The 57,671-nt window shown below is 73.3% G+C and carries 47 protein-coding genes (1 of these 47 running past the window's edge); 18 read left to right on the top strand and 29 right to left on the bottom strand.

The features are described 5' to 3' along the window. The 4 genes in view from HOY81_RS13030 to HOY81_RS13015 are tightly spaced (at most 6 nt apart) and all read right to left on the bottom strand, a layout consistent with a single transcriptional unit that may run on beyond the window. Window positions 1-356, bottom strand: the beginning of a protein-coding gene (locus tag HOY81_RS13030; RefSeq protein ID WP_237320484.1) for an ABC transporter permease. Its footprint begins 571 nt before the window's first position; 356 of the gene's 927 nt are visible here — the first part of the coding sequence; the start codon lies at window positions 354-356; its stop codon lies off the left edge, out of view. A 6-nt stretch (window positions 357-362) separates the two neighbouring features. After that, the gene (locus HOY81_RS13025) at window positions 363-1,928 is read right to left on the bottom strand and encodes an ABC transporter substrate-binding protein (RefSeq protein ID WP_237320483.1); all 1,566 of its coding nucleotides are present in this window, start codon (window positions 1,926-1,928) and stop codon (window positions 363-365) included. Further along, window positions 1,925-3,490, bottom strand: coding sequence for an aldehyde dehydrogenase family protein (locus tag HOY81_RS13020; RefSeq protein WP_237320482.1), 1,566 nt, complete (start codon window positions 3,488-3,490; stop codon window positions 1,925-1,927). Before HOY81_RS13020 ends, HOY81_RS13025 begins: the two co-directional genes overlap by 4 nt. After that, complete coding sequence (locus tag HOY81_RS13015; protein ID WP_237320481.1) at window positions 3,487-4,419, bottom strand: 5-dehydro-4-deoxyglucarate dehydratase; 933 nt, start codon at window positions 4,417-4,419, stop codon at window positions 3,487-3,489. Before HOY81_RS13015 ends, HOY81_RS13020 begins: the two co-directional genes overlap by 4 nt. Before the next feature lie 136 nt (window positions 4,420-4,555). On the opposite strand from HOY81_RS13015, the gene HOY81_RS13010 reads away from it, so the two are divergent. After that, the gene (locus HOY81_RS13010; RefSeq protein WP_237320480.1) at window positions 4,556-5,290 is read left to right on the top strand and encodes an IclR family transcriptional regulator; all 735 of its coding nucleotides are present in this window, start codon (window positions 4,556-4,558) and stop codon (window positions 5,288-5,290) included. Window positions 5,291-5,539: 249 nt separating this feature from the next. Here HOY81_RS13010 and HOY81_RS13005 read toward each other — a convergent pair whose 3' ends face one another. Beyond that, window positions 5,540-6,493 (bottom strand): LysR family transcriptional regulator, encoded by a 954-nt coding sequence (locus HOY81_RS13005; RefSeq protein WP_308340997.1) that lies wholly within the window; start codon window positions 6,491-6,493, stop codon window positions 5,540-5,542. A gap of 88 nt (window positions 6,494-6,581) precedes the next feature. Here HOY81_RS13005 and HOY81_RS13000 point away from each other — a divergent pair, with 88 nt between their 5' ends. Next, a complete protein-coding gene (locus HOY81_RS13000; RefSeq protein WP_237320479.1) occupies window positions 6,582-7,913 on the top strand; it encodes an aspartate aminotransferase family protein in 1,332 nt (443 codons plus the stop codon). Between the two features lie 151 nt (window positions 7,914-8,064). Here the strand turns inward: HOY81_RS13000 and HOY81_RS12995 are convergent, their stop codons facing one another. Continuing rightward, window positions 8,065-9,345: an MFS transporter gene (locus HOY81_RS12995; RefSeq protein ID WP_237320495.1), complete on the bottom strand. Its 1,281-nt coding sequence runs from the start codon at window positions 9,343-9,345 to the stop codon at window positions 8,065-8,067. A 367-nt stretch (window positions 9,346-9,712) separates the two neighbouring features. Between HOY81_RS12995 and HOY81_RS12990 the strand changes: the two genes are divergently transcribed. The 7 genes from HOY81_RS12990 (at window position 9,713) to HOY81_RS12960 (ending at window position 20,992) form a co-directional block, all read left to right on the top strand. Beyond that, window positions 9,713-13,411, top strand: coding sequence for a nitrate reductase subunit alpha (locus HOY81_RS12990; protein WP_237320478.1), 3,699 nt, complete (start codon window positions 9,713-9,715; stop codon window positions 13,409-13,411). A 1-nt stretch (window position 13,412) separates the two neighbouring features. Beyond that, entirely contained in the window at window positions 13,413-14,957 is a 1,545-nt protein-coding gene (narH, locus tag HOY81_RS12985) for a nitrate reductase subunit beta (protein ID WP_237320477.1), read from the top strand. After that, window positions 14,954-15,757, top strand: coding sequence for a nitrate reductase molybdenum cofactor assembly chaperone (gene narJ / locus HOY81_RS12980; RefSeq protein WP_237320476.1), 804 nt, complete (start codon window positions 14,954-14,956; stop codon window positions 15,755-15,757). The genes narH and narJ overlap by 4 nt, the downstream gene beginning before the upstream one ends. Next, on the top strand, window positions 15,754-16,545 hold the full coding sequence (gene narI / locus HOY81_RS12975) for a respiratory nitrate reductase subunit gamma (RefSeq protein ID WP_237320475.1): 792 nt from the start codon (window positions 15,754-15,756) through the stop codon (window positions 16,543-16,545). Before narJ ends, narI begins: the two co-directional genes overlap by 4 nt. Before the next feature lie 129 nt (window positions 16,546-16,674). Continuing rightward, window positions 16,675-18,414: a GAF domain-containing protein gene (locus HOY81_RS12970; protein ID WP_237320474.1), complete on the top strand. Its 1,740-nt coding sequence runs from the start codon at window positions 16,675-16,677 to the stop codon at window positions 18,412-18,414. Window positions 18,415-18,606: 192 nt separating this feature from the next. Further along, the gene (locus HOY81_RS12965) at window positions 18,607-19,029 is read left to right on the top strand and encodes a pyridoxamine 5'-phosphate oxidase family protein (RefSeq protein ID WP_237320473.1); all 423 of its coding nucleotides are present in this window, start codon (window positions 18,607-18,609) and stop codon (window positions 19,027-19,029) included. Window positions 19,030-19,777: 748 nt separating this feature from the next. After that, on the top strand, window positions 19,778-20,992 hold the full coding sequence (locus HOY81_RS12960; protein ID WP_237320494.1) for a globin domain-containing protein: 1,215 nt from the start codon (window positions 19,778-19,780) through the stop codon (window positions 20,990-20,992). An 82-nt stretch (window positions 20,993-21,074) separates the two neighbouring features. Here the strand turns inward: HOY81_RS12960 and HOY81_RS12955 are convergent, their stop codons facing one another. Together HOY81_RS12955 and HOY81_RS12950 are read right to left on the bottom strand one after the other, a co-directional pair. Then, window positions 21,075-21,566, bottom strand: coding sequence for a carbonic anhydrase (locus HOY81_RS12955; RefSeq protein WP_237320472.1), 492 nt, complete (start codon window positions 21,564-21,566; stop codon window positions 21,075-21,077). 91 nt (window positions 21,567-21,657) lie between these two features. After that, complete coding sequence (locus HOY81_RS12950; RefSeq protein ID WP_237320471.1) at window positions 21,658-22,545, bottom strand: universal stress protein; 888 nt, start codon at window positions 22,543-22,545, stop codon at window positions 21,658-21,660. 552 nt (window positions 22,546-23,097) lie between these two features. Here HOY81_RS12950 and HOY81_RS12945 point away from each other — a divergent pair. Together HOY81_RS12945 and HOY81_RS12940 are read left to right on the top strand one after the other, a co-directional pair. After that, on the top strand, window positions 23,098-23,934 hold the full coding sequence (locus HOY81_RS12945) for an MBL fold metallo-hydrolase (protein WP_237320470.1): 837 nt from the start codon (window positions 23,098-23,100) through the stop codon (window positions 23,932-23,934). A 211-nt stretch (window positions 23,935-24,145) separates the two neighbouring features. Continuing rightward, window positions 24,146-25,168: a TerC family protein gene (locus HOY81_RS12940; RefSeq protein ID WP_308340995.1), complete on the top strand. Its 1,023-nt coding sequence runs from the start codon at window positions 24,146-24,148 to the stop codon at window positions 25,166-25,168. 89 nt (window positions 25,169-25,257) lie between these two features. On the opposite strand, the gene HOY81_RS12935 is transcribed toward HOY81_RS12940, so the two are convergent. The 8 genes from HOY81_RS12935 to HOY81_RS12900 form a co-directional block, all read right to left on the bottom strand. After that, the gene (locus HOY81_RS12935) at window positions 25,258-28,341 is read right to left on the bottom strand and encodes a carbohydrate-binding protein (protein WP_237320469.1); all 3,084 of its coding nucleotides are present in this window, start codon (window positions 28,339-28,341) and stop codon (window positions 25,258-25,260) included. 398 nt (window positions 28,342-28,739) lie between these two features. After that, window positions 28,740-29,861 (bottom strand): serine hydrolase, encoded by a 1,122-nt coding sequence (locus HOY81_RS12930; RefSeq protein ID WP_237320468.1) that lies wholly within the window; start codon window positions 29,859-29,861, stop codon window positions 28,740-28,742. Next, window positions 29,858-30,784: a hypothetical protein gene (locus HOY81_RS12925; RefSeq protein WP_237320467.1), complete on the bottom strand. Its 927-nt coding sequence runs from the start codon at window positions 30,782-30,784 to the stop codon at window positions 29,858-29,860. Before HOY81_RS12925 ends, HOY81_RS12930 begins: the two co-directional genes overlap by 4 nt. Next, window positions 30,781-31,614, bottom strand: coding sequence for a hypothetical protein (locus tag HOY81_RS12920; protein ID WP_237320466.1), 834 nt, complete (start codon window positions 31,612-31,614; stop codon window positions 30,781-30,783). Before HOY81_RS12920 ends, HOY81_RS12925 begins: the two co-directional genes overlap by 4 nt. Beyond that, window positions 31,611-31,790, bottom strand: a complete 180-nt coding sequence (locus tag HOY81_RS12915) for a hypothetical protein (protein WP_237320465.1) — start codon at window positions 31,788-31,790, stop codon at window positions 31,611-31,613. The genes HOY81_RS12920 and HOY81_RS12915 overlap by 4 nt, the downstream gene beginning before the upstream one ends. Before the next feature lie 182 nt (window positions 31,791-31,972). Continuing rightward, window positions 31,973-32,833: a sugar phosphate isomerase/epimerase gene (locus tag HOY81_RS12910; protein ID WP_237320464.1), complete on the bottom strand. Its 861-nt coding sequence runs from the start codon at window positions 32,831-32,833 to the stop codon at window positions 31,973-31,975. Then, the gene (locus tag HOY81_RS12905; RefSeq protein WP_237320463.1) at window positions 32,830-34,011 is read right to left on the bottom strand and encodes a dihydrodipicolinate synthase family protein; all 1,182 of its coding nucleotides are present in this window, start codon (window positions 34,009-34,011) and stop codon (window positions 32,830-32,832) included. The genes HOY81_RS12910 and HOY81_RS12905 overlap by 4 nt, the downstream gene beginning before the upstream one ends. Continuing rightward, on the bottom strand, window positions 34,008-35,165 hold the full coding sequence (locus HOY81_RS12900) for a Gfo/Idh/MocA family protein (protein WP_237320462.1): 1,158 nt from the start codon (window positions 35,163-35,165) through the stop codon (window positions 34,008-34,010). The genes HOY81_RS12905 and HOY81_RS12900 overlap by 4 nt, the downstream gene beginning before the upstream one ends. A gap of 125 nt (window positions 35,166-35,290) precedes the next feature. Here HOY81_RS12900 and HOY81_RS12895 point away from each other — a divergent pair, with 125 nt between their 5' ends. Then, window positions 35,291-36,340, top strand: a complete 1,050-nt coding sequence (locus tag HOY81_RS12895) for a LacI family DNA-binding transcriptional regulator (protein WP_237320461.1) — start codon at window positions 35,291-35,293, stop codon at window positions 36,338-36,340. Between the two features lie 116 nt (window positions 36,341-36,456). Here the strand turns inward: HOY81_RS12895 and HOY81_RS12890 are convergent, their stop codons facing one another. The 8 genes from HOY81_RS12890 to HOY81_RS12855 all read right to left on the bottom strand — a co-directional run bounded on the left by HOY81_RS12890 (window position 36,457) and on the right by HOY81_RS12855 (window position 45,746). Further along, window positions 36,457-37,767, bottom strand: coding sequence for a Gfo/Idh/MocA family protein (locus tag HOY81_RS12890; protein ID WP_237320460.1), 1,311 nt, complete (start codon window positions 37,765-37,767; stop codon window positions 36,457-36,459). Window positions 37,768-37,891: 124 nt separating this feature from the next. Then, on the bottom strand, window positions 37,892-39,148 hold the full coding sequence (locus HOY81_RS12885) for an ABC transporter substrate-binding protein (RefSeq protein WP_237320459.1): 1,257 nt from the start codon (window positions 39,146-39,148) through the stop codon (window positions 37,892-37,894). Window positions 39,149-39,239: 91 nt separating this feature from the next. Continuing rightward, window positions 39,240-40,178 carry a carbohydrate ABC transporter permease gene (locus tag HOY81_RS12880; RefSeq protein ID WP_237320458.1) on the bottom strand — a complete coding sequence of 313 codons (939 nt, stop codon included), beginning with the start codon at window positions 40,176-40,178 and terminating at the stop codon, window positions 39,240-39,242. Then, a complete protein-coding gene (locus tag HOY81_RS12875; protein ID WP_237320457.1) occupies window positions 40,168-41,142 on the bottom strand; it encodes a carbohydrate ABC transporter permease in 975 nt (324 codons plus the stop codon). The genes HOY81_RS12880 and HOY81_RS12875 overlap by 11 nt, the downstream gene beginning before the upstream one ends. Continuing rightward, a complete protein-coding gene (locus tag HOY81_RS12870) occupies window positions 41,139-42,317 on the bottom strand; it encodes a Gfo/Idh/MocA family protein (RefSeq protein WP_237320456.1) in 1,179 nt (392 codons plus the stop codon). The genes HOY81_RS12875 and HOY81_RS12870 overlap by 4 nt, the downstream gene beginning before the upstream one ends. Next, window positions 42,314-43,426, bottom strand: a complete 1,113-nt coding sequence (locus HOY81_RS12865) for a mandelate racemase/muconate lactonizing enzyme family protein (protein WP_237320455.1) — start codon at window positions 43,424-43,426, stop codon at window positions 42,314-42,316. The genes HOY81_RS12870 and HOY81_RS12865 overlap by 4 nt, the downstream gene beginning before the upstream one ends. After that, on the bottom strand, window positions 43,423-44,385 hold the full coding sequence (locus tag HOY81_RS12860) for a 5-dehydro-4-deoxyglucarate dehydratase (protein WP_237320454.1): 963 nt from the start codon (window positions 44,383-44,385) through the stop codon (window positions 43,423-43,425). The genes HOY81_RS12865 and HOY81_RS12860 overlap by 4 nt, the downstream gene beginning before the upstream one ends. A 371-nt stretch (window positions 44,386-44,756) precedes the next feature. Next, window positions 44,757-45,746 carry an NAD(P)-dependent oxidoreductase gene (locus tag HOY81_RS12855; RefSeq protein ID WP_237320453.1) on the bottom strand — a complete coding sequence of 330 codons (990 nt, stop codon included), beginning with the start codon at window positions 45,744-45,746 and terminating at the stop codon, window positions 44,757-44,759. Between the two features lie 118 nt (window positions 45,747-45,864). Between HOY81_RS12855 and HOY81_RS12850 the strand changes: the two genes are divergently transcribed. The 5 genes from HOY81_RS12850 (at window position 45,865) to HOY81_RS12830 (ending at window position 52,174) form a co-directional block, all read left to right on the top strand. Then, window positions 45,865-46,950 (top strand): aldose epimerase family protein, encoded by a 1,086-nt coding sequence (locus HOY81_RS12850; RefSeq protein ID WP_237320452.1) that lies wholly within the window; start codon window positions 45,865-45,867, stop codon window positions 46,948-46,950. A gap of 163 nt (window positions 46,951-47,113) precedes the next feature. Next, window positions 47,114-48,079, top strand: coding sequence for a LacI family DNA-binding transcriptional regulator (locus HOY81_RS12845; protein ID WP_237320451.1), 966 nt, complete (start codon window positions 47,114-47,116; stop codon window positions 48,077-48,079). Between the two features lie 280 nt (window positions 48,080-48,359). Then, window positions 48,360-49,235, top strand: a complete 876-nt coding sequence (locus tag HOY81_RS12840) for a PmoA family protein (protein WP_272892731.1) — start codon at window positions 48,360-48,362, stop codon at window positions 49,233-49,235. Further along, window positions 49,232-50,785, top strand: coding sequence for an aldehyde dehydrogenase (NADP(+)) (locus HOY81_RS12835; protein ID WP_237320450.1), 1,554 nt, complete (start codon window positions 49,232-49,234; stop codon window positions 50,783-50,785). Before HOY81_RS12840 ends, HOY81_RS12835 begins: the two co-directional genes overlap by 4 nt. A 354-nt stretch (window positions 50,786-51,139) precedes the next feature. Then, on the top strand, window positions 51,140-52,174 hold the full coding sequence (locus HOY81_RS12830) for an AI-2E family transporter (RefSeq protein ID WP_237320449.1): 1,035 nt from the start codon (window positions 51,140-51,142) through the stop codon (window positions 52,172-52,174). Window positions 52,175-52,258: 84 nt separating this feature from the next. Here HOY81_RS12830 and HOY81_RS12825 read toward each other — a convergent pair whose 3' ends face one another. The 3 genes from HOY81_RS12825 to HOY81_RS12815 form a co-directional block, all read right to left on the bottom strand. Next, window positions 52,259-52,999: a hypothetical protein gene (locus tag HOY81_RS12825; protein ID WP_237320448.1), complete on the bottom strand. Its 741-nt coding sequence runs from the start codon at window positions 52,997-52,999 to the stop codon at window positions 52,259-52,261. Continuing rightward, on the bottom strand, window positions 52,999-54,462 hold the full coding sequence (locus tag HOY81_RS12820) for a DUF4396 domain-containing protein (protein ID WP_237320447.1): 1,464 nt from the start codon (window positions 54,460-54,462) through the stop codon (window positions 52,999-53,001). The genes HOY81_RS12825 and HOY81_RS12820 overlap by 1 nt, the downstream gene beginning before the upstream one ends. A gap of 325 nt (window positions 54,463-54,787) precedes the next feature. Continuing rightward, window positions 54,788-54,961, bottom strand: a complete 174-nt coding sequence (locus tag HOY81_RS12815; protein WP_237320446.1) for a hypothetical protein — start codon at window positions 54,959-54,961, stop codon at window positions 54,788-54,790. Between the two features lie 195 nt (window positions 54,962-55,156). Between HOY81_RS12815 and HOY81_RS12810 the strand changes: the two genes are divergently transcribed. Continuing rightward, entirely contained in the window at window positions 55,157-55,690 is a 534-nt protein-coding gene (locus HOY81_RS12810) for a hypothetical protein (protein ID WP_237320445.1), read from the top strand. A gap of 43 nt (window positions 55,691-55,733) precedes the next feature. Here the strand turns inward: HOY81_RS12810 and HOY81_RS12805 are convergent, their stop codons facing one another. Next, complete coding sequence (locus HOY81_RS12805; RefSeq protein ID WP_237320444.1) at window positions 55,734-56,285, bottom strand: hemerythrin domain-containing protein; 552 nt, start codon at window positions 56,283-56,285, stop codon at window positions 55,734-55,736. A 13-nt stretch (window positions 56,286-56,298) separates the two neighbouring features. Further along, entirely contained in the window at window positions 56,299-57,501 is a 1,203-nt protein-coding gene (locus HOY81_RS12800; protein ID WP_237320443.1) for a hypothetical protein, read from the bottom strand. Between the last annotated feature and the right edge of the window lie 170 nt (window positions 57,502-57,671).

The raw sequence follows: 57,671 nt of genomic DNA, 5'->3' as shown, positions 1-57,671 counted from the left end.
GCCAGGCTGCCGACGACGACGGCTCCCGCCACCGCCAGCACCATGGTCACGCCCGCGAGTTGCAGTGTCGCCGGGAAGGCCTGGAGGACGGCCTCGGCCGCCGGCTGGGTGGTGCGCAGCGACTCGCCGAAGTCCAGGTGCGCCAACTGCACCAGGTAGTCGCCGAACTGCACCAGGACCGGCTGGTCGAAACCGTGGCGGGCGGCGAACGCCTCCCGCATCTCGTCGGTCGCGCTGAGCGGCAGGTACAGGTTCGCGGGGTCGCCGGTGAGCCGCGCGAGGAAGAACACCCCGAGGATCACCACGAGCAGCGGAAGGGCGCTGGAGGTGATGCGCCTGCGCAGTAGCCTGACCATGCCGGATCAGCCCGCCGGATGCATCTCTGCCAGATGCATCTCGTCGTTGGTGGCCGAGTTCGGCTCGTACGCGACCTTGGGCGACCGGGCCATGATGCCGGTCATGTGGGCCAGCACGGCGTCCCGGACCACCTCGTCCTTCTGGTGCGCGAGCGCCTCGGCGAACAGCCGCTGCCGGTCCTCGCCGGTGGCCCGCTCGGCTTCGTCGATCATGCGGTCCAGCTCGGGGGTGCCGTAGCTGCTCTGGGCGCCCTCGCTGCCGTAGATCTGGCCCATGGTGAAGGCCGCGTCACCGGCCTGGTTGCCGTGCTGGCACTGGAGCAGGGTGGGGCCGATGTCCTCGGGGAAGGGCCGCAGCAGGTACTCCAGCCAGGCGTTGACGTCCAGCATCTTGATCTTCACCTTCAGGCCCGCCTCGTTCAGCGCGTTCTGCGCGACCTCCATGGCTTCGGCGGCGTTCGGGTAGATGCCGTTGCGGCCGACGAGAGTGATCGTCGTGTCCACCGGGACTCCGTCGGCCTTCGCCTCGGCGATCAGCTTCTTGGCCTCGGCCATGTCGTACGGCCAGGGTTCGATGTCCGGGGCGTGGCCGATGACCCCGGAGGGGACGACCTGGCCGGCCGGTTCGCCGAGTCCGCGGAAGACGGAGGAGACGAGGCCCTTCTTGTCCATCGCGTAGTTGATCGCCTTGCGTACGCGGACGTCGTCCAGCGGTGCCTTGGTGGCGTCGATGCGCAGGTAGGAGGTCTCGTTGTTGGGGTACTCGACGGCGAACTCCCCGGCGCCGTCGGTCGGGGCGAGTCCGACCGCGATGTCCGCCTCTCCGCTGGCGACCATCGCGGCCCGGATGCTGCCTTCGGCGCGCCACAGATACGTCGCCGCGGCGTAGTCGGGCTTCTCGCCCCAGTAGTCGTCATTGCGGGCCAGCCGGAGGCGGACGCCCTTGTCCCAGCTGTCGATGCGGTACGGCCCGGTGCCCACCGGCTCGCGCACCTTACTGTCGGCGGCCGTGCTGTCGGGCACGACCTCGACGAAGGAGAGCCGCAGCGGGAGGATCGGGTCCGGCTTCGCGGTCGTGACCTTCAGCGTGGAGGAGTCGACGGCGGTCGCCTTCAGATCGCTGTCGCCGAAGACGTAGCCGTCCACGTTGCAGCCGATGTCGGAGTTGACGGTGCGTTCGACGGAGAACGCGGCGTCCTCGGCGGTGAACGCGGAACCGTCGTGGAACGTCACGTTCTTGCGCAGGTCGAAGGTCCAGGTGGTCGGTGCCGTCTGCTCCCAGCCCGTGGCCAGCTTCGGCTCCAGCTCACCGGTCTTCGGGACGCGTTCGGTGAGCGGTTCCGTGATGTTGGACCGGGTGACACGTCCGGTGGCGGTGAGGGAGGCGTCGCAGGGCTCGAGCGTGGGCGGTTCCTCGGGGAGCACGATGCGTACGGCGTCGCCGCCCGCCTGGTCGTCCGCCGTGCCCACGGAGCAGGCGCTGGTGGCCAGCACGGTCCCGGCGGCGAGGACGGCGGCGGTTCTGGGCAGCCGGCGGGCGGGTGTTCGCGGCTTGCCACGGTTCTCGGTCATGAGGACTCCTCGGGAGCGGGTGCGGGCACGGGGGTGGGAGCTGTACGGGGCGGGGGGACGAGCAGCGGAGGCAGCAGTGCGGGGGGCATGTCCTGGAAGGTCACGGGTCGCTGGAAGCGGCGTACGGCGGTCCAGCCGACCGAGGTGTGGCCGCTGTGGCTGGAGGCGGGATAGGGACCGGTGTGGGTCTGCGCCCGGCTGACGGCGACGCCGGTGGGGTAGCCGTTGTGCACGACCCGGCCGGCGGTCTCCGCGAGGCGTGCCGTCAGCGGACCGAGACGTGGGTGCTCCTCCGGTTCGCAGTGCAGCGTGGCGGTGAGCGAGCCCGGAACCAGCCGTGCCGCGTCGACCAGGTCGTCGTCCGTGTCGACCTCCACGACCACGGCGAACGGTCCGAAGTGCTCCTCCAGCAGAGCGGGCTGCCGCCGCAGGTCGTCCAGGCGGGCGAGGAGCAGGACGGGGGCGGCCCGGAAGCCCGGGCCGTTCGGCTCCCGCCGCGCGGTCACGGTCTGTACGCCGGGGACGCGTGCGGCGGCCTCGAAGGCGTCCCGGGTGGCGGCGTTCAGCAGTGTGCCGGGCTCCGTCTCGTCCAGCAGGCGGGCCGCGCGGCGGGCGAACTCCCGGCCGGCGGTGGTGAAGACCAGGCCGGGCTTGGTGCAGAGCTGGCCCGCGCCGGTCGTCAGCGAGCTGACGAAGCCGCTCACCACGTCGTCCATCCGGCACTCCGCGGCGGCCGTGGTGACGAACAGCGGATTGATGCTGCCCATCTCGGCGTAGACCGGGACCGGCCGCGGCCGCCTGGCCGCGAGCGCGGTGAGCGCGGTACCGCCCGCGTGCGATCCGGTGAACCCGACCGCCCGCACCTGCGGCGCCGTCACCAGCGCCGAACCGGTGTCGTGGCCGGCGCCGTGCAGCAGCGCGAAGGTGCCGGGGTGAGCGCGGCAGTCGGTGACCGCCGCGGCCACCGCGGACCCGGCGATCTCGCTGGTGGCCGGATGGCTCGGGTGCGCCCGTACCAGGACCGGGCAGCCGGCGGCGAACGCGGAGGCGGTGTCCCCACCCGCCACGCTGAAGGCGAGCGGGAAGTTCGAGGCCCCGAAGACGGCCACCGGGCCGACCGGCACCAGGATCCGCTTCAGGTCCGGCCGGGGCGGGGTGGCGGCAGGATCCGCCGGGTCGTGGACCGGCTCCCCGAAGGTGCCGGCCTCCACCACCTCTGCGAAGCCGGTGAGCTGTCCGCAGGTCCGGGCGAACTCGCCCGCCAGCCGGTCGGGGGCGATACCGGTCTCCTCGTGGGCGACGCGCAGCAGGTCCTCGCGGACCTCGGCCAGCCGGTGGGCGACACCCCGCAGCAGACCCGCCTGCCAGCGCGGCGGGAGGGAGCGGTTCTCCTCGTGCGCCTGTGCGGCCAGTGCGGCGGCCGCCGCGACCTCCTCGGCGGTGCAGCCGGTGAACTCCGGACCGGTCTCCGCACCGGTCGCGGGGGCGACCGCCCGGAACGGGGCTCCGCCGCCGCGGTGCGGCCGCCCGGCCAGGAAGCCGGTGCCCCGGGCGGCCGTCATGCCGCCTCCGCGGAGGCCACCGCGGCACGGCCGCGTTCGATGATCCGCGCCAGCTCCGCCCGGTGCTCCGGAGAGGCGTCCGTCAGCGGCGGCCGTACGGGACCGGCTGAGCGGCCCTGGAGGTCCAGCCCCGCCTTCACCAGGGCCACGGCGTACCCGTGGGTGGTGTGCCGCAGCCGGGCCAGCGGTACGTAGAACTCCCGGAGCAGCAGGTTCTGGGTCTGTTCGTCGCCACGGGTGAAGGCGTCGTGGAAGGCGCGGGCCACGGCCGGTGCGAAGGCGAGGGTGGCCGAGGAGTAGGCACGGACCCCGATGCCCGCGTAGGCTCCGGCCGCGGTCTCGGCGGTCGGCATGCCGTTGAGCAGCGGGAGCTTCCCTTCGGTGGCGGCACGGATGCGCTGGAGCAGTTCGACGTCCCCGTGACCGTCCTTGAACGCGATGATCTGGGGCACTTCGGCCAGCTCCCGGACGGCCTCCGGTGTGAAGATCGCGGTGGCCCGCTGGTAGGGGACGACTCCCAGCCCGGTGGCGGCGGCGATCCGGCGGTAGTGCTCCACCAGCCCGGCCTGCGGGCCGACCTGCAGATACGGCGGCAGGACGAGGACGCCGTCGGCGCCGGCCCCGTCGGCGGAGGCGGTGAACTCCAGCGCCATGTGGGTGCCGCCGCCGACGCCGGCCAGCACCGGCACCGTGCCGTCGACGTGCGCGACGGCGGCCCGCACCAGCCGCCGGTGCTCGTCCAGCGTGAGGGAGGCGAACTCGCCGGTACCGCAGGCCACGAACAGCGCGCTGGGCTTCGCCTCGAGCATGTCGGTGAGGTGGCTCTCGAAGCGGGCGAGGTCGAGTTCACCGTCGGCCGTGAACGGGGTGACCGGGAATCCGAGCAACCCGTCGAGGTGCTCGGCGAGTTGGGAGCGGGGAATGGGCATTGCGACCTCTTGTCTACAACCGAAGACGGCATCTATTCTTGTAGACGGAAGTACAGGCGCCCCCGAGGCGCCGCGTCAAGAGTCCGTACGGGAGGAATCTGTGGCCGGAAGTCAGTCGGCGCCGGAGGGCGGCGGGGTGCGGAATGTCAAGTCCGCCGAGCGGACCACCGCGCTGCTGGAGTATCTGAGCGACGCGCAGCGCCCGCGTACGCTGCGGGATGTCACAGCCGACCTGGGACTTCCGCGGGCCAGCGCGTACGCGCTGCTGATGACGCTGGTGCGGACCGGCTGGGTGGAGGCCGGCGACGGCGGCTTCCGCGTCGGCATCAAGGCACTGCGGGCCGGAGCTGCGTACGTCGAGCTGGACGACGTGGTCCAGCGGGCGCAGCCGGTGATGGACGAGCTGTCCGAGGAGGTGGGAGAGACCGTCCACCTCGCCCGCCTGGACGGCCACGAGATCGTCTACCTGGCCACCTGCATGTCCCGTCAGCACACCCTGACGATCGTCTCCCGGCCCGGCCGGCGGCTGCCGTCCTGGGCCACCGGGCTGGGCAAGGCCATCCTCGCCACCCGCCCCTGGCCGGAGGTGGACGCCCTGTTGCCGGAGGAGCTCGCACCCCGCACCCCGCACACCCTCACCGACCGGGAGGCCTTCCAGGCCGAGCTGACGGCGGTGGCCGCGCGGGGGCACGCCCTGGACGAGCAGGAGTCCACGCTCGGCACCCGGTGCTTCGCGGTGCCCCTGCGCTTCGGCGGCACGGTGGCCGAGGCCTTGAGCTGCTCAGTGCCGACGGTCAGGCTCACCGCCGAACGCGAACCGGAGGTGCTGGCCGCCCTGCTACGGGCACAGAAGCACATCGAACAAGCATGACCCCCACCACGGTCTCCACACCCGACCGGGCACCAGGGACTGCCGTACCGTGTGTGACCCGTGCAGACCCCGAGCCGGGGCGTCCGGCCGGCAGCGGCAGCGCCTGCGGGGCTGCGTCACACCGCCGTCACGGCGCAGCGGGAACACGTGCGCAGCGAGCTCGCCACGTGCCGTCGGCGGATGGGGGGCCGGACCCCGCGGCACGGCTGGTGCGCGCGCGACGGCACCCCGGGACGGCGGGAAGGCCCGTCAGTCCGTACTCGGCCGAGGCGTACCCCACACCTCCCCGGCGTCGGTGGCCGCCGGCTCGACGAGGGGCCGGGCCCTCTGCCGCAGGGCGTCAAGGACGACGCGGACGGCGGCACGGGCCGGCGTGCTGCGGCGGATCGCCGCCGTGATGGTGCGCGTGACCGGGGTGGCCAGCTCTCTGGTGGACACCTGGTAGCGGCTGTTCCCGGTCGCCAGAGCGGGCAGCAGAGTGACCGAGAGCCCGGCCTCGACGTGCTGCAGCGCCATCATGTAGTTGCTGAACCGGCAGACCACCCGGGGCTCGAACCCGGCCTGCCGGCACAGCCGGAGCCCGAGACCGGCCATGTACGACTGAGGTATGTCGAAGGACCACGCCTCACGGGCGAACGCGGCCAGTTTCACCGGGCCACGGCCTGCCGGATGCCCGGGCGGGAGGACGAGCAGGACGGGGTCGGCGGCCAGCGGCACGAGATCGAGGTCGTCTCCCAGGGGCAGTTCGTCGAAGTCGGTGGTGGTGATGACGATGTCGGCGTCGCCGACCCGCAGGGCGGGCAGGCTGGCATGCGGCTCCAGCTCCTGGATCTCGACGTCCAGATGGGGGTAGCCCGCAGCCAGCCGGGTCACGGCCGGGACGGCGAGCGTGTGGATCGCGCTCTGGAACGCCCCCAGGCGCACGAGGCCGGCGGGCTCGGCACCCAAGCCGCGGAGCTCCGTCTCGACACTGTCCATCTGGTCGAGAAGGGAGCGCGCCCGCTGGGCGAGAATCAGTCCTGCGGAGGTGAGTCTCACCCGTCGCCCGGCCCGCTCGAGCAGCTGGGTGCCCGTCTCGGCTTCGAGGACGGCGAGCTGCTGGGACACGCTGGAGGGGCTCAGATGAGCGGCCTGGGCCACGGCGCGGACGGTCCCCAGCGTATCCAGCAGGCCCAGCAGTCTGAGCCGCCACGGGTTCATCACGGGACCGATTCTTGTACGGATTCACCGAACAGGGAAGCCGGAATTCTGAGATGGACGTGCCGGACGCGCGGACCCTACGGTCGCGACCATGGCTGACCCGACGACCACCCACCGGCCTGCCGATCCGTTCTGGACGAGCGCCGAGCGGTACCTGGTCCGCTACGGCGCCGCGTTCACGCCCGAGATCATCGAGAGCGCGAGCGGCAGCTTCGTCCACACGGCGGACGGGCGCAGGATCCTCGATTTCACCTCCGGCCAGATGAGCGCGATCCTGGGCCATTGCCACCCGCGGATCGTCGAGACCGTCCAGCGCCAGATCGCCGGCCTCGACCACCTCTACAGCGGCATGCTCAGCCGGCCCGTCGTCGGCCTGGCCGAGCGGCTGGCCGGGAGCCTCCCCGACCCGCTGGAGAAGGTACTGCTGCTGACCACGGGCGCGGAGTCGAACGAAGCCGCCGTCCGGATGGCGAAGCTCGTCACCGGCGGACACGAGATCGTCTCGTTCGCGAGGTCCTGGCACGGCATGACCCAGGCCGCCGCCTCCGCCACCTACAGCGCGGGGCGCAAGGGCTACGGCCCGGGGGCACCGGGCAACTTCGCCATCCCCGTCCCCGACCCGTACCGGCCCGACGTCACCCACCCCGACGGCTCTCTGGACTGGCGCCGCCAGCTGGACCTCGCCTTCGATCTCGTCGACGCCCAGTCCACGGGCAGCCTGGCCGCTTGCCTGGTCGAGCCGATCCTCAGCTCCGGCGGGATCATCGAGCCGCCCCTCGGCTACTTCGCCGCGCTGCAGGAGAAGTGCCGGGAGCGCGGCATGCTGCTGATCCTCGACGAGGCCCAGACCGGGCTGTGCCGCACCGGCACCTGGTACGCCTTCGAACGGGACGGCATCGTCCCCGACATCCTCACCCTGTCCAAGACGCTGGGAGCCGGACTGCCGCTGGCCGCCGTCGTCACCAGCGCCGCCATCGAACAAGAGGCGTACGAGCGCGGCTTCCTGTTCTTCACCACGCATGTCGCAGACCCGCTGGTGGCCGAGGTCGGCAACACCGTCATCGACGTCCTCAGCGCCGGCAGACTGGACGAACACGCACGGTCACTGGGCGGCTACCTCCGCGAGGGCCTGACGCACATCGCGCAACGCCATGCGGTCGTCGGTGACGTCCGCGGCCGCGGCCTGCTCGCCGGGGTCGAGTTCGCCACCGGCGGCGACACCCCCGCAGCAGGCGACGCCCTGGGGGCCAGGGTCACCCGGCGCTGCCTCGAACTGGGTCTGCACGTGAACATCGTCCAGCTTCCCGGCATGGGCGGAACCCTCCGCATGGCGCCACCGCTGACCGCGAGCCGTACGGAAGTCGAACTCGGGCTGGAGATACTCGACCAGGCCGTCGGCGACGCCCATGCCGCGGGCCGGTGACGGCGGTGTGCAAGCCGCGGCCCGGACCCTGCGTACGTGCTGGTGCGCGTCACGAGAGGTGAGGGCAGCTTGCGCGGCACCGGCCGCCGGACGCGGCCGGTGTCCGTCCTCGCGCTGACCGGCACGCGCCGCCGGGCCGGCGCCGGTGTCCCTACGCGGCGGTGTCCGCGGTGCACGGCCGCCGGCGGCGGATGAGGTGCCGGCGCGTATGCTCCTCGACCGACGCGCGGACACCGGTGAGGCTGTAGGCCAGTGCACCGGCGGCCGCGATCGCCAGCAGAGCCAAGCCGGCTGCGTAGCTGCCGTACGTCCCGTACAACAGGCCCATCACCAACGGCGGCAGGAAGCCGCCCAGCCCGCCGGCGGCGCCGACCACGCCGGTGACCGAGCCGACCTTGTCGGCCGGGGCCACCAGGGCCACCAGCGCGAAGACCGCACCGCTGCCCGCGCCGAGGGCCGCGGCCATGGCCAGGAAGGCCGCGGTACCCACCAGGTCCAGGGGCGGGGTGAACGACTGTACGACCGCCCCGGCGACGACCAGGGCCAGCGAACCCGCCAGCGCCCGCACCGGGCCGAGCCGGTCCGACAGCCAGCCGCCCACCGGGCGCATCAGCACCGCCAGTATCACGAACCCGGCCATGCGGTTCGCGGCGTCAGCCAGGTCGAGGCCGTAGCCGGTCCTGAGGTAGGTGGGCAGGTAGACGGAGAAGGCCACGTAGCCGCCGAACGCCACCGCGTAGAGCGCGGACGCCTGCCAGGTGACCGGCAGCCGGGCGGTGTCCGCCAGGCGGCGCACCAGCGGCCCGGCCGGCACGGTGCGCCCCGGGGCGTCGCGCAGCAGCAGCGCGGCAACGACGGCGTAGACGACCAGCGCCGCCGCGGTCATCAGGAACGGTGCGGCCATGCCGGAGGCGTCGACGAGCTGCACCGTGGTCAGGGCGCTCAGGGCGGTGCCGCCCATGCCGGCGCCGAAGACGCCGACGGCCAGACCACGCCGTCCGGGCGGGAACCAGGCGCTGACGAGCGGCACACCGACGGCGAAGGCGGTGCCGCCGATGCCGAGGAAGAAGCCTCCGGCCAGCAGGGCCCCGAGGGAGGAGTGCCCGGCCAGGCCGAGGGAGAGCACCGGCACGACGGTCGCCGCCGACACCACCGGGAACATCACCCGCCCGCCGAAGCGGTCGGTCAGCGCACCGACCGGGACGCGCCCCAGGGACCCGACCACGACGGGGACCGCCACCAGCAGCGACTGCTCGAACGACGACAGGCCGAGACCGTCCCGGAACCGGGGGCCGAGCGGGCTGAGCAGCGCCCACGCCCAGAAGTTCACGGCGAAGCCGACCGTGGCCAGGGCCAGCACCAGCCACGCCCGGCCGGGCACCGGCACGCCCGGTGGGGAACCGCCGCTCTTCGACCTCGACTGCTGGACCATGTGCTCCGTCCCCTTCTTCGTCGTGGCCATGCGACGCCGCACCGGCATCGCACCCCCGCAGCGCACGTCCCGTGCTGCGGACGGGCGTTGCGCCACCACGGTGCGTGCCGGTGCGTGCCGGCTGCATGGGGCCGGGGGTCCCGGCCGGCGGGCAGACGGTCCCGGATGCGGACGCCAGGGCACGCGTCCCCTCGCGGTCCGCAGAGCGAGCCGTTTCGCCGCCGGACGCAGCGTCAGCCTCCGGCGCGGCGACACCGGCAGGGCCGTTGGTCCCGGCTGCGGCGGCGGGAAGGGGGCCGAATGGTGACCCGGTGAGGGCCGCCGGGCCCCGGTCCACCGGGCGGGGCGCTGCGTAGCGTTTCCGGCCATGGAGATTGAGCGCAGCGCAGGGCGCCAGGTGCCGCCCGCCGGCGGGAAATGGCCGCTGGCCGCCCGAAGACTGCTGACCCGCCGTGAGGTGTCGGCCGACGGTCGTGCCGTGTTCGGCACCGGCGACGCGCGATGGGAGGGCTTCTACCGGGACCGGTGGGCGCACGACAGGGTGGTGCGTTCGACACACGGGGTGAACTGCACCGGCTCGTGCTCGTGGATGGTGTACGTCAAGGACGGCATCATCACGTGGGAACACCAGGCCACGGACTATCCGTCCATCGGCACGGACTGCCCCGAGTACGAGCCGCGCGGCTGCCCCCGGGGGGCGTCGTTCTCCTGGTACACGTACTCGCCCAGCCGGGTGCGTTACCCGTACGTGCGGGGTGCGCTGCTGAAGCTGTGGCGGGAGGCCCGGGGACGGCTGGGCGACCCGGTGGCGGCCTGGGCGGAGATCACCGGTGATCCGGCCAAGACGCGCGCCTACAAGCGGGCGCGCGGCAAGGGCGGCCTGGTGCGTGCGGGATGGGACGAGGTGAGCGAGCTGGTGGCCGCCGCCCATGTGCACACCGTCAAGGCGTACGGCCCCGACCGGGTCGCGGGCTTCTCCCCGATCCCGGCGATGTCGATGGCGTCCTTCGCCGCCGGGGCGCGGTTCCTGTCCCTGATCGGCGGCACCCTGCTGTCCTTCTACGACTGGTACGCCGACCTGCCGATCGCCTCTCCGCAGGTCTTCGGCGACCAGACCGACGTGCCGGAGGCCGCCGACTGGTGGAACGCCGGCTACCTGGTGATGTGGGGCTCCAACATCCCTGTGACGCGCACCCCGGACGCGCACTTCCTCACCGAGACCCGCTACAACGGCACCAAGGTCGTCGCGGTCAGCCCCGACTACGCCGACAACGTGAAGCACGCCGACGAGTGGCTGGCCCCGCACCCGGGCACGGACGGGGCGCTGGCGATGGCCATGGGGCACGTGATCCTGCGCGAGTTCCTGGTGGACCGTGAGGTGCCGTATTTCCGGCAGTACCTGCGCACCTTCACCGACGCCCCGTTCCTGGTGACGCTGCGCGAGCACGCTCAGGGCCTGGTCCCGGACGGGTTCCTGACCGCCGCCGACCTCGGGCACGCCACGGAGCACGCCGGGTCCAAGACCGTTCTCCTGGACTCGGCCACCGGCGAACCGCTCGTGCCGAACGGCTCCCTCGGCTTTCGCTGGGGTGAGGCGGGGCGGGGCCGCTGGAACCTCGACCTGGGCGGCGTCGTGCCGGAGCTGAGCCTGTACGGGCGCGCGGAGGAGCACGCGGCCGTGGCGCTGCCGCGGTTCGACGAGGGCAGCACGGAGGGCGGCTCGGTCATGGTGCGCGGAGTGCCCGTGCGGCGGGTCGGCGGGCGCCTGGTCACGACGGTCTTCGACCTGATGCTGGCCCAGTACGGGGTCGCACGTCCCGGCCTGCCGGGGACCTGGCCGGCCTCGTACGACGACGCGGGCCAGCCGTACACGCCGGCCTGGCAGGAGACCCTCACCTCCGTCCCCGCCGGGCAGGCGGCCCGGATCGCCCGGGAGTTCGCCCGGAACGCCGAGCGGACCCAGGGCCGTTCGATGATCGCTCTCGGGGCGGGCACCAACCACTGGTACCACTCGGACACCATCTACCGGGCCTTCCTGGCGCTGACGACCATGACCGGCTGCCAGGGCGTGAACGGCGGCGGCTGGGCGCACTACGTGGGCCAGGAGAAGATCCGCCCGGTCACCGGGTTGCAGCACCTGGCCTTCGCGTTCGACTGGCAGCGGCCCACCCGGCACATGGCGGGGACCTCGTACTGGTACCTAAACTCCGGCCAGTGGCGCTACGAGGCGCTCGGTCCCGGTGAACTGGCCTCACCGCTCGGGGACGGGCGGTTCCGCGGCAAGGGGTTCGCCGACTGCCTGGCCCAGGCCGTGCGGCTGGGCTGGACCCCGGGACACCCCGGCTTCAACCGCAACCCGCTCGACCTGGCGGACGAGGCCGCGGCAGCGGGACGCCCGGTCGCCGAGCACATCGTGGACGAGCTGAAGTCGGGGCGGCTGCGGTTCGCCGCCGAGGACCCGGACGACCCGGCCAACTTCCCGCGGGTCCTGACCGTGTGGCGGGCCAACCTGCTGGGCTCCTCCGGCAAGGGGAACGAGTACTTCCTGCGCCACCTGCTGGGCACGGACGCGACCGTCCGCTCCGGGGAGACCCCGCCGGAGGACCGGCCCGAGGAGGTGGTCTGGCGGGAGGAGGCCCCCGAGGGCAAGCTCGACCTGCTGGTCACCATGGACTTCCGGATGACCTCCACCGGCCTGCTCTCCGACGTCGTGCTCCCGGCCGCCACCTGGTACGAGAAGGACGACCTGTCCAGCACGGACATGCACCCCTTCGTGCACGCCTTCACCCCCGCCATCGCCCCGCCCTGGCAGGCCCGCACCGACTACGACGCCTTCCTGACGCTGGCCGACCGGTTCAGCGAACTCGCCGCCGGGCACCTCGGCACCCGTACCGACGTCCTCGCGGTGCCGCTGCTCCACGACACGCCGGACGAGTTGGCCCAGCCGGGCGGGGTGGTACGGGACTGGAAGACCGGCGGCTGCGAGCCGGTCCCCGGGCGGACCATGCCGAGGCTCGTCACCGTCGAGCGCGACTACGCGGCGACCGCGGAGAAGATGCGGGCCGTCGGCCCGCTGCTCGACACACTGGGCACCACCACGAAGGGTGTGACCGTGCACCCGGACCGGGAGATGGACGAGTTGCGGCGGCGGTGCGGCACCGTCCGCGACGGGGTGGCCGCCGGGCGGCCCTCGCTGGCCACCGCATCCGACATGTGCGAGGCCGTCCTCGCGCTCTCCGGCACCACCAACGGGCGCCTGGCCACCGAGGGCTTCCGGGAACTGGAGCGGCGGACCGGCAGCGAGGGGCTGGTGGAGCTCGCCGCCGAGCGCGAGGCGGAGCGGATCACCTTCGCCGACACACGTACCCAGCCGCGCTCCGTCATCACCTCGTACGAGTGGTCGGGCAGCGAGGCCGGGGGCCGGCGCTACTCCCCCTTCGTCATCAACACCGAGCACCTCAAGCCCTGGCACACCCTCACCGGGCGCCAGCACTTCTTCCTCCAGCACGACTGGATCGCCGAACTCGGCGAGCATCTCCCGGTCTACCGGCCGCCGCTGAACACGCCCCGGCACTTCGGCGACGAGCGGCTGCACGAGGACGGCCGGGCGGAGGTCACCGTCCGCTACCTGACCCCGCACTCGAAGTGGTCCATCCACTCCAACTACCAGGACAACAGGTACATGCTCGACCTGTCCCGCGGCGGCCCGGTGATCTGGATGTCCACCGCGGACGCGGAAAGGATCGGCGTCCGGGACAACGAATGGGTCGAGGCGTACAACCGCAACGGCGTCGTCGCCGCGCGCGCCGTGGTCAGCCACCGCATGCCAGCAGGCACCGTGTACATGTACCACGCCCAGGACCGCACGGTGAACGTACCGAAGACCGAGGTCAGCGGCAGGCGTGGCGGCATCCACAACTCCCTGACCCGGCTCCTGCTCAAGCCCACCCACCTCGCCGGCGGGTACGCCCAGTTCACCTACGCCTTCAACTACTACGGGCCGACCGGCAACCAGCGTGACGAGGTCACCGTCATCCGCCGCCGCGACCAGCACGTGGAGTACTGACATGCGCGTCATGGCCCAGACCGCGATGGTGATGAACCTCGACAAGTGCATCGGCTGCCACACCTGCTCGGTCACCTGCAAACAGACATGGACCAACCGCACCGGCGTCGAGTACGCCTGGTTCAACAACGTCGAGACCAAGCCCGGCGTCGGCTTTCCCCGCCGCTACGAGGACCAGCGACGCTGGAAGGGCGGCTGGATGCTGGACAGGCGCGGGCGTCTGGTCCTGCGCTCCGGCGGGCGGCTCAAGCGGCTGCTGTCGCTGTTCGCCAACCCCGACCTGCCCTCCCTCGAGGACTACTACGAGCCGGTCACCTACGACTACGACAACCTCGTGAGCGCCCCTGCCGGACCCGACATGCCCGTCGCCCGGCCCCGTTCCCTCCTCACCGGCAAGCCCACCGCCCTCACCTGGGGAGCCAACTGGGAGGACGGGCTCGGCGGCGCCCCCGAGCACGCCGGCGCCGACCCCAACCTGACAGGTGCGTGGGCCGAGAAGGTCAGGTTCGAGTTCGAGCAGACGTTCCTCTTCCATCTCCCCCGGCTGTGCGAGCACTGCCTCAACCCGGCCTGCGTGTCGGCCTGCCCGTCCGGCGCGATGTACAAGCGGGTCGAGGACGGGATCGTCCTCGTCGACCAGGACCGCTGCCGCGGCTGGCGCATGTGCGTCACGGCCTGCCCGTACAAGAAGGTGTACGTCAACCACGCCACCGGCAAGGCCGAGAAGTGCACCTTCTGCTTCCCGCGCATCGAGGCGGGGCAGCCCACCGTCTGCTCCGAGACCTGCGTCGGCCGCCTGCGCTACCTGGGCCTGCTGCTCTACGACGCCGACCGGGTCGGGGAGGCGGCGGCGACCCCGGACGAGCAGGATCTCCTGGACGCCCAGCGCGGCGTCTTCCTCGACCCGCACGACCCCGAGGTGCTCGCCGCCGCCCGGGAGTCGGGAATCCCCGAGGACTGGCTCGACGCGGCCCGCCGCTCCCCCGTGTACGACCTGGTCATGCGGTACAGGGTGGCGCTGCCGCTGCACCCGGAGTACCGCACGCTGCCGATGGTCTGGTACGTACCGCCGCTGTCGCCCGTCCTGGACGCCGTCGACGCGGCGGGCGGCGATCAGGACGACCCCGATCACGTCTTCGCGGCCGTCACCCGGCTGCGCATCCCGCTGGAATACCTCGCGGAGCTCTTCACCGCCGGGGACACCGCGGTTGCCGGCGGGGTGCTGATGAAGCTCACCGCGCTGCGCTCGTACATGCGCGCACGCACGCTGGGTGAGGACGGTGACGAGGCCGCGCTCGAGGCGGCCGGGCTCACCGCGCGCGAGGCCGAGGACCTGCACCGCCTGCTCGCCGTCGCCAAGTACGACGACCGCTATGTCGTCCCCGCCGCGCACAGGGAGGACGCCGTCGCGCTGACCGCGATGGAGAACCGCTGTCCCGTCGAGTCCACCGGCGACCCGCAGCCCTCCGGCGGCCGCCGCGTCCTGCTCGGCCTCCCCACGCTACGCCGCCGTACGCCCGACACGTCCGCCGGAGGCCCGCTGTGACCCCCCTGCCCCCCACCGTGCCCCGAACGGTCCGCACCCGGGTCCGGGCCGCTCTGCGCCGCCCGGACCGGGCGTCCCGCCCCGGCCGGCACTCGCCGCTCACGCCCGCGGAGACGGAGCAACGGGCGCTGCTGCTGCGGCTGTTGTCGCTGCTGCTGCAGTACCCGGACCCGGAGCTCGCCGCCGCCCGGCCGGTGATCGTCCGTACCGCCGAGGCGCTGCCGCCCTCGCCCGCAGCCGGGCACCTGACCGGGTTCACCGACTGGTTCTCCGGTCAGGAGACGGAGGCGCTGGAGCGGCACTACGTCGAGATGTTCGACCTGCGCCGCCGGAGCAGCCTCTACCTCACCTACTATCTGCACGGCGACACCCGCCGCCGCGGCATGGCACTGCTGGCCCTCGCCCAGCGATACCGGGCCGCCGGGTGGGACGCCGACGGCGGGGAACTTCCCGACCACCTCCCGGTCGTCCTGGAGTTCGCCGCACTGACCGGGCCCGGCCTGGGCGAGGCCCCGTTGCGCCGGCACCGGCGCGGCATCGAGCTGATCCACCGGGCCCTGGCCGACGCGGGCTCGCCCTACCGGCACGTCCTGGCCGCGCTGATCGCCTTGCTGCCGCCGCCGACCGAGGCCGACCTGCGGGCGGTGGCCGAACTGGCCGCCCAGGGACCGCCGGACGAGGAGGTCGGTCTCGATCCGTACGGGGCAGGCGAGTTCGCGCCGCCGGGCGCCTTCGTCCCGCCCGCGCAGGCCCCGCCCACCCTCATGCCACCCCCAGCGTCCCGGGAGGGCGCCCGATGAGCACCGCCGACGCCCCGCTCGCCGGCTCCGCCGACGGCTTCGACCTCCTGGTGTGGGTGGCCGTCCCCTACGTCTGCCTCGCCGTCTTCGCCACCGGGCACGTCTGGCGCTACCGTCACGACCAGTTCGGCTGGACCTCACGTACCAGCCAGCTCCTGGAACACCGGTGGCTGCGCTGGGGCAGCCCGCTCTTCCACCTCGGCGCCTTCATGGTGATCGCCGGGCACGTCGTGGGCCTCGCGGTGCCCGCCTCCTGGACCGGTGCGGCCGGCATCGACGAGCACGCCTACCACACGACCGCCGTGTGGGCGGGATCGGTCGCCGGGACGGCCATGGTCGCCGGCCTCGGCATGCTCTGCGCCCGCCGGCTGCTGACCCGCCGGGTCCGGCTCGGCACCGACCGCAGCGACAAGCTCCTCTTCCCGCTGCTCTCCGCCACCGTCCTGCTGGGCATCGCCGCCACGGCCGCGCACAACGTCTTCGGGCCGGGCTACGACTACCGCTCCACCGTCTCCGTGTGGTTCCGCGGCCTGTTCACGCTCCAGCCGCAGCCGGAAGCGGTCGCGGGAGCGCCGCTGCTGTTCCAGGCCCACGCCCTGACGGCCTGCCTGCTGTTCGCGGCCTGGCCGTTCACCCGGCTGGTGCACGTGTGGAGCGCGCCGGTCGGCTACCTGGTCCGCCCGTACGTGGTCTACCGGCGGCGGGCGGACACACCGGTCCCGGTCCCGGCGGCCGGCAGGGCCACGGCCGCGCCGCAGGGGCGCCGTCACGCGTCAGGAAGCCGGTGAGCGGACCGGTGACGCCGTGCGCGGGGACGTGGTGGCGCGCACGGGCCGGGAAGGGAGGCGACGTCCACGCGGCACGGCGGCTCCGGCATGCTGGCAGTGACCCGGCCGTCGAGACGTGAGGAAGCCGTGGTGAGCGAGGGCGCGCAGGGCAGAAGCGACGCAGGAACGCCGGGGACCCCTCCCCAGCTCCGGCTGGACGAACTGCTGGAAGGGTTGCAGCAGCAGGTGGGGCTGGTGCGCTCGGCGAGGGACCGGATGCGGACGCTGCTCGACGCCGTCCTGGTCGTCGGGTCCGACCTCGACCTGGAGGTGGTGCTGCGCCGGATCGTGGACTCCGCGGTCACCCTGGTCGACGCACGGTACGGGGCGCTGGGTGTGCTGGGCGAGGAAGGGACGATCAAGCAGTTCCTCACCGTGGGCATCGATGAGGAGACCGTCGCCGGGATCGGGAGCTATCCACGCGGCGAGGGCATCCTGGGGGAACTCATCCGCCGCCCGGAGCCGCTGCGGCTGGCCCGACTGGCCGACCACCCCGCGTCGGTGGGATTCCCGCCCGGGCACCCGCCGATGACCAGCTTCCTCGGAGCCCCCGTCCGGGTGCGGGAGGAGGTCTTCGGCAATCTGTACCTGACGGACAAACGGGGCGGAACGCAGTTCGACGCGGACGACGAGGCGGTGCTGCGGACTCTGGCCGCCGCGGCCGGCGTGGCGATCGACAACGCCCGGCTGTACGACGAGACCCGGCGGAAGCAGCGGTGGCTGGCGGCCAGTGACGACCTGACGCGCAGCCTGCTGGCGGGCGTGGAGCCGGCGGAGGTCCTGGAGTCGGTGGCTGCCACCGTGCGGGAGCTGGCCGGTGCGGACCTGGTCACGCTGGCGGTCCCGGTCGGCGAGAGCGGTGAGCTCGCCGTCGAGGTCGCCTCCGGCGCCCGGGCCGACGACGTCCGCGGCCTGGTGCTGCCGGCCACGGCGCCGGCGGCGAAGGTGGCCGCTTCCGGAGCGACGGTGACCGGCGACGCCGTCAGCGTCGCCCCGCGCGCCGAGGGCAGCGGCGTCCCGGCGGTGGACCTGGGGCCTGCGTTCTTCGTGCCGCTGGGCTCGGGCGACCGCCGACGTGGTGTGATCACGGTGGCGAACATGCCCGGCGGCCCGTCGTTCCCGGACACCACGGTCGACATGATCACCGGGTTCGGCAACCAGGCCGCCCTGACGCTCGAGGTCGCCGATCACCGCCGGGACGCCGAGCGCATGCTCGTCCTCAGCGACCGCGACCGCATCGCACGGGACCTGCACGACCTGGTCATCCAGCGGCTGTTCGCCGGTGCCCTGACGCTGCAGTCCACCCTGGGCCACGTCTCCGACCGGCCACAGGCGAGCGAACGGGTCCAGCGGGTGGTGGACGATCTGGACGACACGATCAAAGTCATCCGGTCCACCATCTACGGCCTGCGGGAGGGCGACCGCGGACGCGGCGGCGGCCTGCGGGCGAAGCTGGTCGCCACCACCGACCGGGCCGCCGAAGCGCTCGGTTTCTCCCCGGCGCTGCGGATGACCGGCTTGCTGGACACCGCTGTCCCCGCCACGCACGCCGACCACCTGCTGGCCGTGCTGGGCGAGGCGCTGTCGAACGCCGCCCGGCATGCCCGGGCGGCGTCGGTCGACGTCGGTGTCGACGTCTCGGGGAGAGTGCTCCGGCTGCGGGTGGCGGACGACGGCACCGGCCTCGGTGGTGGTGCCGTCCGCGGCAGCGGCCTCGCCAACATCAGGGAACGCGCCGAGGCCCTGCAGGGCAGCTTCGAGGTCTCCCCGAACCGGCCCAGCGGTACGCTGCTGGTCTGGTCCGTGCCGCTGCCCTCCCACGAGCGGTGAGGGCCGGAAGGAGTCCGGCCGTACGGGCGAGGCCGGGGCGGGTCCTCACGGCCCCAGCGCCCCCGGGGCTCCCGGCGGAGGCGGGCGCCCGGCCTGCTGCGCGGCTGCCGTCGGCGGCGCCGGGACCCCGGGTGGCGGGCGCAGGGCCGACCGGCCCTACCCCCGCCTGGGGACCGCGGTGACGATGGAGCGATGTTCCAGAGTGACACCTTCCAGGCTCTCGACCGGGCGGAGTGCCTGCGCCTGCTGGCCGAGGTGCCGGTCGGCAGGGTGGTCTACACCAGGCACGCGTTGCCCGCGATCCTCCCCGCCAACTTCTCCCTGGACACGGACGGCTCCGTCCTGCTGCGCACCTCGCCCGGGTCGGAGCTCGTGCACGCCGTGGACGGCGTCGTGGTCGCCTTCGAGGCGGACGAGTTCGATGCGGCGACCCGGTCCGGCTGGAGCGTGGTCGTCACCGGACGGGCCACCGTGGTGGCCGATCCCGCCGAGCACCAGCGCCTCTCGCAGGCCGGCCCCGCCTCCTGGATGCCTCTGCAGGGCACGGTGGTCGTACGCATCGCACCGGAGATGGTCACCGGGCGCGAACTCCGGGGAGCGCGCGACTCCCGGTGAGACGTCGTCACCGGTGCGGCCTGCCCGGCCTCCGGTGCACACCACGACAGGGCCGAGCCGACGAGTACGGGTCCCCGGGGCCCGGGCCCCGGGGGCCCGTGCGGGCCGTCCTGCGCGCGGTGCAGGCTTCGCACAGGCGCGCCGTCGCCCCCCTTCTCCCGCTGCCCCGCAGGTGCAGCCGTTCCCCTCGGCCGCCGGCCGCCGGAGCCCAGCGGCCGGCGGCCGGTCCGTCGTCACCGCCCGGCTGCTTCCGCGGCGTTCCCCGGCCCGGGACGCCCCGCGGCACCGGGCACGTCCCTCCGGTGCGGGCGCCGGCGACGGAGCGCGGACTCCTGTCGCTCCGGAGCCGGGCGACCGCTCCGCGCCGCCTCCGACGGACCGGACGCCACCGGCATCACCGGGGCACGCCCGCAACCCCGGCCGGGCATCAGCCCCTGCTCCCGGCCGCAGCCCGCCGGGGGCTCGGCGTGCTGCGACCCGCCCCCGTCGAAGCGCTCCTGCGGGCAGCCGGTCGCGCCCGGAGAGCGGCTGCCGCGGTAGGGCCGGAAGGGGAAGGTCTCCGGTGCCGTGCGTCCCTGCGGTGAACGGGTGCAGGGACCGGTGTGCCCGCATCGGCGGGCCGTCCGGCCCTGCTTCGCCCGGAGGCCCCGAACCACGCCGGAACGGGGGCGGGTGCCTGCTACACAGGAGTGGCCGCCCCGGTGTGACGGCGGCGCCACTTCCCCCTTGTCCCTGCCCGGGAGGCTTCATGCTGTCCGAAGAGTCCGCCGCGGTGGTGCGTGCCACCCTGCCGGCCGTGTCCGGTGCGCTCGACGAGATCACCGCACGCTTCTACGGTGCGATGTTCCGCGACCGTCCGGAACTGCTCGACGGGATGTTCAACCGCGGCAACCAGGCCAGCGGAGCCCAGCGCCGGGCCCTGGCCGGATCGATCGCCGGTTTCGCGACCGCGCTGCTCGACGACCCGGAGGGCCGCCCGGACACCCTGCTGGACCGCATCGCGCACAAGCACGCCGCCGTCGGTGTGACGGACGACCAGTACACGCTCGTGCACAAGTACCTGTTCGGCGCGATCGCCGAGGTCCTCGGCGACGTGGTCACCCCGGACGTCGCCGCGGCCTGGGACGAGGTGTACTGGCTGATGACCGGTGCCCTGATCGGCCGTGAGGCCCGCCTCTACCAGGACGCGGGCGTGAGACCCGGCCAGGTCTGGCGGCAGTGGACGGTCGTCGAACGTCGTGCCGAAACGCCGGACGTGGTGTCCTTCCTGCTCCGTCCCGCCGACCGCGCCCCTGCTCCGCGTGCGCGGGCGGGCCAGTACGTGAGCGTGCGGGCCCTGATGCCCGACGGGATCCACCAGGTGCGCCAGTACAGCCTCTCCTCCGATCCGGGCGGCGACCTCCGGAGGATCACCGTGAAACGGGTCGCCGGCACGGCGGGCGCGCCGGACGGCGAGGTCTCCCGTCTCCTGCACGAGGAGGTCCGGGAGGGCGACGAACTGACGCTCTCCGCACCCTTCGGAGACGTCTTCCTCGACGAGGCGGCAGACACCGCCACGCCGCTGGTGCTGGTGTCCGCGGGCATCGGCGGAACCCCCATGACCGGCATCCTGGCTCGGCTCGTCTCCCTCGGCTCGACCCGTCCGGTGCTGGTCCTGCACGCCGACCACTCCCCCGCCGAACACGCCCTGCGCACCGAGACAAGGGAACTGGCCGGACGGCTGCCGGGCGGTCGCACCGTCTTCTGGTACGAGCACCCCGGCCCGGAGGAACCGGACGCCCGCGAAGGCCTGATGGGCCTCGACGGCATCGGGCTGCCTGCGGACCCCACGGTGTTCCTCTGCGGCCCGCTGCCGTTCATGCGGGCGGTGCGCACCCAGCTGCTGGCGGCCGGGGTGCCGGCACGGCGCATCCGCTACGAGGTCTTCGGGCCCGATCTGTGGCTGCCCGGCCCGGCCGCCTGAAGCAGCGCGGAAGCGCCGCCGCGGTGTCCTCACCGCGGCGGCCGGGGCCACCGGCCGCCGGCGGCCCAGGGCGCCGGAGCCGTCACCGGATCTCGCGCAGCCGCCCGGTGCGGACGTCGTAGACGAAGCCCCGGACGGCATCCTTGTGGACGAGGAAGGGGCTCTCCCGGATGCGGGCCACGGAGCGACGCACCTGCTCCTCCAGGTCGCCGAAGGCGTGGAAGCCGAACGGCACCCTGGTCCCTGAGGCGGCCTCCACCTGCCGTTTCAGCACGTCGTCCTGGAAGGTGAGCATCCCGCACTCCGTGTTGTGCACGAGCATGATCTCTCGCGTTCCCCCGACACGCTGGGAGATGACCAGCGACCGGATGGTGTCCTCCGTGACGACCCCGCCGGCGTTCCGGATGACGTGCGCGTCCCCCTCCGCGAGGCCGAGCATCCTGTGCACGTCCAGCCGGGAGTCCATGCAGGCGATGACGGCCAGTCTCTTCCTCGGCGGTCGCGGAGGGTCGAGGTCCTCGTACGCAGCCGCGAAGGCGGCGTTCTTCTTCAGTACGTCGTCGATGGCACCCATCGTTCTTCCTCCCGGTACGCGCATTCCTGCGGGCCGGTCTTCGCGCTCTCCCCGACGCACGACCCGCCCCGGCCGCCGACGACGCGTGACCTCACCGGTGGCCTCCGGGCTGCCGTACGACGACGACCGGGCACTGCGCGTGGTGGACGACCGCCTGGCTGACCGAGCCCAGGAGCAGTCCGCTGAAGCCGCCGCGGCCCCGCGCGCCCACCACGAGCAGGCCGGCCCGTGCGCTCGCCCAGATCAGCGCCTCGCGGGCGCCCTCGCGCACCAGGCGGTGCTCCACCGCGACGTCCGGATACCGTTCCCGGTGGCCGGCGAGGGCCTCGGCGAGCAGCCGCTCCTCACCCGCCTCGAGCGCGCCCGGCGGAGACGCGTAGGGCTGAGCGGGGTCCTGCGGCGGAGGCACCGGGGCGCTCCACGGCGTCCACGCGTGCAGGGCCAGAACGCCGGCCCCGCGCAGGGCGGCCTCGGCGAAGGCGAAGCCGACCGCGTGCTCTCCGGCCGGCGAACCGTCCACGCCCACCAGGACGGCGTCGTCCTCCCCCGGGGCCTCCCGCACGACCAGGACGGGACACCGGGCGTGTGCGGCGAGGTGCACGGCCGTCGAACCGAGCAGGACTCCGGTCACCCTCCCGAGGCCCCGGCTGCCGACCACCACCAGGCCGGCGTCCCGGGACTCCTCCTCCAGCACCATACGGGGCGGGCCCGTGCGGACCGAGTGGCTGACGGCCACACCGGGGGCGGCGGACCGGGCCCGGGTGGCGGCTTCCTCCAGCGTGCGGTCGGCCGCCTCCCGCAGCCCGTCCTCGACGGGTGCCAGCGGGACGGGGCCGGGCGGCAGATACGTGGGGGGCCAGGAGTAGGCGTACACCACCCGGAGGCCGCAGCCCCGCATCCGGGCCTCGCCGGCCGCCGTCTCGACGGCCGCCAGCGCCGACGACGAGCCGTCCACCCCCACCAGAACCGGTGCGCTCACCGTACGCCTCCACTCTCCCAGCACGCCCCACCCGGGGCCCGGCCACCCGGCACCTCACACCACCGCCCGGACAGCAGGGAACCCGTGAACACCCGCGCCCGGAACTGCGGTCCCGCACAGCACCCCGGAGGCGTTCCGGGCCCGGACACGACCCGCTCCAGCACGAGCCGGCCGGACGGCCGCGCTCCCTGCTCTCCCTCCACTGTCGAGCCTCGGCGCCGCCACGGCATCCCGGAAGAGGCCCTTCGGTCCCCTGGAGGGTGATCCGGTCGAGAAGCTGATCGGCGTGGTGCTCGACCGCGGCGGCGTCGCCGCCGGCGACGCCGAAGTGACCCAGGCGGAAGCGGCCGGCCTGCGAGGCCTGGACGGCATCGCCGATCACGCGGCGCAGGTGGACTGCCGGCACGTGCGGGATGCTGCCACGGGAGGCCCGGGCCGCAGCAGGGACCGGCCCCGCAGGGCGCGGGCGAGGGCGGCGGGCGGGTGTGAGGGGGGCGGCCCCGGGCCACTCGGAGCACCCCGACGGAGGGGATTGACGAAGGGAGCCCGGCAGTGCCGCGCACACCGCCCGAGGGGGCCGCGGAGATCCGGTTCATCGGTAACGCCACACTGCTGATCCGTTACGGGGAGCTGACGCTGCTGACCGATCCGAACTTCCTCCACCGCGGGCAGCTCGCCCACCTGGGCTACGGGCTGGTCTCCCGCCGGCTGACCGATCCGGCCCTCGACGTGGCCGACCTCCCGCACGACGACCTCGACGCAGTCGTCCTGTCCCACCTGCACGGCGACCACTTCGACCGGGTGGCCCGCCGCGCCCTGGACCGGAGCCTGCCGTTCGTGACCACACCGCACGCCTCCCGCTTCCTCCAGGGGCTGTACGGCTTCCATCGCGCCGTGGGACTGCGCACCTGGCAGAGCCACACCCTGCTCCGCGGTGACGCGCTGGTGCGCATCACCGCACTGCCCGGCCGCCATGCCCCGGGGCCGGCGCGCGCCCTGCTGCCGCCGGTGATGGGCAGCCTGCTGGAGTTCGGAGACCGGACGGGGACCGTCCGGCTCGTCGTCTACCTCACCGGCGACACCCTCCTGTACGACGGACTGCGCGAGATCGCGCGGCGCCACCCCGACATCCACCTGGCCGTCCTGCACCTGGGCGGGACCACGCTGCCCGGCGGCATGGTGGTCACCATGGACGCCGTGCAGGGCGCCGGCCTGCTCGACCTCCTCCGGCCACGCCGGGCGCTGCCCGTCCACTACGACGACTACACCGTCTTCCGCTCCCCCCTCTCCGACTTCCTCACCGAGGCCGACCGGCGCGGGCTCGGCACCTGTGTGCTGCGGTGCACCCCGGGCGAACGCGTGACGGTCACCGCCGACCGCGTGCTCTGAGGATGCTGCCGCCGCCGCGCAGGCGCCCTGAGGCCCTCCGGCGTACGCCCTTCGGCACCGGCCCCTGCGCGGGCCGGCGCCGGCAGCCCACCCGACGCGCCGGACGGCACCGCCGGTGGCAGCACCGCGTCGTCCCCGCGGGTGAGGGCCCGGACCCGCACAATGAGAACGGACCGGACGGAGGCGGACCCGGAAACCGAACGGAGGACCGGTGCTGGACATCAGCGCACTCACCTGGGCCGTCACCATCGGCCTGATCCTCGCCCTGCTCGCCGTCGACCTGATCCTGGCCGCCGCACGCCCGCACCGGGTCGGCTTCGGCGAAGCCACCGCCTGGTCGGTGTTCTACATCCTCGTCGCGGTCGCCTTCGGCGGCTGGTTCGCCCTGCGGTACGGCGGAGGGTTCGGCACGGAGTACTTCGCCGGCTACATCGTGGAGAAGAGCCTGTCGGTCGACAATCTGTTCGTCTTCGTCATCATCATGACCACCTTCGCCGTGCCGGCGGAACACCAGCACAAGGTGCTCACCTTCGGCATCGTGCTCGCCCTGGCCATGCGCGCCGTCTTCATCGCGCTCGGGGCGACCCTGCTGGCGCTGTTCTCGTTCATGTTCCTGCTGTTCGGGCTGCTGCTGATCTACACGGCCGTGCAGTTGTTCCGGCACCGCGACGAGGATCCCGCCATCGAGGACAACGTCATGGTCAGGGCCGCCCGCCGGTTCCTGCCGGTCACCTCCGACTACGTCGGCGGCAAGCTCACCACCCGCGCCGACGGGCGCCGGATGGTCACCCCGCTGTTCATCGTCCTGCTCGCCATCGGCAGCATCGACCTGCTCTTCGCGCTCGACTCCATCCCCGCGGTCTTCGGCATCACCCGGGAGCCGTACATCGTCTTCACCGCCAACGCCTTCGCCCTGCTCGGCCTGCGCGCCCTGTTCTTCCTCGTCAAGGGGCTGCTCGACCGGCTGGTGTACCTGTCGGCCGGGCTCGCACTGATCCTCGCGTTCATCGGCGTCAAGCTCATCCTGCACTGGGCGCACGTCGACGTGCACGAAGGAGTCCCCGAGATCCCCACCCCGCTCAGCCTGGCCGTGATCGCCCTCGTACTCGCCGTCGTCACCGTGGCCAGCCTGATCAAGACCAGGCACGATCCGGAGGCCAAGGCCCATCCCGGTTCACTGCGCGCGCACCCGCCCCCGTCCGCGGACTCCGACCGGGAGACCGGCCGGACGTGACCGCCTGACAGGCCTGGGGCGGCCGGCCCGCCCGGTTCCTTCCGGGCGGGCCGGCATCGAGGCGGCTGCGGCGCTGTCGGCCGTACGGGTTACAGGTCGACCTCGCTGCCGCCGATGGTGACCACGAGGCGGCCGCTGGAGTCGAAGCGCCAGTCCAGGGAGCCCGCGTACGGGGCGCACCGGGAACCGTTGGATCCGTCCCAGAACTGGTTCGACCCGTCGGCGTCCCCCTCGTAGCGGTCGGTCGAGCCGCTGTCGCACGAGGTGTTGTTCCGGAACACCGAGGAGCCGCCGTCGAACTGGAAGTTGCGTTCCCCGTTGCCGACGCTCAGGTTGTTCGAGAGGGTCATGGTGCCGGGGTTCGAGTTGTAGGTGAACCCGTGCTTGCCGTTCTCGAAGGCGATGCTGTGGTGGACGTGGTGGTCCACCTCGATGTCCGAGCCGCCGAGCTTGAAGCCGTTGCGGTCTCCGCTCGAGTGCTGGGAGCCGTCGGAGAGCGAGCCGTTGCCGAGCGCCAGGGAGTGTTCGATGGTGACCTCGCCGATCGGGCCCGTCTCCGACTTCGTGTACAGGTCGTAGCCGTCGTCGATGTTGTTGTACGCCACGGTGTAGCGGAACACGTTCCCCTCACCGACGGTGAGTTTCGGGGCGAAGCCGTCGGCGTCCTCACCGTCGGAGTCGGCGTTGTCGTGCGAGACGGAACTGACGATCAGGTTGTTCGAAGGCCACTCCGCCCTGGGGGCCCCGGCGGTGTACCGCGACAGTTGCAGCCCGGTGTCGCGGTTGTACCGGGTGGTCACCCGCTCGATGATGGTGTCGTCACCGCCCAGCAGGATTCCGTTGTCGCCGGCCCGCTCGACGGTGATGCCGTCGAGGTGCCACCGGTCGCCACCGATGGCGAGTCCCCGGTTGGACGAGTCCTCACTCTGCGCCGAGAAGTTCAGCACGGGTGTCTCCCCGGGGTAGGCGAACAGCTCGTTGCGGTCGCCCGGCAGGCCGTCGTTCCCCGGCTCGATGTGCACCGTCTCGGAGAAGTCGTACGTACCGCCGCGGAGGTAGATCGTCCCGCCGGGCTCGATCCGGTCGATCGCCGAGGTGAGCGTCGTCGGGTCGGACTCGGTGCCGGAGGCGCTGTGGCTGCCGCCCGGAGCCACGAAGATCTCGTCGCCCGACGGCGGCGGGGTGTCACCGCCGCCGTCCGGCGGGCCGCCCAGCGAGGAGTCCAGGTAGTCGATGTTCGGCAGGCCCTGCGGACCGGTGGCGACCAGCCGGACCGTGTTGGTGCCCGCGTTCAGCGGCACGGTGACGCTCTCGGTGGACCAGCTGTCCCAGGCGCCGGTCGGCTCGAACGGGACCGAAGCCACCGTCGAGCCGTTGACCTCCACGGTCGCGCCCCGGCCGGCCGAGGTGCCGTTGGCGTACCCGGCGGTCAGGGTCGCCTCTCCGGCGCTCCCGGCGTCGAGGGTGAACCCGGCCGCCGCGCCCGAGGCGTTGCCGGTGTTGCAGAACCCGCTGCCGGAGTAGCCGGAGTGGTCGTTGTCGAGCGAGCCGTCGCACATCGCCGGGGGGGACTCGGCCTCGAGCCGCACCGCCTCGCCGTCGCCGGTGCCACCGCCACTGTCGCCGTCGTCCGGCGGTGAGCCGGCGTAGGTCTCGAACTCGGCGACGCGCGGTGTGCCGTTCGCACCGGTGATCTCGAAGTCGATCTTTCGCAGCGTCGTCGGGTCGAAGGTGAGGACACCCGCTCCGCTGCCGGTGGTGAGGACGGCGCCGGTGTCGTGGTTCACGACCCGCCAGGAGCCGATGGTGCCTTCGGATCCGGCCGCCTCGCGGATGTTGACGGTGGACACCGTGGTGCCGGAGCCCCACTTGACCGAGATGCGACCGGTCGTGCCGCTCGGCGACCAGTAGGTGCTCAGGTCTCCGTCGATGACGTTCCCGTAGCTGGTCCCGTCGGCCTTGCCGGAACCGTCGGCGCCGGCCCCGAGGCTGAGGTTGGTCCCGCCGGGGGGATCGGTCGGGTCCGGGTCGGTCGGAGGATCGGTCGGGCCCGGGTCGGCCGGGTCCTCCGCCTCGCAGTCGCCGTCCGAGGTGCGGTTGCCCTTGCCGGCGCCCGCGGTCTGGTCCAGCACCTCCCGCACGCAGCCGGCGTCGTCGGGCTCGTACGAGTACGGCACGCTCACCGTCGTGGTGGACTGCGGGTCGGGCCCGGCGGGGTGGTTCTCGTCGCCCTCGTCCGACCAGGTCACGTTGTCGTAGATGTTGCCGCTGACCTGCCAGTAGCCCCGCTCGTTGGTGTAGAAGGTGCCCAGGACGTCCCTGGAGTCCTCGAAGTAGTTGTTCTCCACCTTCGCGCGGGCGCCCACCCGGGAGTTGATCCCGGACTTCGCGAGGCCGGCGTAGTGGTTGTTGTACATGTGTGCCGTGGCGGCACGCAGCAAGGGGGCCCGGGAGTCGATGTTCTCGTACCGGTTGTGGTGGAACGTGATGAAGTTGTTCGACGTGTCGCTCTCGCTGGAGCCGACGAGACCGCCGCGGCCCGAGTTGCGCAGCACGCTGTAGGACAGGGTGACGTACCGGGTGTCGTCCTTCATGTCGAAGAGGCCGTCAAAGCCCTCCGACTCCCCGCCCGACGCCTCGAGCGTGGTGTGATCGACCCAGACGTTCCGGACGTCGCTCTCCATGCCGATCGCGTCACCGCCGTTGGAGGTGGGCGAGCCGGACTTCCGGACGTTCCGGACGGTCACGTTCCGGATGATGATGTTGCTGGACTCGCGGATGTGGATGCCCACCTGATCGAAGACGGCCCCGCTGCCGACGCCGACCAGGGTGACGTTGCTGACCCGCTTGAGCTCGATCCTGTCGTCGTCGGTGTCGCAACTGTCACCGGAGACCTTGCTGGTGTTGCCGTGGTTGATCGTCCCCTCGACCTCGATGACGACCGGAGTGCCGGTGCCGGCCCGGGTACACAGGGCCTCGTGGATCTCGGTACCGGTGGTGGCCCGGACCGTCTGCCCGCCCGCACCGCCGGTCGTACCGCCGTTCTGGGTGGCGTAGCCCGTGGCACCACCGGCCTGCGCCGACGCCTGGGACGCCGGCAGGGCCAGACCAGCCGTCACCACGGCCGTCGTGGCGAGCGTCGACACGAGCCGACGCGTTAATGATCGTCTCACCGCTTACCCCTTCTCGAGGATGAGCCTTGACGTGTCCCCCCGAGAGTAGGGAAAGCGCTTTCTGCGTCAAGGGGGTGTGGTGCAACCGCTTGCACAGGGGGCGACCCGTCTCATCGCCCCGCACACCTGTGTCCAGCGGTTTCCTCGGCATCCGGCTCGGCTTCGGTGCGAGCGCTCCTCAAAGGCGGCAACCGATTGGGAATCCCGACGGGAAGGCCGGCCGCGGACAGTGGCCCATGCGGCCCCGTCGTCGCCCTCTACGCCGCCCAGCAGGCACGCCTGAGCGGGCGACCTGCAGGGGAGTGAGGCAGCGCTTTCTGCCCACCTGTCGACGGAGTCATGGCGTACGGGCCCGTGCGTGCCCGCTTCGGCCTGCTGGTGGTGGGCAAAGGCCCGCGTTACCCGCCGAGGAGGCCGATCAGGACGTCGTACGCCTCCTGGACGAGGGTGTTGCCGTGCGCTGAGGAGGTGTTCGCCAGGGCGACCAGGGCTGTGCCGTGGTGCGGACTGAAGCCGGCGAAGCTGGTGCAGCCGAAGGTGGCGCCTGCGTGGTAGTACAGGCGCGTCCCGTCGGGGCGGGTGCGGATGTGCCAAACCAGTGCCACGCCGTTGCCGCGCCGCATGCGGATCCGCGGTCGCCGTACATCATGGAGGGCGGTACGCAAGGTGGGCGGTACGCCGGCCGAAGCGGGATCGAGGAGAGCCTCGGCGAGCGCGAGGAGATCCCGTACGCCGGCCCGTAGGGCCCCTGCCGCGGCCAGTCCGGGAAAGCGGAACGGAGGCAGGGGGCGGTGGCGCCAGTAGCCGGTGACCTGGGTGAAGGCGGAGGGAGGGCTGGTGGCGGCGTCGGTGGTACGCAGTCCGAGGGGCCGCAGAACCCGGGTGTGGAGCAGGGTGGCGTAGGAGGTGTCGCCGGCCGCGTGGGTGAGGGCGTGGCCCAGCAGTCCGACGCCGAAGTTGGAGTAGCGCATACGTGTGCCGGGAGTGGCCCGAAGGCGGCTGCGGGCCAGTGCGTGCAGCGCGTCCCGGGTGGTGAAGCCGGCGTAGGGGGCGGCCAGCAGCCGCGGGAGAGGGCGGCGCAGCACGCAGGGCAGGAGGTAGGGCAGTCCGGGCGGTGTGTGGGGCAGTCCGGAGGTGTGGGTGGCGAGGTGGGTGAGGGTGATGCCGGAGCCCTTCGGGGGCAGGCTGGCGCCGGCGGGAAGGTGGCGGGCGAGGGGGTCGTGGTGGTCCAGTTCTCCGCGGGCTGCTTGTTCGGCCAGCAGCACGGCGGTGAAGGTCTTGGTGAGGGATCCGATCTCGAAGCGGGTGGCCGTGTCGGCAGGCACCCCGTCGTGGTGTGCGGTGTGACCCTGCACCACGAGGGCACGGCGGCCCCTGCGGTGCAGGCCGATCGCCACCGTGCTGGCACCGGGCGCCGCGGACCGCAGCCTTCGGGTCGCCTGCCGCACCAGGGTGGGGTCGAGCAGAGGGCCGGCATCGTCTGCCGGGTCACGGGCGTGGGCGGAGGCGCGGGCGGTCATGTCCGCCCTGCGGGTGCGGGAGGGGCGCCCAGGGCGCGGGCCAAGGCCACTGTTGCGGCGACGGCGGCCACGATGGTGGTGTGCTGGTGGTCCCGGAAGCGGGTGACGGGGTCGTCGTCGACAGGCTGGTCGTCCCGGGGTGTCAGGCCGTCCGGGTGCTGGAGTTCCGCCAGGCGGTGCCAGTCGCCGGCCTCGGTGCAGGGCTCGGGCAGGCAGTTGCCGACGATCAGGAGTTCGCCCACCAGGTCCCACTGGCAGGCCTCCGTCCAGATGTCCGTCCACACCGGCAGCCAGCGGGTGAGGTAGGCGGCCATGTCGTCGGGCAGGCCGCTCGGTTGCCGGCCCCAGTCGGTGAGGTGGAAGACGGTGTGGGTGACGGCGTAGCCGGTCATCCAGTCGATGTGCCAGGGCTGCGGGGTGCTGCCGAGCCAGGTGGCACGGGTCAGTGTCTCCCAGGCGGGGGCTGCCGTGGTGTGGCCGGTGATGCGCAGGGCGTTGGCGACGGCGAGCCGCCGGTTGGGCTGCTGCTCCGCGACGTGCGCGGTGCCCGCCGCGACGACGTGCGGGATCAGCCGTTCCATGCCGGGGTGACGGTAGCCGGACCGGGCGAAATGGGCGTAGATCTCCAGGGCGTCGGTGGCCAGGGGATGGCGCAGCATTCGCTGGTACAGCAGCGTGCCGTGTTCCGTCTCCGTCCAGCAGAAGTCCAGCAGTGCGCGGGCCACTGCGCAGTCGCGGCTGCCGGCGGCACCGTCGCGCAGGACCAGACAGGCGGTCAGCGCCGTCTCCCCCAGCGCCTTGTAGGCCTCCGGGTCCGTGCTGATGTCCTCGCCGGCCGGTGCTCCCGCTCGGCGGTGGGTGTGCAGCCAGTCCAGGGCGCGGGACCTGATCTGGTGGGCGAGGCGGGCCAGGTCCGTGCTCATGGGTTCTCCAGGCCGAGGAGCCGGTGGGAGATCGCTGTGTCCAGCAGGCAGCGGTCACCGCCCCCGCGCAGCGCGATGTCCTGGGTCAGCAGGGCGACATCCACCGGGAGGACGACATCGTCGGCCGCCAGCCAGGCCAGCCAGCGGGCGATGCGTGCCGCGGTGGCGAAGTCGGTCCGCAGGAGAGCCCGGGTCGCGCCGCGGGCCAGGGCGAGGACGCCGGAGCGTGCGGACCGGTGCACCGGTCCGTCCAGACCGGGCAGGGCCAGGGACGCCAGTTGTCCCATGCGCAGGGACCAGGGGACCCACCCTTCGCCGCCGCCCTGGTGGCCGGCCGGGAGGGCAGCCGGGCGGTGACGGGGCGCACCGTCCCCACACTGCGGCGGGCCTTGCGGGACGGGTGCCGCCACACCGGGTCCGGCCGGGTCGAGACGGGTCAGGACCGTGGCGAGCCCCCAGTCGATCCAGGCCCTGGTCCACGGTGGTTCCGGGCCGGCCGGCGGTGCGGCCGCCGGGTGGGGCGCCGGAGGCAGCGCCGAGAGGCTCAGACGGACGGCGGCCGACTCCGCCTGCGGGAGGGCCCGGCCGGACAGCAGGTACGGCGCCAGGGTGTCGGCTCCCAGGACGCGCACTGCGGCCGCCACGACCGCCGGGCCGGAGGCTGCCTTCTCGCAGGCGTCCTGGACCGTGGTCCGCTCGTGCTGCGCTGCCGCCTGCAGGGGCCCGGCCGCCACGGACGTGCTCTCGGCCTCCCGCAGGACGCCGAGAGCACGGCGGGACAACAGATCGGCCGCGGCGCTGTGGGCAGCGCGTGACCGCTCCGTGATCACCGGCGCCGGGGCTCCTTCGGTTCCTTCGGCTCCCTGGGCGAGAGGATGAGGAGCCATGCGGTGGCGGGACTGGGCAGCGGAGCGCCGCTCACCGGCGCCTCGGGGCGAACCGTCAGGTCCTCCAGCAGCTGCGCGTCCAGGGCCGGGGCATCCTGAGTCAGGGTTTCGACCAGCATCATCAACTCCTGCAGAAGAAGGGGCACCGATTACCTGGGACATGCCCCGACCTGACCGCGAAACGCCCGACGACGTCTCGTACCACTCCATCGAGTGAGCCGGCCCGCGCAGGTCGCCGGGGGCGTCCCGGACCGGCGTGGAGACGGCGAACGGCGTCCCCTTCTCCGGGAACTCCGGGCATTCAGGGCCCGCTGGGCCCGGCCGTCCCGGGCGGCAGTACATGGCGGCGGTACCGCTCGACCGTGCGCGCCAGCACCGCGGTGCCGTCCTCCGCCCACAGCGCGTCGTTGAACAGCTCCACCTCGATGGGGCCGGTGTAGCCGGCGGCGTCGGCCCGCTCGCGGAACGAGCGCAGGTCCACGCAGCCGTCGCCCAGCTGCCCGCGCCCGGTGAGGACGCCGTGCGGAAGCGGGGTGACCCAGTCCGCGAGCTGGAAGGCGTGGAGGCGGCCCTCCCGGGCGGCGCGGTCGACACCGGCGGCCGTGCGGTCGTCCCACCACAGGTGGTAGCTGTCCACCACCACGCCCACCTGCGTGGAGGGGAAGGGCGCGGCCAGGTCCAGCGCCTGGCTCAGGGTGGAGACGACGCAGCGGTCGGCCGCGTACATCGGGTGCAGCGGCTCGACGGCCAGCCGTACCCCCCGCTCCGCCGCGTACGGTCCCAGTTCGGCCAGCGCGTCGGCGACACGCCGCCGCGCGGCGGCCAGGTCCCGGCTGCCGGGCGGCAGGCCCCCGGAGACCAGGACCAGGGTCCGGGTGCCCAGGGTGGCCGCCTCGTCGACGGCGGCGCGGTTGTCATCGAGGGCGGCACGGCGCTCCACGGGCTCGGTGGCGGTGAGGAACCCGCCGCGGCACAGCGTGCTGACGGACAGTCCCGCATCCCGCATCAGCCGGGCCGTGGCGTGCAGTCCGTGCTCGGCGACCGGTTCCCGCCACAGGCCCACGGCCGGGATGCCCAGCCGTACGCACGCGGCCGCCAGCTGCGGCAGCGAGAGCTGCCGGACGGTCATCTGGTTGACGGAGAACCGGGCGAGGTCGGTCATGCCGTCACCCCGTGGACGGCGAGCAGCCGGCGCATCCGGTCCTCGGCGCGCTCCGGGTCCGGGAGGAGGCCGAGGACGTCGGCCAGGCGGTACGCGGTGGCCAGGTGCGGCAGGGACCGTGCCGACTGCCATCCGCCGACCATGGCGAAGTGCGTCTGGTGGCCCGCCAGCCAGGCCAGGAACACCACGCCCGTCTTGTAGAAGCGGGTGGGCGCGGCGAAGAGGTGGCGGGCCAGCTCCACCGTGGGGTCGAGCAGTGCCCGGAATCCCGCCGTGTCCCCGGCGTCCAGGCGGCGCACGGCGTCGGCGGCCACCGGGGCCAGGGGGTCGAAGACCCCCAGCAGCGCATCGCTGAAGCCGCTCCCGACCGCTGCCGGCTCGTCCGCCGGGTCGTCCCCGGCGATCAGCTCGGGGTAGTGGAAGTCGTCTCCGGTGTAGCAACGCACCCCTGCGGGCAGCCGCCGCCGCAGCGCGGTCTCCCGGCCGGCGCTCAGCAGGGAGATCTTGACGCCGTCCACCCGGCCGGGGTGGGCCGCGATGATCTCCAGCAGCATCTCCGCGGCGGCGTCGAGGTCCCGGGCACCCCAGTAGCCCTCCAGCGCCGGGTCGAACACCGGGCCGAGCCAGTGCAGGACGACCGGCTCGTCGGCCTGGCTCAGCAGATGCCCGTAGACCGTGGCGTAGTCGGCGGGGCCGCGGGCGGCGGCCGCCATATGCCGGGAGGCCATCAGGACGGGCCGGGCGCCGGCCCGCTGGACGACCTCGAGCTGCTCCTCGTACGCGGCGCGCACCTCGTCCAGCGAGGCGCCGGCGGGGAGCTGGTCCGTGCCGACGCCGCAGACGATCCGGCCGCCGGCGGCCCTGGCCTCGGCGCCGGACCGGCGGACGAGCTCGGCGGCGGCCGGCCAGTCCAGGCCCATGCCGCGCTGGGCGGTGTCCATGGCCTCGGCCACGCCGAGACCGTGGGCCCACAGATGGCGCCGGAAGGCCAGCGTGGCGTCCCAGTCGAGGACGGCCGGGCCGCCGGGCGTGGCGCCGGTCAGCGGGTCGGCGACGACATGGGCGGCCGCGAAGACCGCGCGGGAGGCCGGGGGCGGCCCGCCCGGGGCCGGGCGGGGCACGGCGGCGGGCGTGTAGGCGTACAGGGAGCCGTCGGGGCGGGGCAGGCGCAGGGTCACAGGGTCACCTCCGGTACGTCGATGCGGCGTCCCCCGGCGGCCGCGGCGAGGCCCAGCTCCGCGAGCTGCACGCCCCGGGCGCCGGCCGCCAGGTCCCAGTGGTAGGGCGTGTCCTGGACGACATGGCGGAGGAAGAGTTCCCACTGGGCCCGGAACCCGTTGCCGAAGGTGTCGTTGTCCGGGACCTGCTGCCACTGGGCGCGGTAGTCCTCGGTCACCGGGAGGTCGGGGTTCCACACCGGCTTCGGCGTCGCCGTACGGTGCTGTGCCCGGCAGTCGCGCAACCCGGCCACGGCGGAGCCATGGGTGCCGTCCACCTGGAACTCGACGAGCTCGTCCCGGTGCACCCGGACCGCCCAGGAGGAGTTGATCTGGGCGACCGCCCCGCCCTCCAGGCCGAAGATGCCGTAGGCGGCGTCGTCGGCCGTCGCGGTGTACGGCTTGCCCTGTTCGTCCCAGCGCTGCGGGATGTGGGTGGCGATGTGGGCCTGGACGCTGGTGACCCGGCCGAAGAGCTCGTGCAGCACGTACTCCCAGTGCGGGAACATGTCGACGACGATGCCGCCGCCGTCCTCGGCGCGGTAGTTCCAGGAGGGGCGCTGGGCCTGCTGCCAGTCGCCTTCGAACACCCAGTAGCCGAACTCGCCGCGCACCGAGAGGATCCTGCCGAAGAAACCGCTGTCGACCAGCCGCTTCAGCTTGCGCAGGCCGGGGAGGAAGAGCTTGTCCTGCACCACGCCGTGCCGGATCCCGGCCCGTGCCGCGAGCCGGGCGAGCTCGAGGGCCTCTGCGGTGCCGGTGGCGGTGGGCTTCTCGGTGTAGACGTGCTTGCCCGCGGCGATGGCCTTCCGCAGCGCGCCCGGGCGGGCGGAGGTGACCTGCGCGTCGAAGTACACCTCCACGCTCTCGTCGGCGAGCACGGCGTCCAGGTCGGTGCTGACGGCGTCCTCCGGGAGTCCGTGCCGCGCGGCGATCTCGTGCAGCGCGTGGGCGCGGCGTCCGACGAGGACCGGTTCCGGCCACAGCACCGCTCCCTCCCCCAGGGGGAGGCCGCCCTGCTCCCTGACGGCCAGGATCGACCGGACCAGGTGCTGCCGGTAACCCATGCGGCCGGTGACGCCGTTCATGGCGATCCGGATGACTCTGCGCTCCATCTCCCCGCCCTCGCCTTCTCGTAGTAAGCGCTTACCATTGCGGTAGGCTAGCTCGCGAACAGTGAGCGGTACAAGAGTCGGCGTGGCCCCGCGGTCCGGGCGTGCCGAGGGCGAGGGGGCTGCCCATGGCGGTGACACTGGCGGATGTCGCGGCCCGCGCGGGCGTTTCCACGGCGACGGTCTCCCGCGTGCTGAACGGCAACTACCCGGTGGCCGGGGAGACCCGGGCCCGGGTGGAGCGTGCCGTGCGGGAGCTGGACTACGTCACGCACGGCCCGGCCAGGGCCCTGGCCGCCGCCGCGTCCGACCTGGTCGGCGTGCTGGTCAACGACATCGCCGACCCCTACTTCGGCCTGCTGGCCGGCGCCGTGCAGACGGAGATCGGCGGCGTCGACGGCGGCCGGCTGGCCGTCATCGGCAACACCGGCGGTGAGCCGGAGCAGGAACTCGGTTACCTCGCGCTGCTGCAGCGCGAGCGCGCGGACGCGGTGGTGCTCACCGGCGGCACCACGGAGGACGAGCAGGACCAGACGACCCTCACCGACCGGCTGCGGCGGCTCGCCGCCTCCGGGGTCCGCATCGTGCTGTGCGGGCGGCCCGCGCTGCCCGGCCTGGCGGAGGCGCCGGAGGTGGCGACCGTCGACTTCGCGCACCGCTCGGGGGCCAGACGGCTCACCGAGCACCTGCTCACCCTCGGCCACCGCAGGATCGGCTACATAGCCGGGCCGCGGGGCCGGACCACGACGGCGCTGCGGCTGCAGGGCCACCGGGAGGCGCTGGAGGGCCACCCGGACGCCACCGGGTCCCGGGTGGTGTACGGCGCCTACGACCGGGCCTCGGGGTATGCCGGGGCGTGCGACCTGCTGCGCCGGGAGCCGGGGCTGACCGCGGTGGTCGCCGCCAACGACGCCGCCGCGCTCGGTGCCTGCGCGGCGCTGCGCGACGAGGGCCGGCGGGTCCCCGAGGAGGTGTCGGTCGCGGGCTTCGACGACCTCCCGTTCAGCGGCGACGCCTGGCCGCCGCTCACCACCGTACGGGTCCCGCTGACCGACGCGGGAGCGATGGCCGGCCGGCTGGCGCTGCGCCGGGCTCCCCTGGAGCCCGGCGCGGTGCTGGTGCTGCCGACCGAGGTGGTCATCCGGAGCTCCACCGCACCGCCCCCCGTGCGGGAGTGAGGTGCCGGGCGGTCCCCGCGGTGGCGCTGCCGGGCCGGGCGGCGCGGCACGACCGGGCGGCCTGACGCCGGTTCAGGGCCGGGAGGCCGCGGAGACCCCCGGCGGGCCGGGGGTGCTCAGGGCGCGACCAGCCGGGTGCCCTCGTCGGTGAGACGGACGGGCAGGCCCCGGCGGGAGGAGAGCCGGCCCGCCGCGCCGATGAGCACGCTGCGGATACCGTCCTGGAAGCCGGCCTGGCGGACCAGGGGGTCCTCGCCCGGGCCACGGAAGACGTCGTCCAGCAGCAGGCGGTCGCCTCCGCCGTGACCGCCTTCGCCCTGTGCCAGGTCGATCGTCTCCGGCTCGGACCAGTGCCGGTGCAGCACCAGCTTCTCCCAGGTACCGGCGGCGTGTTCCTTGCCGGAGGCGGTGGGGTCGATCGCGGCCTGCGGCGGTGTCCAGACGCGCTCGCACACATCCAGCTCCAGGCGGCCCCGGGTGCCGTTGAAGGCGACGCGGTAGCCCTCCCAGGGGGCGTAGGCGGTCAGGGAGTAGGTCAGCACGGCACGGCTGTCGTAGCGGACCAGAAGGGACATGGTGTCGTCGATGTCCACGTCCGGGGAGAACACGTCCCGGTCCCGGTGGTAGCCGTCCTCGTGCTCGGCGTCCAGGTACAGGCGTGTGAGACGCTCGTCGGCGGAGAGGTCCAGCAGGAAGGGATCGGTGCCCAGTCCGGGGGCGCCGCGGGCGCGTTCCGGTCGTGGACCGCCGGCGGCTGCGGTGGCGCCGGCTCCGTCGGCGCCGTAGAACCGGCGGTCGGTCTGGGCGTAGACCAGCTCGGCGCGGGCGCCCAGCCACCAGTTCACCAGGTCGAAGTGGTGGGTGGACTTGTGCACCAGCAGACCGCCGGAGTGCTCCTGCTCGCGGTGCCAGCGGCGGAAGTAGTCGGCGCCGTGGACGGTGTCCAGGGCCCACTCGAAGTGCACGGAGGTCACCTCGCCGATCGCGCCGTCGGCGAGCAGCCGCCGCACGGCGGAGTTCCGGGGTGAGTAGCGGTAGTTGAAGGTGACGACGATCCGCCCCGCGGAACGGGCGGCGGCGTCCGCGATGGCCGCGCAGCTCCCGGCGTCCACGGTGAGGGGCTTCTCCACCACCACGTCCCGGCCGGCCTCCAGGCTGGTGATCACATAGCGGGCGTGGGTGGCGTCCACGCTGGTGACGACCACGGCGTCGGCGGCGTCCAGGGCCTCGCCGAACCGCTCGGGCGGCAGGCAGGGCACGGCGGGGCGCCCGGCGGCCGTGAGCCGCTCGTTGTAGTAGGCCATGCGGGTGCGGTTGGGGTCGCAGAAGGCGACGATCTCTCCCGCGTCGGCCCACTCCCCGAGCAGGGCGTCCACATACATCTGCGCGCGGTGGCCGAGTCCGACGAATGCGTAGCGGCGAGTCACTGGTCTTCTTCCTCACGTCCGGCGGTGCGGGTACGGAAGTGCTGAGGGTGAGGGGGTGGTCCGGCCGGGAACGGCCCCGGGGCCGGGTGCGGGACCGGCCCCGGGGACCACGGCCTCCGGGCCGTCAGCCGAGGGCGGTGTCGGCCTCGTCGAGGAAGGCCCGGGCGGCCTCGTCCGGGCTCATCCGGCCGAAGACGACCTCCTCGCCGTAGCGCTGGAGCATGTCCGGCACCTCGCCCGCGCCGTTGGGGTAGGCGGTCGGGGCGGTCAGCGAGTCGGAATGCTTCTCGATGAAGGCCAGCGTCTGCCGGTCGGCGGGCGGCAGGTCGCCGCGGACCGACTCCAGGACCGCGGAGTTCATCGGCAGGCCGCGGTCGCTGCCCAGGATGACGCCGGCCTCGGGGTCGTTGGAGAGGAAGTCCACCAGCTTCGCGGCGGCCTCCTTCTCGTCGCTCTGCTCGCTGACCGCCCAGAACATGGTGGGCTGGAGGAACATGCCGTCGGTCTCCGCGCCCTCCTCTCTGGGCATCCGGAGCACGGTGACCTCCGCGCCGGAGCCCTCGGTCAGGGCTCCGAGCTGGTTGCTCCACCACATGCCCATGGCGCCCGTGTTGGTGGCGATCAGGGACTGCTCGACGCTGGTGGCGCCGACTTCGGTGGAGAGGTCGGCGTCCGGGGAGCCGCCGTCGTCGATGAGTTCCAGCTGGAGACGGAACCAGTCGGCGATGGTCCCGGCGGTGACGCCGACCTGGTCGCCGGAGTAGAACTCCTCACCGCGCTGGGCGGCGAAGAGCCGCAGGAACGCGTCGTTGAAGTTGAGCTGGGTCCCGTAGACGCCGTCCTTGGTGGCGGCGCTGATCTCGGCGGCCAGCGCCTGGTAGTCCTGCCAGGTCCAGCTCGAGTCGTCGGGGACTTCCACCCCGGCGTCGGCCAGGATCCCGTCGTGGGCCATCACGGCGAACGTGGTGGCCCCGGTGGGAACGGCGACCTGGGTGCCGTCCACCGCGCCGGATGCCAGCAGCCGCTGGTTGAGGTCGGCGGTGTCCACCAGTTCACCGAGGTCGGCCAGTTGCCCGGCGCGGGCGATCTCGCCCAGCCGCCGGATCTCGATGGTGAAGACGTCGGGGGCGTCGCCGGACGCGAGCTGGGTGGTCAGGGTGTCGTAGTACGAGTCCCAGTCCCGGTACTGCATCTCGACCTGGATGCCGGGGTTCTTCTTCATGAAGGCGTCGACCGCCTGCTGGGTCAGCTGGTGACGCTCGTCCGACCCCCACCAGCTGAACTCGATGGTGGTCCGGCCGCCGTCGCCGCCCTCGTCGCTGCCGCCGCCGCAGGCGGCCGTGAAGGCCAGGACACCGGTGGTCAGCAGTGCCGACGACATTCTCTTCCGCCGCTTGCGCACTGGGCTCTCCTTTTCGTTCACGTGTGTTCTCCGCGCTGTCGGATGGCGCTGTCGTGATTTCCGGTCGGCCCTATTTGAGGCCGGTTGTCGCAATGCCCCGGACCAGGTACTTCTGGCCCGCCAGGAAGAATCCGAAGATCGGCCCCAGCGAGAGCACAGACATGGCGAACATCGGTCCCCAGGAGGAATCACCGCTGGAGTCCAGGAACGTACGCAACGCCACCGGGACGGTGTGCATGTCCGGGTCGGTCAGGAAGATCAACTGGCTCAGGAAGTCGTTCCAGGTCCAGATGAACGTGAAGATCGCCGTGGTGGCCAGGGCCGGCAGGGACAGCGGGACGATGATCCGGCTGAAGATGCGCCAGTGCCCGGCGCCGTCGATCACCGCGGCCTCGTCCAGGTCCCTGGGCAGGGTGCGGATGAACTGCACCATCAGGAAGATGAAGAACGCGTCCGTGGCGAGGAACTTCGGGACGATCAGCGGATGGAACGTGTTGATCCAGTCCAGTTCCGAGAAGAGGATGTACTGCGGCACGAGCACCACGTGCAGCGGCAGCATGATCGTGCCCAGCATCACCGCGAACCACAGCCTCTTGAACGGGAACTCCAGCCGGGCGAAGGCATAGGCGGCCAGCGAACAGGCGGTCAGGTTGCCGATGACCGCGCCGAAGGTGATCAGGGCCGAATTGACGAAGTAGTGACTGAACGGGTGCCGCAGCGCGTCCCAGCCCTCGCGGAAGTTCTCGAAGGTGACGCTGGTGGGCAGCAGGCCCTGTTCCCGGAAGATGAGTTCCTCCGGCTTGAGCGCGCTGGAGATCATCCACAGCAGCGGGTAGAGCATCGCCAGGCCGAAGAGGATCAGCGCGGCGTGGGTGAGCAGCCGGCTGCCGCGCACCGCCAGCAGCCCGCGGGCCAGCAGCGTGTCGTTCAGGCCGGTGGTGTCACGCTTCTCCGGGGTCTTCTCCCGGGCCGGTTCCCCCGCTGCCCGCGGAGCGGCCTTATTTGTCATTGTAGAACACCCAATACTTCGACATGAAGAAGTTCACCGCGGTCAGGGTGGCGATGATGAGGACCAGCACCCAGGCCATCGCCGCCGCATAGCCCATTTCGAAGGACTTGAATCCCTTGTTGTACACGTACATCGTGTAGAAGAGCGTGGAGTCCGCCGGGCTGCCGTTTCCGCCGCTCACCACGAAGGCCTGCGTGAAGGACTGGAAGGCGTTGATGAGCTGCAGCACCAGGTTGAAGAAGACGATCGGGGTGAGCAGCGGCAGGGTGATCGAGAAGAACTTCCGGGCGCGCCCCGCCCCGTCGATCTCCGCCGCCTCGTAGTAGCTGCGCGGAATCTGCCGCAGCCCCGCGAGGAAGATGACCATCGGGGAGCCGAAGGTCCACACGTTGAGCACGATCAGGGTGCCCAGCGCGGTGGAGGGGTCCGCTATCCAGCTACGGCCCTCGACGCCGAAGACGGCCAGGAACTCGTTGAAGAGGCCCTCGTCGCCGAACACCTTCCGCCACAGGATGGCGATGGCCACGCTGCTGCCGAGCAGTGACGGCAGATAGTAGACCGACCGGTAGATCGGCAGCCCCTGCACCCCGCGGTCCAGGATCAGCGCCAGCGCCAGCGCGAAGGCCAGCTGGAGGGGCACCGACACGAACACATAGACCGCGGTGTTGGTCAGCGCCTTGGCGAACCGCGGATCGTCCAGCATCCGCGTGTAGTTCTCCAGCCCGATCCAGTGGGACCCGGCGATCGGGCTGTACTCGGTGAAGGACAGATAGAGCGAGGCGAGCAGCGGGCCGGCCGTGATGCACAGCAGCCCGATGAACCACGGTGCCAGGAACAGATGGGCGGTCAGCGCCTCCTTGCGCCGCCGTTTCTTCCGGGCCCGGTCGGCCCGGATCCGGTCCGGGCGCGGCTCGGGTTCCGGGCGCGTCCCGGTGCCGGGCGGAAGCACCTGGGTATCGGTCATGGGTTCCTCCCGGAGTGTCCGGAGAACTGCGGGAACTGGGGTAGTTCGGAGAAGAGGGCGAGCCGCGCGGCGGCTTCGGTCACCAGCCCGGTGACGCCGGGGACGACCCGGCGCCGGGCGCCGTCCGTCCCGGGCAGGTCGCGCGCGGGGACGGGGACGGGGCCGGGTGCGGTGCGTACCGCCTCCAGCACCCGCATGAAGGGCAGAGTGGCGGCCAGCGGCACCAGGACCCCGGGCGGCCGGTGGCCGCCGGCGGCCGCCAGTCGTGCCACCAGGTCGCGCAGCAGCACCGCGCGCCGGTGCATGGTGGTCACGGGCTCCCGGCCGTCCCGCAGCAGGGTCACCCGGTCCCGGGTGTACTCCAGCTCGATGCGGCCGCGCTCACCGTGCACGGTGACCACCGGCGGCTGCTGTTCCGGGGCGGTCAGCGCCGCCGCCACCACCACCGGGGCGCCGTCCGTCACCCCGCCGCGGGTGTGCACCCGTACGCAGGAGGTGTCGTCCGCCTCGATGTCGAACGCCCGGTACAGCTCGGTCTCCACCGAGACGACGTCCCCGCCGTCCAGGGCCAGCGCGGTGGCCACGGCGTGGGCGAGCGGATTGGTCAGCGCCCCGTCCACCACGTCCGTGCCGTCGTCCAGTCGTCGCCGCCCGGCCCAGGGGGCGCGCGCGTAGTAGGCGGTGTCCCGGGACCAGGCGGCGGCTGCACCGATGCCGCGCACCCGGCCCACCGCGCCGTCCGCGATCAGCCGCCGCACGGCCGCCGGGGCCTCGGAGGCCAGGCTCTGGAAGCCGACCTGGCAGGCCCGCCGGTGGCGCTCGGCCGCCGTCCGCAGCTCCTCGAACTGCGCCAGCGACGCCACCGGGGGCTTCTCCAGCATCAGATGGGCGCCGGCCGCCAGCGCGGCTTGCGCCAGCGGGGCGTGGGTGTGCAGCGGCGTGGCGATGACCGCGACGTCCGCTCCGGTGCCCTGCACCAGCGCGCTCAGGTCGCGGCTCTGGGCGGGGGCGCCCAGCCCCTCCAGCCTCCGGGCCGGCACCGGGGTCAGGTCGCACACCCCGGACAGGACGGCCGCGCCATCCGACACCAGCTCCCGCAGCACCGGCAGATAGTTCCGCCCGAAGCCGTGGGCGCCCGCCAGCACGATCCGCAGCGGTTTCGCCGTCCGCCTCATCGCGTGCCCCCTGGGTGCCGACGCGGGGCCGTGTCCGTCCCGGCGGTGAAGCGCAGCCCCAGTCCGGGGACGCGGTCGAGCGTCAGCACGGGGCCGTCGATGGTCACCGGCGAGGGCCCGTCCAGCAGCCCGAGCGCGCCGAAGGACGCGTCCTCCACGTCCTCGACCATCGCCGGCAGCGGCAGCGCGCATGCGAGCTGCCCAGAGACGTCCGGCAGCAGGTGCGGCCAGACCGGGACCGAGTACAGCCGGGCCAGCTCCGCGATCCGCCGCAGCGGTGTGACGCCCCCCACCCGCGCCACGTTCGGCTGCACCACGTCGCACGCACCGGCCGCCAGCCAGTCCCGGAAGGCGTACGGGGTGCGCAGGTTCTCGCCCACGGCGATCGGCACCCCGCACTCCCGGCGCAGCCGCACATGCCCCGTCAGGTCGTCGGCGCGCAGCGGCTCCTCCACCCAGTGCAGGACGTACGGGCGGAGCGCGTCGATCGCCCGGCGGGCGGTGAACCCGTCCCAGCGCTGGTTGGCGTCGATCATCAGGGCGGTGTCCGGCCCGATCGCCTCCCGCACGGCGGCGACCCGCGCCACGTCGGCCGCCGGGTCCGGGCTGCCCACCTTGACCTTCACCGCCCGGTAGCCGTGCGCCGCCCAGCGGCGGGCCTGGGCCGCCAGCTCCTCCACCGGGTAGTGCAGATTGACGCCGCTGCCGTAGACGGGCACGGTGTCCCGGCGCAGGCCCAGCTCCTCGGCCAGCGAGTGCCCGGCCGCGCGCGCCCGCAGGTCCCACAGGGCGGTGTCCACCGCTGCCAGGGCCAGGGTGGTGATGCCGCCGGAACCGGCCTCGTGCAGCTGTTCCCACAGCGCGTCCCACACCGTCTCCGGGTGGGCCGTCAGGCCCCGTACGGCGTCCCGGCAGTCCTGCGTCAGCAGGGCGTGCACCGCGCCGGCCCCCGCGCGCGGCGTCCAGGTGAAGCCGGTGCCGGTGCGCCCGTCGGAGAGGGTCAGCTCGCAGACGATCACATGGTTGACCGGCACGTCCGGCCCCCACGGCCGGGGCAGCGGCGCGGTCAGGATCCGGGCCGTCAGCTCCTGGACGGCCGGCAGACTCATCGTCCGGCCTCCGGCGCCGGCGCGCCCGGTACCCCGGGCGCCGTCCCGGACGCCCTCACGGCCGCCAGTCCGGCCGCGGTGATGCGCTCCAGCTCCCCCAGGTGCGCGGCGGTGGGCTCCACCAGCGGCGGCCGCACCGGACCCGCCGCCAGGCCGCGCGCCCGCACCGCCGCCTTCACCAGGGACACCGCGTAGCCGGGGACCGCGCTGCGCAGCTCCACCAGCGGGGCGTAGAACTCCGCCAGCAGCCGCCGCACCAGCTCCGGGTCCCGGGCCGGGCCGTCCTCCAGGGCCCGCTGGAAGGCGGAGGCCACCTCGGGCACGAAGCAGAAGGCCGCCGAGGAGTAGAGCGACACCCCGACGGCCCGGTAGGCGGGCTGGGTCAGCTCGGCGGTGGGCAGACCGTTGAAGAAGGTGAACTCCTCGCCGAGGGCGGCGCGCACCGCGAGCACGATGCGCTGCATCCGGTCGATGTCGCCCAGGCCGTCCTTGAGACCCACCACGCCGGGCAGGCGCGCCAGTTCCACGGCCTGCGCGGGTTCCAGCACCAGCGGGCCGCGCTGGTAGAGGATCACCGGCAGCCCGGCGGCGGCGACCGCGGAGACGTAGTCCCGCAGGCCCTCGCGGGTTCCCTGCGCCAGATACGGCGGGAGCAGCAGCAGTCCGTCCGCACCGGCCTCGGCGGCCTGCCGGGCGTGGGTCAGCGCGGTGCCCAGCGGGCCGCCCGCGCCGGCCACCACCGGCACGCGGCCGGCGGTCTGCTGCACGGCGGTGCGGACCACGGCGGCCTGCTCGTCTGCGGAGAGCGAGGTCAGCTCGCCGGTGCCGCAGGCGGCGAAGACGCCGCCCGGGCCGTGCGAGAGACCGCGGTCCAGGTGTTCGGCCAGCGCGGCGGTGTTCACCCGGCCGTCGCCGTCGAAGGGGGTGACCGGGAAGAACAGCACTCCCGAGAGATGCATCGGTTACCTCCGAGGAGACTCCGCCCTCCGCGACGCGGAGGAGGGAGAGGGGCGGGGTGCGGGGCGGGGGACGGACGGACCCGGCCGGGTCGCGAAGCCGCCCCGTGGACGGGTCCGGGCGGGTGGCGGCGGCCGGTCCGCCGCTCCCCGCAGACGGCGGGCGGAACGGCGGGGCGCCGGGGCGCGGGGACGCCGGGTCCGCGATGCCCGGGCGGGGGCCGGCGGGCCGGCCCGGAGGGGGTGCCCGGGCCGGCCGCCGCCGACGGCGCGGGGGGTTCCGGCCCGCGCGGGCTGCGTCCCCGTGCTCATGGCGAGGGACGTGGCGGAGGAACCGGCGGGTGAACTGGCCGCGGAAGCCGGCGCGCTGCCCATCACGCAGGGCCCGCGCCGGACGTTCCGGCCGGTTCGCCGGGGTGTTCCGGGGCGTGCCCGGTGTCGCCGGCGGGCCACGTGGGGCCGTCGCCGGCGGACGGGTCGCGCAGTTCGGTGCGCCAGCTCCGCCGGGCACGCCAGCCGAGCAGGCGCTCGGCCTTGGCGCTGGAGAAGGCGGGAGCCGAGCCCGTCAGGGCCTGCGCCGCCCCGGCGGTGGCCGGGTGCACCTCGGGCAGCAACTCGGCCAGCGGTTTGCGCGCCAGCGCGTCGGTGGCGCCGGCGAAGAACACCTCGCCGTTGGGGATCTCCGGCAGCGCGTGCAGCAGCCGGGTCACCATCTCGCCGCCGTCCCGGGCGTCCAGGTAGTTGAAGAGGGCGGCTCCGGACAGCGCCGGGTCGTCCAGCCGTTCGGCGATGGTGTGGCCGGTCTGGCTGGGGGCACCGGCCCACTCTTCGGGCGGGACGACGAAGCACGGCCGGACCGCGGCGAACCGTACCGCCTCGCCCGCGGCGGCGGCGAAGGTCCGCATGGTCTGCTCGGCCGCCAGTTTCGACAGGCTGTACGCGTTCCACGGCCGGGCCGGGTGGTCCTCGTCCAGGGGCAGGTACGCCGGGGACCAAGCGGCCCCGGGATCCCCGTAGCCGATGACGGTCGGGCTGCTGGCCACCACGACGCGGTCCGCGCCGTTCCGGACGGCCGCCTGGCAGACGTTGAAGGCCGCCTGGGTGTTGACCCGGTACGTCAGCCCGTCGGTGCGTCCGAAGGGGGTGGCGATGGCCGCGAGATGCACCACCGCCTGCGGGCGGAACCGGGACAGCACGTCGTAGGCCTCCCCCAGGTCCGAGACGTCCGCCGGCAGCACCGCGGCGCAGCCGGCGGGTTCTCCGGGGCGGAGGTCCACCCCGGTCACCTCGTGGCCGGCCGACGCGAGCGCGGTCACCACACTGCGGCCGAGCCGCCCGGCACTGCCCGTTACGAGCACCCTCATGGATTGCGCCTCTCCCCTCCACAACAAGCGGTTGCAGAACCGTGGCGCATTGCTGGTGCACCGTCAAGGCTCCGTGCACTGTTGATGACAACCGCTTGCATGCTTAGGATCTGACGGCGTGACGGAATTCTTCGGCCGTACTCCCGACGGCGACCAGGTCCTGCGCCATGAGCTGCGCGCCGGCAGCATCACCGCCGCGGTGCTCACCTACGGATGCGTGGTGCAGTCACTGTGCGTCCCGGACGCCCGGGGACGCCCCGGCGAGGTGACGATCGGGCTGGACACCCTGGAGGAGTACCGGACCCGCAGCCGCTACTTCGGCGCCGTCGTCGGCCGCTACGGCAATCGCATCGCGGACGGCCGCTTCACCCTCGACGGCCGCACCCATGAACTGCCGCGCAACCACGGCACCAGCAGTCTGCACGGCGGCCCCGAGGGCTTCAGCAGCCGGCTGTGGGAGATCGCCGAGGCGGACGAGGACCGCGTCGTCCTCACCCGCACCAGCCCCGACGGCGAGGCGGGGTACCCCGGCACCCTGACCGCGCGGGTCACCTACACCCTGCTCGCCGAGGACCCCCCGCCGGGCACGCCCTGGGGCGCCGGCGCGCTGCGCATCGACTACCACGCCGTCACCGACGCGCCCACGCACGTCAACCTGACCAACCACGCCTACTTCAACCTCGCCGGCGCCGGTCCGGCCGCCGGCCTCCACGGCATCCACGGCATCCACGACCACACCGTGACGCTGTACGCCTCCCGCTACCTGCCGGTGGACGCACGGCTCATCCCGCTGGCCGAGGCGCCGACCCCCGTCTCCGGCACACCCTTCGACTTCACCGCCCCGCGCCGCGTCGGCGACGGCCTGACCGCGGACCACCCCCAGCTCAGGACCGCCGGCGGCTACGACCACTGCTGGGTGGTCGACGGGCGGCCCGGTGCGCTGCGCCCCGCAGCCCGTGTCGCCGAACCGGTCTCCGGGCGCGTGCTGGACGTCCGGACCACCGAACCGGGCGTGCAGTTCTACTCTGGCAACATGCTCTCCGACACCGTGTACGGCCCGGGCAGCGGACTGTGCCTGGAGACCCAGCACTTCCCCGACTCCCCGAACCGCCCGGAGTTCCCGTCCACCGTGCTGCGTCCGGGGCAGGAGTACACCTCCACCACGGTCTACCGCTTCACGACCGAGAGCGGCGACCGGTCATGACCGGGACAGGCACCGCGCCCGGGGCCCGGCGCCGCCGCCCGTCCGGCTCCCGCGGTACGCGGGAGCCGGCGGTACGGACCCGGACACCGCAGGCCGGCCGGTCCGCGGCGGGAGCAGGGCGCGACGAGGGGAGTACCCGGCAGTGACGGTGACGATCAGAGAGGTGGCACAGGCCAGCGGCGTGCACGTGTCCACCGTCTCCCGGACCTTCTCCGCTCCCCACCTGGTCAGCGCGGAGACCCGGGGGCGGGTGCTCACGGTGGCCGGGGAGCTCGGCTACCGGCCCAACCGGGCCGCCAGCGCGCTCACCACCGGCCGCACCCACAACCTGGGGCTGATGGTCTCCGACATCGCCAACCCCTTCTTCCCACCGCTGATCAAGGCCGCCCAGGCCTACGCCCGGGAGCGGGAGTACCACGTCTTCGTCGCCGACACCGACGAGGACCCGCAGGCGGAGGAGGAGCTCATCCAAGCACTGGCGAAGCAGGTGGACGGGGTGGTGCTGGTCGCTCCCCGGCTCACCAACCGGGCCATCGAACGCCTCAGCCTCGACCTGCCGTTCGTCGTCGTGAACCGCAAGGTCAGGGGCCTGTCCACGGTGCTGATGGACATCGCGCAGGGCGTCTGTGAGGCCGTCGCCCATCTGGTCTCCCTGGGGCACCGCAGACTGGCCCTGCTCAGCGGCCCGCGCGGGTCGTGGACCAGCCGGCAGATGCGCACCGCCGCCGGGGAGGCCGCCGCCCGCCACGGCGCGGAACTGCTGACCCTCGGGCCCAACGCCCCGACCGAGGACGGCGGTCTGCACGCCGCCGCGGCCGTCCGGGACAGCGGCGTCACCGGCGTGCTCGCCTACAACGACCTCGTCGCCATCGGCGTGATCGAGGGGCTGGACGCGCTGGGCGCCCACGTCCCCGGCGACTTCAGCGTCGTCGGCGTGGACGACACCATCGCCGGCCGCCTCAACCGTCCCAAGCTCACCACCATCGTCATGCCCACCCCGGCCGCCGGGCGCACCGCGGTGGATCTGCTGCTCCAGGCCGTGGACGAGGGGGGCAGCCGTACCGCCGCCCTCGCCACGCTGGAGACCTCCCTCGTCATCCGGGAATCCACCTCCGCCGCCCCGGCCTGACCTTCCGGAGAAAGCGCTTGCTGATGCCAGCCGGACCGATCGCTCCCAGAACCGCCCGAGGCCCAGGGGGAGCCGGACCGCCGGCGGGCCCCCCGGGGCTCCGGCTCCCCGCTCCCCCGGGCCGCTCCGCGGCCGGCGGCCGCGCCCGCATGCCGGCCGCGCGGCCGAAGCCGCGCGCCGCTCCCGGGACTTCCCGTGCCCGGCGGGCGGCGGAGGCCGGACGGTGAGGGCCCGCACCGGACCCGGTGGTGAGGGACGTCCTCCCCGGCCCGTCCCGGACCTGGAGCTCCGCTGCGCGGATCGCACGGCGGCCTGGTACCGGTCCGGCGACGGCGTGCCGCCGCAGCTCTCCCCCCGCCCGTATCTGCACCCGGTCACCACGCCCGGCGGAGTCGTGGTGACCGAGGAGTACCCGCCGGACCACCCGCACCACCTCGGCGCCGGCATGGCCGTCGCCGACGTCGACCACCGCAACTTCTGGGGCGGCCGGACCTTCGTCCGCGACCAGGGACCCACGCTGCTCGGCGACCACGGGCGGCAGCTCCCGACCCGGTGGCCGTCACGTGCGCCGGACGGCTTCACCGAGGAGCTGAGCTGGTGCTTCGAGGACACGGAGATGCTGCGTGAGGTGCGCCGCGTCGCCGTCACGCCGCTCACCGGCACGGCCTGGGCGCTCGCCTGGTCCTCCACCCTGACCAACCCCGGTCCGGGACCCCGGAGCATCGGCAGCCCCGCGGTGAACGGCCGCCCCGGAGCCGGGTACGGCGGGTTCTTCTGGCGGGCGCCCAAGGAGGCGGAGCCGCCCGCCGTCTTCACCGCCTCCGCCGAGGGGGAGGACGCCGTGCACGGCCGTCCGGCCGGCTGGCTGGCCCTGTCGGGACGCGGATGGACCGTCGTGCTGGCCGGAGCGGACGCGACGACCCGGCAGGACCCCTGGTTCGTCCGTGCCCGCGAGTACCCGGGCGCCGGGTCGTCGCTCGCGCTGGAGCGGCGGCTGCCGGTCGCGGCCGGAGAAAGCGTGCGCCGGGCGTTCGTCGCCGTCGTGGCCGACGGGCGCCTGGACCGCGACGCCGCGGCCGGACTGGCCGCCCGGGCCGTGCGTGCCTCGGCGCACACCCTCGCAGACCCTCCCCCGACCGAAGGAGCCGCCACGTGACCGGCGCCCCTGTCCACCAGGCCGACCCCCGCACCGGCGAGCCGGGCCCCCGGGTGACCGTGGAAGCCGATGCCGCAGGCGTCGACCGTGCCGTGCGCGCCGCGCACACCGCCCTGCGGCCGATGGCCGAACGGTCCGTACGCGCCGCCCTGCTGCGCCGGGCCGCGCACCTGCTGACCGAGGCGGCCGACGAGGTGATCGCCACGGCCGACGCGGAAACGGCCCTGGGCACCGGGCGGCTGTCCGGCGAACTCGCCCGCACCACGACCCAGCTCACCGCCTTCGCGGACACCGCCGAGGAGGGAGCCTTCCTCGACCTCCGCATCGACCACGCCGACGAGACCCGCACGCCGCCCCGGCCCGACCTGCGGCGGATGAAGCTGCCGCTCGGCGTGACCGCCGTCTACGCGGCGAGCAACTTCCCGCTCGCCTTCTCCGTCCCGGGCGGCGACACCGCGAGCGCCCTGGCCGCCGGATGCCCCGTCGTCGTCAAGGCGCACCCGGGACATCCCGCCACCTCGGAGCTCTGCGCCGCGCTGCTCCGGCGCGCCGCGGCCGAGTCCGGGCTGCCGGAGAGCGTCGTCACCGTCGTCCACGGATTCGGCGCGGGACTGGCCCTGATCGCGCACCCGCAGATCGCCGCCGCGGGGTTCACCGGCTCGGTCCGCGGCGGACGGGCCCTGTTCGACGCAGCCGCGGCCCGGCCCGTTCCCATCCCGTTCCACGGGGAGCTCGGCTCGCTCAACCCGGTGGTGGTGACGCCCGCCGCCGCCGCGGAGCGTGCCGCGGACATCGCGGCCGGCCTGGCGGGGTCGATGACGCTGGGGACCGGGCAGTTCTGCACCAAGCCCGGCCTGGTGCTGCTGCCGGAGGGCCCGGACGGGGACGGCCTGGTGGACGCGCTGAGCACCGCGGTCGGCGGGGCGGCGCCCTCCGTCATGCTGCTGCCCGGGATGCGCGAGGCCTACCTCGCGGAGACCGGGACCCGCGCGGCGCTGCCGGACGTCGAGGTCCCGGTGCGGCCCGGGACGGGTGAGGGGATGACCGTACGAGCCGGTGTGCTGACCGTCCCGGCACGCCGGCTCACCGGCGGGTCCGGGCCGCACGACCGCCTGCTGGAGGAGTGCTTCGGGCCGGTGACCGTGCTGGCCCGGTACGCGGACTGGGAGGAGGCCCTCACCGTCGTCGCCGCGCTGCCGGGCAGTCTCACCGCCACCGCGCACCTCTCCGCAGCCGAGGCGGGACACGAGGGAGGCGCCGGCGCCGGTCGTGGCCGGGAACTGCTCGACGCGCTGGTGCCGCTGGCCGGCCGGGTACTCGTCGACGGCTGGCCCACGGGGGTGGCCGTGACGCCCGCACAGCAGCACGGCGGACCCTACCCCTCCAGCACCTCGCCGCACACCTCCGTGGGCGAGGCGGCCGTCGAGCGCTGGCTGCGCCCGGTCACGTACCAGTCCACACCGCAGGCCCTCCTGCCGCCCGAACTCCGCGACGACAATCCCCTGGGGCTGACCCGCCGGGTGGGCGGCAAGCCGGCGTCCGAGCGGTGAGAACGACCGCCGTCCGCAGGGGTTTGCCGTCCCTGCGGACAGCGGCGTGCGCGGGGGCGGAGGCGGGGGCGCGCCGCCGGTGACGGCCGGACCGGCCCCTGCACGGCAACGGACCCCTGGCGGTGGCCCCGGCCGGCACGGGAACGGCGGCCGCCCCTGGCGGGGGCCCCGTGCGCCGGAAGCAGAACACGGCCTGCACGGGTGAACCCTGAACGACGGGACGGCGTGGCGGAGACGGCCGTCGAGACGGAGCTTGCCCTGCGGGGTGGCACGGCCCCCCGCTGACCGCCCGGACGACATGCCCCGGCCAAGCCGTTCCTGCGGGACCGGGCGGACGGTGCATACGCTGCCGACGTGCAGTTGCTCCCGGAACCCGTTCGCCGGCTCGCCGCCTGGTGTGCCGTCATCCTGCTGGCCGCCGGGGTCCTCTATGTCCTGGTCCAGGTGTGCGTGGCGCTGCGGACGGCCGTGATTCCCGTGCTGCTCGCCCTGCTCGGCACGGCGCTGCTGCTGCCCGTCCACCGGTGGCTGGTGAAGGCGAAGGTCAACCGGTCCGTCGCCGCGGCACTGACCTGCGCCGCCGTCCTCGCCGTGGTCGGCGGCGCGCTGTACGTCGTCACGGCGGCGCTGGTCGACACCTGGGACCAGATCGTGGCCTCGCTGCGCCAGGCGGTGCGGGGGCTGGCCGCTCACTTCGGGGCGGCCGGCACCTCGCTGCAGGAACTCGCCGACAGGGCTCTGGACCTGCTGGGCAGGTTCGGCGGCACAGCCGCCTCCGGCCTCGTCGCCGGAGTCGGGCTGCTCTTCCGGACGCTCGGCATGGCGGTGCTCGCGCTGCTGCTGCTCTTCTTCTTCCTGCGGGACTCCCACCGGGCCGCCGGCGCCCTCCGCTCACTCGCGCCGCCCGGCACGGCCGAGGTCGTCGAGGCGATGGCCCGGCGGGCCTTCGGGGGCGTCGAGGGGTTCATGCGGGGCACCACCGTGGTGGCCCTCATCGACGCCGTCTGCATCACGGCCGGTCTGCTGATCCTGCGCGTGCCGGGCGCTCTCGGGCTCGGCGCCATCGTCTTCATCGGCGCCTACGTCCCCTACCTCGGCGCCTTCGTCTCCGGGGCCGCGGCCGTGCTGGTCGCCCTCGCCGACCGGGGCCTGGCCATCGCGCTGTGGGTGCTTGCCGTGGTGGTCGTGGTGCAGGCGCTGGAGGGCAACGTCTTCCAGCCGGTGGTCCAGAGCCGCACCGTGCGGATGCACCCCGCGACGGTCCTGGTGGCTCTCACCGCGGGCGCCGCGGTGGCCGGGATCGTCGGCGTGCTCCTGGCGGTACCGGTCACCGCGGCCGGCCTCGGGGTCCTGCACGAGTTGCGCACCCGGTACGCGGCACGGGGATGACGGGCGGTCACCTGACGCCGCGGCAGGCCGTCCGGGCGGACACCCGGGGGCGGCATCTCCGGGCAGGGAGCCCCTGCCCGGAGTTCAACGGCCGGTGACGGGCAGCCGTCCGGGGTCGCGTACGGGGAGGGCGGCGAGGGTGCTGCCGACGTACCGCGCGGGACCCCAGAGGACCCGGTCGGCGGGGACGCGTACCGTGCGGCCTCCGAAGTCGAGGAACCCCAGCACGTCCTGGGAACCGCCGACGTCGAGGACGGCGACCGGGGCGCCGCCGGGGCCGGGCTGGATGCGCTGGACACGCCCGATCATGCCGCCTTGCGGGCCGAGCAGGGTCGCCCCGCGATAGTCCGCCCAGACGACCCGGGGCGGTACCCCCGGTGTCTGCCGCGCCGCGGCGGCGAGGACCCCGGTCAGCTCCCGTTCGGCCCTGGTCAGCTTGGCCCGCGCGGTGGCGGGCTTTCCGTTGTGCAGGTCCTTGCGGGCTCCCTCCAGGTGCTTCAGGGCGGCGGTGAAGCCCTTGCCTACCGGGCCGTGAGCGGCCTCGTGGCCGACCTCGGCGGCCCGCCGGGCCGCGTCCACGGCGTGCGACGCCTCGCTGCGTTCGCCCGTGGCCAGTCCGTGGCGGGCGGCGGCCACCGACCGTGCGGTGCCGGCCGTGAGCGCCTTCAGCGGGCGGTCGGGCCCGGCCGCAGGTGGTGCGCCGGCGGCCGGCGGGACGTGCACCGGCTCGTCGTCGAGCCACTGCACCGCCCAGGCCAGACCGGCGAGACAGGCCAGGCCGAACACCCACATCGCCGCCACGATCCCGGTCTTGCGGAGGGTCATCAGTGCTGCCTTCCCATACCGTGCTTGTAACCGACCTTGATCTCCAGCCAGTTCATCGGGTAGGTGAGCACAAAGCCGACGAACAGTCCGAGTGCGGCGAAGCCCCAGAAGGCGTAGGTGTCCGGGTCCGGCTGCTCGGTGACGGCCAGCGGCGTGACGACCCCCATGACCAGGCCCATGCCCGCCATGACGGAGAGCATCGAGTACCACTCGCCACGGAAGGCCATGTAGATCGCCTGCGGCCAACTGCTCGCATGCATGGACATCGCCTTGTACTGGAAGACGAGCGTGCCCACCAGGTAACCGACCAGGTACTCGAACCACCACTCCTCCCAGAAGCTCAGCCCGAAGACCCGCGCCATGATCATGGCGGTGACGATGCCGACCCCGTCACCGCCGACGCAGTGGATGACCGAGCCGGTGGTGCGGCGGAACCAGTTGGGCAGCACGTAGTCGTTGTGTCGCTGCTGCTTCTCCTCCTCGCCGTCGGCTGCACCGATGCCGGGAGCGCGGGCGGTGAACAGGTACAGCGCGAGACCGACGGGACCGAAGAAGAACACGATCACGGGCCAGGCCCACCGCATTGCCGGCTTCAGCGGCGTGTTGGTGTGGTACGCATCCCAGGTCACCCAGACGGCGCCGAAGAACCCGACGGCGTAGAACGGCAGGACGAACCACGGCTCAGCGAGGAACGCCAGCCAGCCCAGCTCGATCACAGACAGCCTCCCAAGGGAACGACCCGGCCACAGGTGACCGGGAACCCGCGCTCCTAAACGCTCCCGGCCGCCCGGGGCGTCCCCCCCCGGGCGGGTCGCCGTGCCCCGCCCGCCATGGGCGCGCCGTCGGTGTCCTCCGGTGCTACAGCTCCTTGGTACGCCTGCCTCGCTGCGGGTGTCGCCGACCGCTGCCGCACCACCGGAGTGCCCCGGCTGCGGGCCGGTGCGGCGCAGCGTCGGCAGCAGCGGCCGTCCGGTGGTGTCCCCGGAGGCGAAGGCGGTCGCGGCGAGCAGCGCCAGCCCGGCGAGGACGACGCCGGTGACTCCGGCGGCCGTCTTCCAGCCGGTGCCACCGGCGAGTTCGTAGACCCCGGTGAGGACGAACCGCAGCGATGCCGTCAGCAGTACGGCACTCGCCGCGAGTTTCGCCGTGCCGGCGGCGGCGACGGCTGCGGCCAGGGCCGCTCCGGAGACCAGCAGAAGCAGACCGAGCCCGCCACTGGTCGCTGCGGGCGGAGACGAGAGCATGGTCGCCCCCGTCGCGGCCCAGGTACCGGCGAGCACTCCCGAACCCGCCGCGGTCGCGGCGTCGCGTGCGAGCAGGGCGAAGACCGCTGCGAGTGCCTGCAGCGGCGCGGAGAACGCCAGCAGGACCAGGGCCACGCTGTCCCCCTCGCCGGGCGGAATCCACTCCAGCTGAAGCCCGGCCAGGACGAACGTGGCCGCGGACAGTCCGAAGAACGCCATGGGGATCGGGCTGCCGAGGGGACGGAGTACCACACGGTCCGGGGCGTTGCTGCCTTGCTGCACGACTCTCCCCCTCGTGTGGACGGGACGGGCTGCGGCGGCTTCGGTGCCGGGCATGGCCCCCGGCAGCCGGCCGGAGCCGACCGGAGCCGACCGGAGGGCGGCCCGGGTACCGTGCACGGCGGTGATCACTCCGTCGCGGGCACGGGAACTCCGCACCGGAGAACCCCGTCGGGGCGGCCTGCACGCCCGGCAGGCCGCGGGAAGCGACGCCCACCCGCCGCGGTGCCTCGCCGGGGACCGGGCCGGCGGTCTCCCGGTGCCCTCAGGAAGGAGCGGGAACGGTCCGGCCGGGCAAAGGGACCTCCACCTGACCGGGGCCGCCGTCGCTGTCGTCCATACCCACGACGACGGCCACGGCGATGAGAAGTGCCACCAGCACGGTGACCGCGGCGATCACCGTGCCGGTACGGGGGCCCCGGGGACGACGGTACGGCACAGGAGCGACCCTGACGCAGCAGTCGTCCTCCGGCCAAGCCGACGCCGCCGACGGGCGTGTGCGTCACCCGCACGCAGCAGGGCCGGTCCGTCGCCTGGCCGCTTCCGCCCGGTGCCCGGCCACCCGCCCGGTGGTGGCCGTAGCCACGCCCGGGCCGGCGGTGAGCGAAGGCGGAGCCGGGGTACTCGCGGCGGCATGAGGAAACGCGCACTGTCGCAGGGGCTCCTGGCCGGCGCAGCAGGGGTGGTGGTGATGACGCTCGGCGAGAAGGCCGAGCAGCGCCTCACCGGCAGGCCCGGCTCCCACGTGCCCGCGCGGACGCTGGAGCGGGTGACCGGAGCGCCGGAGCGCCCCGCACGTCAGCCGGTCGCCGTGAACTGGGCCATGCACTACGGTCAGGGCGCCCTGCTCGGAGTGCTGCGGTCGGTCATGGCCCATGCCGGCCTGCGCGGGCCGTGGGCGTCGGCGCAGTTCACCGTGGTGCGGCTCACCAACGACCAGATCCTGGAGAACGCCACCGGCGTCGGAGCTCCACCGCAGACCTGGCCGCGCTGGGAGCTGGTCGTGGACGTGCTGCACAAGGCCGTCTACGCGTTCACCACCGGAGCCGTGGCCGATGCCCTGGCCGCCCGGTCCGGCCCCGGCCCCGGACAGCTGCACGCCGCGGAGGTCCCGGGCCGGCACACCGGTGTGGGACCGCCGCCTCGCCGCCGGGTCCACGGGCGGTAGGGGCCGCTTCCCACCGGCCGCGTTGGCGTCGCGCCTGGCGCCGTCAGCCGCCCATGGCCTTGCGGACGGCGTCGCGGGCGCGGTCGGCGACGGCGGCCATGGGGCCGACGGCGAGATTCCGGGCACCGGTCTCGACGCCCGGGTGCGGGCGGGTCGGGGCGGTGGCCTCGGCCGCCTTGACGGCTTTGGCCATGGCGGCGAGCTGCTTGTCGTCCGCGGCCCGCAGCAGACGGGTGAACTCGTAGCGCTCCTCGGCGCGGGCGTGCTCCGTCACGGCCTTGCGCAGTTTCAGCAGCATCGGCATGAACGCGTCGTCCTCGACGTCGACGTCGTTCAGGCGGCTGAGGAGCTCCTTGGCCTGTCGTTCCTCCTCCAGCCGGTCGTTCGCGACGTCCGAGCCGCCATCGGTCAGGCGCCGGGTGTACGGGTGGACGACCTCTTCTTCCGCGGTCTCGTGCACGGCCAGCATGCGCACGAGCCGGCGAAAGGCCTCGCGTCGCTCGTCGCCCGTGGTGCTCTCGACCGTGTCGAAGAGGTTGCGGATCTCGCCGTGCTGCTGCTTGAGCAGGGCGACCACGTTCGTCGCGGGATTCATCGCTCTCACCCCTTCAGCCGTGCTCGCGCAGGGAGGCGGCGGGGTGTTCCCCTTCCGTCTCCAGCCGGTACTCGCGGCCGACCTCCTGGCGCTGCTGCTCCATCACCCGGTCGCTGGGCGGACCGCCGTCTCCCATGAGGGCTTCCTGCATCTGTTCGAACCGCTCGTGCGCCTCGCGGACATAGCCGGTGCCGAGCGTGGTCAGGTCGAGCTGGTCGTCGATCAGTTCCCGCACGTAGTGCTTGTTCGGCTCGAAGGTGAGCACGTTGGGGACCTCCGGAGCGAGCAGGTCCCGCGGTTCCCGGCCGTCGTGGCGCCGCATCAGGTCGCAGGCCTGCTGCAGATGGGCCAGCTCCATGTTCAGGTGCAGTTCCCAGACGGCCTTGATGCGCGGATCGGTCTCCTGCTCCATGAAGGAGTGGTAGAGGTAGCACTCGTTGTACTCGTGGTTGACGAGCTGTTCCCACCAGGTCTCGCCCGGGTCGACCAGGGACTCGTAGTGGGTGACGTGCTCCTCTTCGATCAGCCCGATCTCCTGGTACAGCTGACGGGCGATGGGCTCCATGTACAGGGCGCCGGTGTTCATGTAGAAGTTCATGGTCTGCTGCTCTGCGGACATCACGGTCAGCGCGTGCAGCTTCGACAGCGGGTCGGCCTGGTTGCGATCGTAGGGCTCGCGCACGTTGTCGTACGGGTGGCGGTGGTGCCGGCGGGTGGGCCGGCCGGGCATGACTTCCGTGAGCTGGTCGACGATCGACTCCGCCTTACGGTGCTCGATCATCTCGTACAGATTGGCGTACCGGTACAGGTGGTCGAAGTCCTCGAGCACGCCGAACTGGTAGGCCTGCTTCAGGTAGGGGTCCGGCTCGGAACGCGCCACCCATGCGGTCAGGTCCACGGCGACCTGCTCGTAGGCGAGGGTCGTCTCCAGCACGGAGGAGACACCGGGGAGCAGCCAGTTCACCACCTTCTGCTGCTGGTGCTCGATGTAGCGGGTGCGGGCGAGCTGCTGCTTGACGTCCAGGTCGGGGCAGTGCCGGGCCATCTGGTGGCTGAAGAGGATCGCCTCCACCTCGATGCCGTTCATGGTGATGATCCGGCACCGGGTGTAGGGGTCGCAGTGGTCGGGGTCGATCGGCTCCACGTTCAGCTCGCGCCAGTTGCGTACCTGCCGGTCGAGCGGGATACCGGAGTGATCGAGAGGGTTGAACGCCATACGCGCCTTCCAGGACGGAGGGGTGGAGAGCGCAGCAGCGAGTAACCCAGGGCGGACCGGGGAAACGCGTCGGGGTGGCCCGCCGAGGGGCGCTCACGCCCTCGCGACGGCTCCCGCCGTCTCGCGCAGGACGTCCCGGGTGTACTCGAACTCCTCGGTGAGCCGTACCG

The organism is Streptomyces sp. JJ36 (genome assembly GCF_021696945.1).
GTDB lineage: Bacteria > Actinomycetota > Actinomycetes > Streptomycetales > Streptomycetaceae > Streptomyces.
This window is presented reverse-complemented; position numbering and strand designations above follow the sequence as displayed.

Excerpts from the sequence above, each read along its gene's own strand:
- narI (WP_237320475.1), top strand. The coding sequence starts at position 15,754 with ATGAGCACCGCCGACGCCCCGCTCGCCGGCTCCGCCGACGGCTTCGAC.
- HOY81_RS12865 (WP_237320455.1), bottom strand. The coding sequence starts at position 43,426 with ATGAGTCTGCCGGCCGTCCAGGAGCTGACGGCCCGGATCCTGACCGCG.
- HOY81_RS12860 (WP_237320454.1), bottom strand. The coding sequence starts at position 44,385 with ATGCATCTCTCGGGAGTGCTGTTCTTCCCGGTCACCCCCTTCGACGGC.
- HOY81_RS12875 (WP_237320457.1), bottom strand. The coding sequence starts at position 41,142 with ATGACCGATACCCAGGTGCTTCCGCCCGGCACCGGGACGCGCCCGGAA.
- HOY81_RS12885 (WP_237320459.1), bottom strand. The coding sequence starts at position 39,148 with ATGTCGTCGGCACTGCTGACCACCGGTGTCCTGGCCTTCACGGCCGCC.
- HOY81_RS12955 (WP_237320472.1), bottom strand. The coding sequence starts at position 21,566 with ATGGGTGCCATCGACGACGTACTGAAGAAGAACGCCGCCTTCGCGGCT.
- HOY81_RS12895 (WP_237320461.1), top strand. The coding sequence starts at position 35,291 with ATGGCGGTGACACTGGCGGATGTCGCGGCCCGCGCGGGCGTTTCCACG.
- HOY81_RS12995 (WP_237320495.1), bottom strand. The coding sequence starts at position 9,345 with ATGGTCCAGCAGTCGAGGTCGAAGAGCGGCGGTTCCCCACCGGGCGTG.
- HOY81_RS12855 (WP_237320453.1), bottom strand. The coding sequence starts at position 45,746 with ATGAGGGTGCTCGTAACGGGCAGTGCCGGGCGGCTCGGCCGCAGTGTG.
- HOY81_RS13020 (WP_237320482.1), bottom strand. The coding sequence starts at position 3,490 with ATGACGGCCGCCCGGGGCACCGGCTTCCTGGCCGGGCGGCCGCACCGC.
- HOY81_RS12910 (WP_237320464.1), bottom strand. The coding sequence starts at position 32,833 with ATGACCGACCTCGCCCGGTTCTCCGTCAACCAGATGACCGTCCGGCAG.
- HOY81_RS12820 (WP_237320447.1), bottom strand. The coding sequence starts at position 54,462 with ATGGCGTTCTTCGGACTGTCCGCGGCCACGTTCGTCCTGGCCGGGCTT.
- HOY81_RS12925 (WP_237320467.1), bottom strand. The coding sequence starts at position 30,784 with ATGAGCACGGACCTGGCCCGCCTCGCCCACCAGATCAGGTCCCGCGCC.
- HOY81_RS12880 (WP_237320458.1), bottom strand. The coding sequence starts at position 40,178 with ATGACAAATAAGGCCGCTCCGCGGGCAGCGGGGGAACCGGCCCGGGAG.
- HOY81_RS13015 (WP_237320481.1), bottom strand. The coding sequence starts at position 4,419 with ATGCCCATTCCCCGCTCCCAACTCGCCGAGCACCTCGACGGGTTGCTC.
- HOY81_RS12825 (WP_237320448.1), bottom strand. The coding sequence starts at position 52,999 with ATGACCCTCCGCAAGACCGGGATCGTGGCGGCGATGTGGGTGTTCGGC.
- HOY81_RS12930 (WP_237320468.1), bottom strand. The coding sequence starts at position 29,861 with ATGACCGCCCGCGCCTCCGCCCACGCCCGTGACCCGGCAGACGATGCC.
- HOY81_RS12915 (WP_237320465.1), bottom strand. The coding sequence starts at position 31,790 with ATGCTGGTCGAAACCCTGACTCAGGATGCCCCGGCCCTGGACGCGCAG.
- HOY81_RS13025 (WP_237320483.1), bottom strand. The coding sequence starts at position 1,928 with ATGACCGAGAACCGTGGCAAGCCGCGAACACCCGCCCGCCGGCTGCCC.
- HOY81_RS12990 (WP_237320478.1), top strand. The coding sequence starts at position 9,713 with ATGGAGATTGAGCGCAGCGCAGGGCGCCAGGTGCCGCCCGCCGGCGGG.
- HOY81_RS12965 (WP_237320473.1), top strand. The coding sequence starts at position 18,607 with ATGTTCCAGAGTGACACCTTCCAGGCTCTCGACCGGGCGGAGTGCCTG.
- HOY81_RS12960 (WP_237320494.1), top strand. The coding sequence starts at position 19,778 with ATGCTGTCCGAAGAGTCCGCCGCGGTGGTGCGTGCCACCCTGCCGGCC.
- HOY81_RS13000 (WP_237320479.1), top strand. The coding sequence starts at position 6,582 with ATGGCTGACCCGACGACCACCCACCGGCCTGCCGATCCGTTCTGGACG.
- HOY81_RS12900 (WP_237320462.1), bottom strand. The coding sequence starts at position 35,165 with ATGGAGCGCAGAGTCATCCGGATCGCCATGAACGGCGTCACCGGCCGC.
- HOY81_RS12805 (WP_237320444.1), bottom strand. The coding sequence starts at position 56,285 with ATGAATCCCGCGACGAACGTGGTCGCCCTGCTCAAGCAGCAGCACGGC.
- narH (WP_237320477.1), top strand. The coding sequence starts at position 13,413 with ATGCGCGTCATGGCCCAGACCGCGATGGTGATGAACCTCGACAAGTGC.
- HOY81_RS12810 (WP_237320445.1), top strand. The coding sequence starts at position 55,157 with ATGAGGAAACGCGCACTGTCGCAGGGGCTCCTGGCCGGCGCAGCAGGG.
- HOY81_RS12870 (WP_237320456.1), bottom strand. The coding sequence starts at position 42,317 with ATGAGGCGGACGGCGAAACCGCTGCGGATCGTGCTGGCGGGCGCCCAC.
- HOY81_RS12800 (WP_237320443.1), bottom strand. The coding sequence starts at position 57,501 with ATGGCGTTCAACCCTCTCGATCACTCCGGTATCCCGCTCGACCGGCAG.